Below are 42,337 nucleotides of genomic sequence, written 5' to 3' on the forward strand. Positions count from 1 at the left end.
CGCCGATGACAAGCGACCTTCCTTCGACCTTCCCGATCACCCCCTTGCCGACCGGCGCGTCGAAGTCGTCCGTATCCGCAAGTTTCAGGTTTTGCTCGATCGCTGATTGAATGATGGCCAGCGCCAGCGGATGTTCGCTGCCGCGCTCGACGCTCGCCGCCAATCTCAGCAGATCGTTCTCTGTAATCCCCGCAACTGGATGGACGGCAATGACCCGCGGATGGCCTTCGGTGAGCGTGCCGGTCTTGTCGACGACGAGCGTGTCAACCTTTTCGAGACGTTCCAGCGCTTCGGCGTCCTTGATGAGGACACCGGACTGCGCGCCGCGTCCAACGCCAACCATGATCGACATGGGCGTCGCCAAGCCAAGCGCGCAGGGACAGGCGATGATGAGGACGGAAACGGCCGCGACAAGGCCGTAGCTCATCCGCGGCTCAGGCCCAAAAGCAGCCCATGCTATGAAGGCGACCGCCGCCACAGCGATGACCAGCGGCACGAACCAGCCCGAGACCTGGTCGGCAAGCCGTTGAATCGGAGCGCGACTTCTCTGCGCGGCGACGACCATCTCGACGATGCGCGAGAGCATCGTGTCTCGACCGACCTTGTCCGCGCGCATGATGAAGGCGCCTGTCTGGTTCATCGTTCCGCCTACGACCCGATCGCCAGCGGCCTTCGTTACGGGCATTGATTCGCCGGTGACCATGGACTCGTCGACGGAGCTGCGTCCTTCAAGCAGCTCGCCATCGACAGGGACCTTTTCGCCGGGTCGCACCCGCAGGCGATCGCCTACGACGATCGTTTCAAGCGGCACGTCCTCATCGGAGCCGTCCGGCGCGATTAGCCGCGCGAATTTCGGCGCGAGGTCGAGCAACGCACGAATAGCTCCCCCCGTTTGTTCGCGGGCGCGCAGCTCTAAAACCTGCCCGAGCAGAACCAGAACGGTAATGACCGCCGCCGCCTCGAAATAGATGGCGACAGAACCGTCTGCAGCCCGAAACGCAGCCGGAAACACAGACGGGGCAATTGTTGCGACTGCGCTGTAAAGCCAAGCGACGCCCGTGCCCATCGCGACGAGCGTAAACATGTTCCGTTTGCGAAGAATTCGCGATCGCGCCGCGCGGACGAAAAATGGCCAACCCGCCCAAAGAACCACCGGCGTCGCCAGAGCAAATTGAATCCAGTTGGAAAGCTGTGGCTCAATGAAACGATGCAGTCCAAAAAAATGGCCGCCCATTTCAAGTACGAGAATCGGCGTGGTAAGAGCGAGACCGATCCAGAAGCGACGCGTCATGCCGACAAGTTCGTGGCTCTGCCCAGTTTCGGCCGACGCCACAACGGGTTCGAGGGTCATTCCACAGATGGGACAGTCGCCAGGGACGGGCTGACGTATCTGTGGATGCATGGGGCAGGTGTAAATTGTCCCAGAAGCGCCCGTCACGCTCGAGTCAGCAATCTGCTGAACTGCAGGACGACTGTGAGCTTGGTCACGGCCTTGTTTCGCCGCCTCACGCGACCCATGATCATGATGATGAGGGTGATCCATAGATTTCTATCTATTCTGACCCATGAGCTGCTCAAGGTGGCAATGATCGAGAAGCCACTTTTCCACACTCCTTAAATCGACCCGCGCAGCATGGAGCGCCGCCGGCCTTCATGTCCCCCGCGGCAAAATATTCCCCAGGCTCGAAATCGCTCGGGCGATCGTCGAAGGGTTCAAGGCCGCCAATGAGGCTGACGCAAATTGAAGAGACTCGTCTCTCTGGAGATCGGATAGGTTCGCGCGATCACCATATTACTTCGCATGGTCGGGCTGCACTCGCGCATCTTGGCGAGCGGCGACGTTCTTGCCGCGCTCTCAGCAGGCATAATCCTTTGTCAGTCGCCAGATTTGTCGTCGAGCAGAATTTCGTATTCAACGGCGCTCGGTCGCTGGCGCTTTCCGTCCAAGTAAGCGACGCACGCCCTGGCCTCATCGAAGTAGAACACCGTCCAGCCGGGTAATTCGGCCTTGACGGCGCGAGCAATGGCGAGGCCTTCGGCGGAAAAATTCGTCCAGTCGCTTTCTCGGCGGAGCCGGTTTTCTTCGTCGAGCGCATCCTCGATCGCCTCATATTGCGCCTGCCAGCGGCCAAGACGCTCGACGAGCGCGGGTGAGATCGGCAATTCCTCGACCCCACAGGAATTTCCCTCGATGTCCCACACCCCATCGCAAGAATAGTCGGCCATGACGCGAACCCAGCGATGGCGATTAAGCAGGTCTTCGTAGATGTCGCTCATGCGCCCCTTGTCTTCTCCTCAGACCCGTCAGCCTTATGCCGTTCTGGACAGTCCTGCTTTAGCGTACAACGCACTGGAATCCAGAGATTGGTTCATCCCCGTGTTTGCAGGGAACGCGGGTAGGAGGTGAGATCAAAGTTCCACCGTCTATTCCGACGTCGTGTTTTGATTCGCGCTCTCGCGATGGGAGCAACAAGTGGCCGGCGCCCTTCAGTGATCCAGGAGCAATGTTGTGTTAGCAGCGGCGTTTGGACCAGCGGCGCCGCGCCCCGCCCAGCTGCTACGTCCGGCGCAAGGCGGAAAGGTTCGGCGGCAGGATTCAGTTCGGGTGGTCGATTTGGGAGTGGACGAACGTCTAAATCGAGGGCTGAACACCACGCTGTTTACGACAGTGATTCGGGCGAAGAGTGGCAAGATATCACGCCGTCCCAGGTTGAAGACATCTCTCACCGCCTCTTCTTGCCCGATGATTCGGCGACCTACGACTTCGACAAAGAAGGCATTCGCAGAAACAACTGCCGCCTGACCTTGACCGACGACATCCTGGTGCAGCAGTTTTTCAAGTCACAGGCGAGCAGAATGAGATTATGAATTCCATTCCGGGCATCGGCGTGGCGTCCGTCGACGCCGGCATCGCCAGGCGGTTAAAGGCTTTTGAGCGGGAGCAAATGTTTTTGCTGTCTCAGATTGGCCTTGAAATACACGCCGCGCAATGCGCCGTGCTTCTGCGGGAACGGTCAAAAGTTCAAGCGGTGTCAGGATGCGTGGCATGGTCCCGTTCCTCGATCACACATACCTGGCCGGCAAGGCGGTCATCCTGGAGGTGAATGTCTTCCCCGACACCGAGGGCCGGGCCTACGCCACGCTCGACATCCAGCATCCCAAGACCAGCCGCCGAATCGGACTGGATGAGTTCATTACCCCCCTCTCCCGGCAAAGCCTTAATGGCGGAGCTCGTCTACGCTGATCGGCATGAAATCCAGTATGTAAGCGCGCGGGACCCGTGCAGGCCTTTTTCCGCGACCCGTGGCCCGCCACCCGCGCAATAACGCACCTCTCGTCCTGTGATAGGCAAGCGGATTCACGCCGTTAGTTTGCACGTTTCGATGAGCGACGCTGGCATCGATCCACTGCATCGGAAAAATGAGATATCCAAGCTCTTATGGTAGCAAGCTCTCTATCATTGATTGCTCCTCCGGAACAGAAACGCCTAGCCACTTATCCTGAACGCGCTCCAGATGCGCCGATGGATCGTAAGGCATAACATTGAGGTCGAGAGTCGCGTATGACAGCCGCCCGATCGCGGCAAGCGCCGCATAGGAGCCTACAACCTTGTCGCGTTGCGCAGTGACAAGATTCACGCGGGCAGTAAGCAGCGCTTGTTGCGCATTCAGCACGTCGAGCGTCGTGCGCTGTCCGAATGCGGCTTCGTCTCTGACCCCACGCAGCGCCACCTCGGCAGCCTTGACAGCTTTCATGTTGAATGAAACGGCGGCCTTCGCTGTCGTGAACTGACTGAAGCCCTGAATAACCGCCGCCCTGACAGAATTCTTGACGACATCAGCGTGAATTCTTGCCTGACCGAGTTGCTCTTTGGCCTGCCGTATCGACGAATACTCGCCGCCGCCTTGATAAAGAGGCACGTTCAATTGACCAAACACCTGTGCGCCAAACTGCCGGGTTTTTGGATAGCCAAAATACGAATCGAATTGTTGGATGACTTGAGCTCCGACAGACGCCGTCGGCAGGATCGCGCTTTCCGCGATTCTGACGGCCGATTCTCCAGCATTGATCTGGTGAACTGCGGCGAGGATGGAAGGGTGATCGGCAAGAGCGATCGCAATTGCGTCTTCACGGCTTGCTGGAAGAAGTGCTTCAAGCGACGGCGCCGGTTGCAGCAGCTGTGGCTCCACGCCGATCGTTTGATGATAGACCGAGGCGCTATTTTCGAGCGCGCCGAATGCCGCAGCCAGATCGGCTTGAGATTGGGCGAGCGCGGCTTCGGCTTGCGCCACGTCTGTGCGAGTCACTTCGCCGAATTCGAAGCGATCCACTGTTACCCTTAGCTGCTCGCGAAGAACGCTGATGTTATTCTTCTTGAGACGAACCACAGCTGCATCGCGCAGCACATTCATATATGCCGTAGCTCCCTTTAACAGCGCCTGCTGTTCCGCGTCACGAAGAATTGCCCTCGAAGCTGATACGCCGGCTTCCGCTTGACCTACGCTAGCTCTCGTTTTGCCCCCATCCAATACAGGCAGCTGAAACGCGAAGGTCGCATTAAGCGGTTTGCCCGAATATTTATCGCTCTGATATTGTCTGCTGCTGAACTGATCGATCCCGGCCGGAGCGCGGATCAACGTTCTCTGCGGTCCCCCCGTTGCGGATATGCTGGCTTTTGGCCGCGCATAGGAATAGGCCTTTGAGACCTCTTCATCACGGACGCGAACGTTCGCTCGCTGTTCGTCGATTTCGGGGTTTGTCGTGTAAACCTTCTCCAACGCGCCGTTTATCGTGTCTCCACTCGCCTGCGCCGGCGCAAAATATACACAGCACGCAATGCAGGATAGAAGAACATTTCGCCAGCACGATTGATCACGCAGCACGCGCGCGCACATCGGCGTTTTCCCGAGCCTGCACATCGAGCTAAAATTACCTTTCCTTCATCGCGCGAGACGCCACTTCGAGCAGTGGAGAAAATAGATATTCGAGAATGCGGCGCCGTCCGGTCTTTATCTCTACGGTAACGCCCATGCCGGGAGATAACGGAACATCGACGCCATCGATATTCATCGTCGAACGCTCCGAGCGGAGGGTTACCGGAAAGACGAGATTTTGAGTGCGTTGCGCGCCGCCGAAATAACTATTTTTGGCGGGCCTTGCCGGATTGCCTTCGAGCGCTTGAGCGTCAGGCTCAGGTATCGCGTCATGCGCAACACGCGTCACCGTCGCGTCAAGCGAGCCATAGCGCGTGAATGGAAATGATTCGATCTTCACGATGGCGGGCTGATCCTTCTTTACAAATCCTATGTCCTTATTTTGAATATAGCATTCAATCTCAAGATCAGCGTCATCGGGAACGATTCGCATGAGTTCTTCGCCCGTCGTCAGAACTTGGTTTTTTGTAGTAACCGATAGACCGAACACCGTTCCAGCGATCGGACTCCTGATTGTCATATGCTCGGTTTTCTCGTGCGCCTTCTTATGCCTTTGTTCAAAATCATCGATCTGGCGCTCTGCTTCGCCCAATTTTTGTTCGTTCTCGGCGACAAATGCATCCACTTGCTTTGTTCGCTCCTGCCGCAGCACGCGGCTCGCGGCCTGAGCTTCGGTGAGCTGCCCCTGTTGGGTCGCAAGATTGGTTTGCTGGACCTGCAGCGCCTCGATCGAATCGATGACCGCCGCTCTTGGCGTCGATCCGCGGGCGAGCAGTCCCTTTCTCATAAGGACGCGCTCTTTGAGAGTCACGAGCAGCGATTCCTGACTCGCGATCGTATTTTTGAGGCGCCTCTGTTCCTCTTCCTTTTGATCGAGCTGCGCATCAATGCTCTTAAGCGAACTCAGAAGCTGTCTTAAATCCCCTCTGAGAATGCGACCTTCCCGCTCCTTGAGCTGGTCTGGAATCTCCTTCGGCCAATCAACGGCTATTTCCTTGTCGTAAAAATTGTTGGCGATCGCGTTCAAGGCGGCCTTCCGGCGCACTTTCTCCGCGACATAGGCCAGGTAGACGATCGAGGAACCTCGTTCGTCCGCGGCAGCTTCCGCCGGATCGAGCTCTACCAAGACCTCTCCGGCAGTGACATGCCGCCCGTTCTCTGCATGGATTGCAACCACGCGTCCGGTCTCAAGCGGTTGGATGGTTTTTACGCGACCGGCAGGCTGAATTTTCCCCTGCGCGATTGCGATGATGTCGATGTGGCCGAAATACATCCATGTCAGCACGACGCTCAACAGCAAACAGATTGCCCAGAGCAGACCGATATGCACAGGCGATGGCGGCGTTTCGAGAATCGAGATGGCTGCCGGAAGAAACTCCCCGTCGGAACGCGCCCACTTCACGAGCGCCAGCCGTTCCGCCGCAGCGCGAAGACGAGGCAATCCGTCAGCGCTTGGCTTCGCGAGATTGCTCTTCCTCTTTAGCCGCATCAAACGGCTTCCAAATCGTTCTGAAGTGACCAGAGATGAGCATAGAGACCGTTCGGATTGCGGATGAGTTCATCATGCGCGCCCATCTCTTGAATGCGCCCGTCGCTGAGACTAATGATTTTGTCGCATCGCCGGACGGCCTGCAGACGATGGGCGATGATGATAACGGTGCGGCTCTTGACGATCTCGAACATATTTTTCTGGATGATGCGTTCGCTTTCGTAGTCCAGGGCGCTGGTCGCTTCATCGAAAATGAGGATCCGGGGATTGATCGCAAGCGCGCGAGCAATGGCGATTCTCTGTCGCTGTCCGCCAGAAAGATTGCTGCCCCGTTCCTCCACCATGGTGTCGTAGCCATTGGCCAGCCGACTGATGAACTCATCAGCTCCGGACATTTTTGACACGGCGACGACTTGAGCCCGAGACATCGCCGGATTGGCGAGCGCGATATTATCGTGAAGACTGCGGTTGAAGAGCAGGTTCTCTTGGAGCACGACGCCGATCTGCGAGCGAAGCCACGCCGGATTGACCTGCATAATGTCAGCGCCGTCGACAAGGATCTGCCCCTCTTCAGGCGCATAAAAGCGCTGAATCAATTTTGCGAGGGTTGACTTGCCTGATCCGGAACGTCCGACTACTCCGATGACTTCTCCCGGCTTTATCTTGAACGAGATATTTTTCAATATTTCAGGCGAACCGGGCCGATAGCGGAACGTGACGTTCCTAAACTCGATCTCGCCCTTCGCAGGCGGCAAACTCCCATGCGCGAGATTTAATGGCTCCATGGGCGCATTCAGGATATCGCCCAGACGCTCGATAGAGATCTGCACCTGCTGGAAATCTTGCCAGATTTGCGAGAGCCGCAAAATTGGTTGCGCGACTTGCGCCGAAATCATGTTAAACGCAACGAGTTCCCCAACGGATAACTCACCGTCGATAACCGCTTTTGCGCCAAAGAGTAGCAGCAGCGCGTTTGTGAGTTTGCTAATGTATTGAATTGCGGACTGGCCCCCCGCGCCCAGCAATCCAGTATCGAATGATTTCGATACATATGAAGCAAGCTTTTCCTCCCATTGCGTCTGCATCGAGGGCTCGACAGCGGTCGACTTGATTGTCTGCACGCCAACGACCGCTTCCACCAACATCTGCTGGCTCTCGGCGCCGCGGTTGAACTTCTCCTTGATCATTTCTTGGAGGATCGGCCGAATGAACGCCGCGACGATAAGGTAAAGCGGTATCGACGCGATGACGATCAGGGTTAGCTTCCAGGAGTAGGCCCAAAGAACCGCGAGAAAGACGACGGTGAAAAAGATGTCCAAAAGCGAGAACAGCCCCTGACCCGTCAGGAAAGCACGAATCGTCTCGAGTTCTCTTACGCGCGCCACCGTCTGCCCGGCGGATCGCGTCTCGAAATACGCCATCGGCAGATGGAAGAGATGAAAGAACAGGCGGCGCCCGAGTTCAACGTCAATCCGATTGGTCGTATGCGACAGCGCATAAGTGCGCAAATACTGAAGCACAACGTCGAAAGCGCCGATAATCGCCAACCCGCCGATCAAAACGAAAAGCGTATCGTAGCCCCTGTGACTGAGGACCTTATCGATAACGACCTGGAAGAATAGCGGCGTCACCAGCGCAAAGATTTGCACAAAGAACGATGCGACGAGGACGTGAAGCAACGGCCGACGATAGCGCCAAATCGAAGGTAGAAACCAGCGAAGACTAAAATGTTTGGGCTCAACGCCCGCGCCGCCGAGTCTACGCGAAACAAGAATGACCGCGTCGATGGTCTCATGAATTTGATCTAAGGAAAGGCTGCGATCCGAGCGCGTGATCGGATCGACGAGGCGATAATCGCCAGACGGCATTTTGCCGCCAAAGACTTCAAATCGACCAGCGCGCGTTCGAACGATCGCAGGCGAAGGGAGAGCGGCAAGTCTTTGCTTATGTATGGGACGAATTAAGCGCGCTTTGAGCCCGATAAGAGCGGCGGCTCGCACAAGGTCTTCGCAACTGACGCTCTTTCCGTGAAGCGCGAGTTCCCGTCGGATCTGATCAGGGCTTGCGACGATGCGATAGTACGCAGCGATTCCACAAAGACCCTGCAGGCCGGACTCGCCGAGTTGCGCCGCTGATTTTTCGGCAGATATTTCTTCGGTCGACGCTGCTTCATTCGCCGAATTGCGCATTATCGACCATACCTCAAATCCATCCGGTGTTTTTCGATATGATTTCAGACCTCATCTGTAAAGAGATTCTCCATTTCGGTCTGGCGCTTCTTGCTTTGCTGCACTCCGCATATTCGCCAGATCTCCTGAAGCGACTCACGTGCTGGAACTTTTCGATAGTGATACAGCTGTCGACTCTCGATGATTCGCGCGGACCTTACATTTGGTGGGCACATGGAGCGGAGTATTATTTCCCGGCCGAACGCGCTCAAATTACGTGAAGACGAATTTGACGGAGCCCCCACCGGCTGGAAGTGGCTGTCGCATACGCTCTCCAAGCCACTCGCAGCTCGCGTCGCCCAGATGACGCCGAGCGATGCTTGATATTTACAAAAGATAGTCACTTCGCCCATCGGGGCGTCGCTGGCATCTCTTCTCCCTACACGAATTGCGCCTGCGACTCCGTGAGACTCGACAAAGCGACATTGTTGAGCGTGATGGTGTTATTCGCGTCAAACCAAATCAGCGTATCTGCTCCTTGTTGAGAAGAAGCGGCAAGAAGATCCGTCCAATCCGCAAAGATCGCACTATCAAATTGCAGCGTGTCCGACGGGTCGAAGCCGTAGATCACATCCGTCCCGAACCCAGGATGGAACACAAAATTATTGTTGCTGCCATTCTCCGTGATCGTTGAGGAGCCGAGAAGCGTAATGTCATTATTTGAACCATTGATCGTATCGGTGTCGCCAGCAGCAATGTTGACGTTTCCCCCGTCGATGTTGATCGTATTCGTGTGATCCTCCGTACCATAGATCGGGAACGGCCACATCCAGACCCAATACCAGCCGACCACGACGGTGCTGATGACGCCACCCGTAATGTTCACTGTGGATCCACCGCCGGCGTTGACGACATTATCTTGGCCGGCTACCGACAAAGTCGCGCTTACGTCGCTCGAAATCGCATTGCCTGATCCTGTGATCGTCGCACCCGCGGATGCATTCACGGAAACGTCTCCGTAACTCACGGTCAGTTGATTGCCGGTCCCTGTCACGGCGATCGGATCATCAGAGCCATTGACTGTCACATTTGTATTGGATTTGAGCGTGACGGCGTTTCCATTGCTTGAGACCGTTCCGCCAGATCCATCTTCAAAGATGACGGGCGTCGAATTCGTGCTGATCGTTACACCTGTACTCGTCACGTCAATCGGAGTGGCATCGACGCCGCCGAGGCTCTCGTGATCAATTGTTCGGGCGAGTGAATCAAGCAAATCCGCCCTTGAAATCGTCCCGTCGCTCAGCATGCCGGTCCAGCTTTGAGACTCTACAGAAGTTGGCGATCGGCCATAGACGTTGTTGAAGACGACGTCGACGAATGCTGCATCGGTCGTCGTCCCGTAATTCGTAACGAATTCTGAAGAGGTGATGAGTTCATCGGCGAGCTGAGCCTCCGTTGCCAATCCGTCGAGAATCCGTGGCAGCTGCGCCGCGATTTCAGCGCCGGTCATGGATCGCCCCAATGCAGCATAATAGAGCTGCGCGAGAATATCGGTCGCTACCTGTCTGTCGGTCGTATGATCGAGAGAAACGAGTTGTCCGCCGCTCAACGTATTGTTTGTCGTCTCGTGAACGTTTCCGTCAGCGACATGTTCGGAACTCTCCGATAGGGTGACTGCTATGTCGGCGCGCGTCACCGCGCCCGCCTTGAGCTGAGAGAGATAGTCCTCTAACTCCGAGAGTATAGCGTAGCGGCCAAGAGCGTTCTGGAATACCTGTTCGATGAATTCGGCGTCGGTTAGAGCGCCATATTTGCCGGCAAATTCCGTCGGCGGCGGCAAGGTCCCTAAGGCGATCGTTCCTGCCGGAGTCGCCAAATAAGTCTTATTCGTCATGATGTCAGCGGCGAGCGTATTGAGATCGAACTCCGCCCCAGCGCCGCTCGTCGTGATGTAGTCGGCAAGAAACTGCCGCTCGCTCTCAGTCATGTCCCGATTGAGAAGCGTGTCGTACATTCGCTCTGCCATCGCCACGAACTTTTGCTCGGAAGCAATATCGATCGTAATCGAGTTGGCGCCGGCGCCGTTATAGGTGCTGAATGTGTATCCGTACAGGCTGAAGCTTGATGTCGGGCTTTCGTTCCAGACCCAGGTGTCGATTCCATTCTCGTCGATCGAGTGCGATGCATAAGCGCCCAGATATCCCGAACTGAGACCGAGGAGGTTGATTGAGTAGCTATCGGGGGATGTTACGTACCACGCATAGCTTCCGTTGGAGTTGGGAACGTAGACCTTCGTGCTGGTGACATCGACATTCTTGACTGCTAGGCCAACGGTCGGGATAGGGTTACCATAGACGTAAAGTGGCGGGCCTTGTTGCCATCCGATCCCGTTGCCGGTTTCATGAGAGGTGACGATCAAACCATCCGCGCTTGTCGTCGTGGTGACCGTCGTCGCCAAGCCTGAGTTTGAATAGGTCAAGGACAGCGTGTCGGTCTTCGCGCCGTCAGGCGCAATCGTGATTGTCTCGTTGGCGTCTGGGAGCACTCCGTAGCCCCGGGTTACAATATTCGTCGTCAGGCCATTGGCGCTTGTCGCCGTAACGATCTGATCCTTGATCGTCCCGTCGGCGTAAGTGTTCGTGACCGTACGCGTAGTGCTGCCGTCATCTTGGAGCATGGTGACGTCGTTTTGCGTCTCGAATGACGTGCCGTGACCGTTCACGTCGATCGACGACACTTTGACAAGACCGTCTGCGCTCACCGTCGTCACCATCTGGTTGCGCAAATTCCCCGCGGAGCCGTAGTCGGCGACCGTGATTGTTTGGCTACCGTCGGCGTTCAGAACAGTCGTCTGGTTCCGGCTCAAATCCGTCACACCGTCGCCGTCTGAATCGACTGAAATTGTCTTCGATAACTGATCGTCGCTCAGCGTCGTGATGATTTTCGAGGTCAACGCGCCGGCTGCGGTCGTGTCCCAGATAATGTCGGAGATCGAGCCATCAGCGTTGCGCGATGTGGCTTCAAAATGATCGAAGACGCTGTCGCCGTCCGTGTCGCGCTGAAGGTCCTGCGTTAGGCCGTCGCTGCTCGTCGCCAAAACGTCCTTCTGGCGCAGCGTCCCATCCATGTTCCGATAAATCAGGGTCTCGACCCGGCTGCCGTCGACATTGGTCGTCGTCGTATCGGTCACGTCAATCTGGCCGTCCCCATTGACGTCGGTTTCGATCGTCTTCGACAGGCCGTTTGCGCTCGTTGACGTCACGACCTTAGTCTTGAGCGCGCCGCCTGAAGTTGCCGACACGGAGACCGTCTCCGTCGTCGAGCCGTCGGCGTTCAGAACGGTCGTGTCCGTCGCATAGGAATCAAGCGTCTCATAGCCGTTCACGCCTGTGCGCTCAGTCGTCACGGTCAGACCATCCGCACTGACAGTCTTCACGACACGTTCGACGACAGAGGCGCCGGTGGTTCCGTTGTAATCGGTATAGGTGTCCACACGGCTTCCGTCAGCGTTCAACACAGCGCCATAGGTTTCCGTGCGGTCGACGCTTCCATTGCCGTCATTGTCATAGGTGACCGTCGACGCTAATCCATTGGCGCCTGTCGTTGTGATGCGTTGGCTTTGCAACGCGCCTGTTCTGGACAGGTCGGAAAGTGTGTCGACAACGTCTCCATTCGCCTGGATGACGATCGTCTCCGTCTGATCCGTTATTCCGTCGCCATTGACGTCTCGGTCGATCGACGTGGTCTTGCCGTCAGAACTCGTCGTCGTGACCGACTGGCCTCGGAGCGTGCCGTTATAGTTCGTTTCCGAATAATTCTCTGTCTTCGAGCCGTCCGCGTTGAGCACGGTCTCGTCCGTCGCGGTCACGCCGTACCAGCCGTCGCCGTTGACGTCCGATTGCGTCGTGACGGACAGGCCGTCCGCGCTCGTCGTCGCAACGAAGTTGGACCGTAGGGAACCGTTGGCGTTCGTCGTCGATACGGTTTCAGTTCGGCTGCCGTCGGCGTTGAGCACAGTGGCGTCAGTCACCGTCGTGTCCCAAACGCCGTCGCCGTCGACATCGGCTTGCGTCTGCCGCGACAGGCCGTCGGCGCTTGTCTGAACAAGCGTTTGGCTCCGTACCGAGCCGTTGGGATTGTAATTGACGATCGTGTCGACGGTGGAGCCGTCGGAAGAACCGTGTCTGTCGTGACCCCATTGGCGGCGGTGGCCACGCTCTCCGTGACGTCCGTCGCGCCGTCGCCGTTCACATCCGAGTTTGTCGTCACGGTCTTGTGGTCCGCGCTGGTCGTCACGACCGTCGACGCATGCAATGATCCATTGCCGTTCGTCTGCGTGATCGTCTCCGTGCGGCCGCCGTCCCCATTGACCACCGTCACATCGGCAATCGTCCGGTCGGTGGCCCCATCGCCGTCGATATCGAGCTGAGTCGTAACATTCAGCCCGTTCGCGCTCGTCGTCGTGATCGTTCTGTCACGCAGCGCGCCATTATTCGCCGTGTTTGAAACCGTCCGGGTGGACGAGCCGTCGGCGTTCTGTACGGTCGTCTCCGTGGTCGTCAGATCCGTTGTTCCGTCGCCGTCGGCGTCGATCTGACTGGTTCGCGTCAGCCCGTCGGCGCTCGTCGAGACGATCGCCTTGCCGTTGATGCTGCCGTTGTTGTTGTAAGCGGTCGTCGTGTCGACGCTCGAGCCGTCGGGCGCGACGACGATGGTTTCGACGCTGTCCCAGACCCCGTCGCCATTCTGGTCGATCTGGATCGTCCTCGACCGGCCGTCGGCGCCCTTGGCGATCACCATCTTGTCGCGCTGGGAGCCGTCGGCGTTCAGATCGGTCACCGTCTGCGTCCGGCTGCCGTCGGCGTTGATGGTGGTGACGTCCGTGGTCGTCAGGTCCCAGACGCCGTCGCCATCCACGTCCAACTGCGTGGTCTGAGACAGATTATCCGCCGAAAGCAGAACTTTCGTCTGATCGCGGAGCGAGCCGTCGCCGTTGAAATCGGTCGTCGTGGTCAGATAGGAGTTATCGGGGTTCGTCGTGATGACTTCCGTCGTCGTCAGATCGGTCGTCGCATCGCCGTCGAGATCGAAGGCTGTCGTCTTCGAAAGTCCGTCGGCGCTGACAGTCTTCACCATGCCGTCGCGCAGGGAGCCGTTGGCGTTCGTCTCTTCGACGGTCTCCGTGCGGCTGCCGTCGCCGTTGACCACGATGGAATCATCGATGGTCAAATCATATACGCCGTCGCCGTTGGCGTCCGACTGCGTCGTGACGGACAGGCCCGTCGCGCTCGTCGTCGCCACCGTTTGGTCGATCAGCGATCCATTGACGTTGAAATTCGAGACCGTGTTCGTGCGCGAACCGTCTGCGGCCACGACGATCGTCTCGACACGGGTCCAGACGCCGCCGCCATCCGGATCGGTCTGGATGGTGATGGTCTTCCCGTCGGCGCTGGTCGTCGTCGCCCGCCGGGCCAAAACCGCGCCGCCAGCCGTCGCGTCGATCACCGTCTCGGTCGTCGAACCGTCGGGATTGACGACCGTCACGGCGGTCTGGATCTGATCGATCACCCCGTCACCATCGAGATCGACGGACAGCGTCTTGGTCATTCCATCCGCCGAGGTCGTCAGAATGCGCTCGCTGGCGACGCTCCCGTCCGCATTGAGCGCCTGATTGTCGATGGTCGTCGAGCCGTCGGCGTTGAGCGTTGTGGTCGAATTCAGGGCGGCGCCCGACGCGTCATAGACGAGGCTGACCGTCGCCGCCGTTCCCGTCGTCCCATCGGTGCGCGTGAAGATCGTCTGGCCGTCGATCGACGAGCCGTCGGCGAAAGTACGGGTCGTCTGGTCCTCGATGAGATCGATCGAGGCGATCCCCGCCTGGGCCAGCGTCTGCAGCGTTTGCGTGCCGTCGGCGTTGCTGACGATCAGCTTGAATTGCGAGAAATTCGCGTCGCCCGAATCGAGCTTGCCATTGTGATTAGTGTCGAACACGTCGCGCAGCGCCTGCATGTCGGAGGTCGCCGTCGGATCCCATTGCGTGAAGTCGATCTCGTTCTGCTGGTCGATCTTCCCGTCATTATTGGCGTCATAGGCCAAAAGCGCGTCGCCGGGAGCGGCCCAGGCGGTCAGATGCTGATAGCCGTCGCCCGCCATGTCGAAATAAGTGTTCGACGACGCTGCCGGCGTCAGCTGCACGCCGTCGCCGTTCAAATCCAGCGCCACGGGAAAGATACTGTCGAAGAAATCGCCGATGCCGCCGAAAATATTGTCAAAGAAATTGCCGACGCTCGAAAAGACGCTCTTCACATCCGACCAGAGTCCCCCGAACATGCGGCCGAGGTCGCCGAGGCTATTGAAGCCGATTCCACTCTCCGACCCGCCGCCATAATAGGGCGAAGAAATGCCCGCCTCGAAGCCGGGCATGTTGATGTTCGGCGCCTGATTGCCCCAGTTCGCGCCGATCATGAAGCCGTTCGGAATGAAGCCGAGCGAATAATTGGCCGAACCGATGACATTCCCCAGCGCGCTCGTCGCGTTGTCGAAGAGACCGCTCAGCCCGCTCGTCGCGCCGCCGAAGAGACCGCTGGGGAAGGCGGGCGTGACTGAGTTGCCCGAAGAAACGGAGTAATAATTCACGTTTCCTGGCAGATTGCCGTCGCCGTAATCATTGCCGAAAGAGGAGTTTCCTGGACCCGTCACGTCGAGCTGGGATTTGGAAGAGCCGTTAGAACCTGCCTTGCCGTCTTGAAGGAATTGAACTGAGCCACTCCAGGATGAAGGGTACATTTCTTGCAGGGCGAGAACATCGATAGTCGTTCCGCCCCACTGTAAGATCGAAGGATCAAAAGGACTTGATGAGCCCCAGGCTAGCGCCTGTTTTAAGCTATCTATGTTTCCAGAAAAGTTAGTAAGAGCCCCCCCGTCTCCAAGTTCAGGAAAGCGAAAACTTCCGTCTGAGCTGACCGGATTCTGGGCCCACTTACCAAGCGGCGCATTAGGCGACGCCCCTTGATTATAGTACTGAACCAGCAGTGCGTTTCGACGGTCCGCCGATAAACTATCCCAGCCCTCGCTCGTCATAATCGACTTGAAAAAATCGGAGCCCGTTTTCAACCTTGCCGCCACCACCGCGGCCGTTAATTCAGGACTTCCGAGGGCAATTATCACCTTGACAAAGCGTCGGCTAAATGTTGATATCGCTCTATTAGGAGCTTCCAACAATGTCCGCCGACCTTTCCGATCCGATATTTCATGACGAAGACGCCGCCCGTGCTTGGTTAGAGGCTGAACTTTGGCCGAACGGCCCGGTTTGCCCGCATTGCAAGGTGGTCAACAAGGCAACGAAGCTGGAAGGCAAGGCGCACCGCGCGGGCCTCTACCAGTGCAACAACCCCGAATGCCGAGAGCAGTTCACGATCGCGGTCGGAACGCTCTATGAGCGCTCCAAAGTGCCGCTGCATACGTGGCTTGCCGTTACCTTCCTCATGATGTCCTCAAAGAAGGGCATGAGCGCTCTTCAAATCAGCCGCATGATCGGCCGCCCGTATAAGACGGTCTGGTTTATGTGCCATCGCATCCGCGAGAGCTTCCGCGATGACGCCGCTACGCCGTTCGGCGGCCCGAACTCGCCGGTTGAAGCGGACGAAACTTTCGTCGGCGGCAAAGCCAAAAACCGCGCCTTCAAAGAGCCGGCGCCCAAGAAAGCCGTTCTTTCGCTTATCGACCGCGACAATGGCCGCGTGCGCTCTTTCCATGTGCCAAACGTGACGGCTAAGACGCTTAAACCCCTCATCGCGAAGAACGTCGAAGCCGCTTCCGTTCTCATGACCGACGAAGCGACGGTTTACAGCGGCATTGGCAAGCGTTTCGGCGCTCACCACACCGTCATTCATTCGGCGAACGAATATGCGCGCCTTGGCTCCTACGTCCATATCAACACGGCAGAGAGCTTTTTCAGCATCGTGAAGCGCGGCATCACCGGTGCCTACCATCACGTCTCGGAAGCGCACCTTCACCGCTACATGCTCGAATTCGATTACCGCTACAACACGCGATCAATGCGCGACTTCGACCGCATGGCCGCGAGTGTTCCCGGCATTGTTGGCAAAAGGCTCACCTATCGGCGACCTTCTCAGGAAGGGCGCTATCAGGCGTAAAGCTTACGCGTTCATTCGCTGACAAAAATTGCAAGGATAATTGCCATGTCAGATGACAAGATCAGCGTTGAGTTTAATTGCAAGAAATGCGGCGGAACCGTCATCTCTCTGCCCGACGACCCAACCGACGATTCCATCGCCACATGCCAATCCTGTGGGGTCGAGTTTGGACGATGGGGCGATATTAAGGCTCAAGCTACCAAAGTCGCTTCCGATCATCTGATGGGGGTGACAGAGACGCGTTCAAAGGCAAGAAGGGATGGACCATCAAATAGGATCGCCGTAACCCGCATTTTTGCCCCCGCGATTGAGACCCGACTGCGGCCTTGGCCAGGCTATGGTCTGCTTTTGCCCTTGTGCACGCGCCCCTTGCTCGCGGGGCGCTCCTTCTTGTTCGCTGGCTTTGGCGCTGCTTTATGCATCGGACCGCTTTCTGCGGCGGCCTGAACCGCTCGCCGGAAACGGTCCCAACTATCCGGCCGAATATCCGCTGCAGATTCGCGGTCTATCGTGTTCGAGGGCTTGCTCATGCCTCAGCCTTTGTCGAGAGTAACGCCTAATCCAGGGCAAATTAGATGGTCGGCGGATGTCATTTCAGACAAGCCGCAAATCGCCATCATAGTCGCCGAAATCATAGCGCTATCTTCTACAATCGACCATCATATGAGCCTGCTTCTGAGCAGGATATTGAAGACAAGGACGGGGCCGGTCATAGCTGTTATGGCAAGGCTTCAGACCCAAGGCTTGCAACGCGTTGCACTTGATGCGGCGGCGCAATCGAGTCTTTCTGCTGATGACTACCGAATTTTCAAGTCAGCTTTCGGTGCAGTCGAAACGGCACAGACAGGCAGACATAAAGTCGCGCATTGGATATGGGGCTCCGCTTCCAACATCCCCGGCGCAGTCCTAATGGTTGACCCTACCGAATTTAACAGCGTCGCAGCGTCCGCTGAAGCCGAGTTCTGGGGGTGGCAGGACGCGCAAGAGAATCAAAAACAGATATACGCTTCAAAGATATACGTATTCAACGAGGATGCGTTCGCTAGGTTCAAGCGTGACCTCATAGAAGCCGAAGAAATCATGCGCGCGCTCGGGCACTTCTTGAACCCAAGCGAGCCGCTGAGCGCAAGCATCAAGAACCCGGGAATCGTGGCGCTTCTATCTAGGCTTTCTCCCCAGACACGCGAAGGATCACTCCAGAAACTATCCAGCTTACGCCTGTTTCGTGAGGCCCTGGGCCGTATGGACGCAGTGGCGAAAAATACTCCTCGATTTCCAAGCGAATAGCCTCAGCAAGAGCTTGCTTGGTTACACAAACCTCCTGCTGAGCTTCGCCGGCCTGTCCTGAGGACTCTACCACTGGTCACTGCTTTCTTAAAGTGATAATTGCCGACCGTGTCGATAGCGCCGGGAACGTAAGGCCGCGGTTGAATATTTGCCGACATCTTCAACTCCAGGTTCATCTCTTTAGTGTATCGATTCTACCAACAAACCATTCCGTTAACATGCCTGGTTACCAATTGGCGTTACCAAATATCGAAACATAACTGCTAGAGGCACATGTATTACCATTACAGCTACTAGCACAACAGTCGCCAGCTCGTAGGTTTTCGACATGGTCGCCTCACTGCATTTAGCAACATAATAATAATGCAGCTTTCTGTAGGAGAAATATCCAAGAAATACGTTAGTTGGAGGGAAGAACCAAATTCCCACACCCAAATTTACAAGAGTATCAAAAAATCGGTGCTCACAGCTAGTTAGATAAAGATCTAACTCTGACACTAAAATCATGCTCATAATTAAGCCTCCCTCCAAAAGAGCTTTTTTCTTGGATTTGATTTCAAATTTTTGAAGTATGAGATATCCCGCGATAGCAAGAATGAATATAAAATAGTGGGTCAGCGGGTAGTCTTGGAATACATGCTGACTTTCCCAATCAGACATTTGTATCCAACCCCTCTGGCTCGGCGACGATTTCGGAAGGGGCAGCGACAGTCGGAATCCGCCCTTTTTTTGCCTGCGCCAAGGTGGCATCGCCCGGAAATTCATCGCCGGCCGTCATGACAATCGCCAGCATCAATTCAGTTGTCGAGGAGGGCATGACTATTCTCTCGCGCGTCGTTGTCGTTTCGAGGCCGCAAATCGGCGACCGAGAGAGCGCGTCGCGAGCGGCTTGCTCCCAACCAGCTACACCATCACTGGGGGCACGACCTCCAGCGCCGTCTTGGGCCAAGGGAGATCATAGAAATGCATCTCGTTGAACACGCCGGTTCGGCCGTCCGCGCCTATCGCGAAGGGCTGAATCTCTGCCTGCGCAACAAGCGTAGCGTCGTTGCGCGCTGAGAGGATCGCCCGGCCGATGTCCGGCACGCCGTAGCCGAACTCGCGAAGCATCGCCTGCTTCTTCGCTTTGGTGGCGGCCTTGCCCGTTTTCCAGTGCGCGCCTGTGCCGATGAACTTCTTTCGGATCGGCTCGGGCCAGCGCGCTGAGTCGACGATGAGCGCGCGATGGGTTTCCGGCCAGAGGTCGGGCCGAGCCGCCTGCAGCCGACCGACGAAATTACCCGCCATGCCTGCGGCGGCGCTGGTCGCCCAGAACGGGACCAAAAGCTCGCCCGCCACATCTGACCCCGCTGATAGCAGGGACACGGACGGGTCCCAGCCGCAGAAGCCTGTGGCGTCGGAAATCATGTTGCCCGCCTCGAACAGCACCTCGGGCTTGATCGGGGTCAGGTCGTCGGGAAGCGACCGAGAGCCGCGGCTGAACGGGCTGCGATGATTGGCGGGGACCGCCGCCTGCAATACGGGAGGCGGCGCCGGCGGCTGCTCCTTGCGCGTGAAGCCGCCGATGGTGAGCGCGTTCCAGCTTTGCGACGGATCTTCCAACGGTTGAGAAGGTAGAACGTCTACGGCCATCCCGCCGGAGACGTTTCCGGTGGCGACGACCATCAGGCGCTTGGGTCGTTCGGCTGCCGCAACTTTGTCATCAACCTCGCCAGGCATCGCCCCGGCGATGATCTGATCCAGCGCACCGCTCCAGGTCGATGGTCGGCTGGGCGGGAAGTCCGTCGCGGAGGTCGCGATGCAGAAACTGCGTAGTGCGTCCGGCCGCTCGATCTCGACCGCACTGACCGCGCCTTGCGTGACGACGCCATAGCTGGGAGGCTTGGTCGGCGGGAACCCGTGCGGTGGCAGCAGTTTCATGGATTCGGCACCGTGTGTCAGTGTGACCGGACGCGCGTCGTTCATCAAGGGTTCGAGATCGCCGTAAAGGACGAGGCCCGCCAGCGGCGTGCCGTGACCGCCGTTCGGCTGATGATCATCGGCACCCCAGGCAGCATCATAGGCCCACGCGCCACGTAGGCCAGGAGCGATCAGGGGATGGGCAGCGGCAACGCCCGTATCGAGCGTGCAAACCACCGGGGCATCGTGCGCGGGCGCCGAGACTCTCTGGGACAATTCGGCGACCCAATCGTGCTGACCCAGCCCTGTCTCTCCACGATCGAGAAACGGCTCGATCGTCCCTGTCGCGCGCCTGATTTCGGTGATCGCGCCCGGTACGCGCGTCGCGAAGAGCGCAACTGTTGCGGCAGCGCCGTGCAGAAACAGGACGGTCGTGTCGGGGAAGATCAGGCGGTCGTCATGAACATCGATATTCGCATTGCGCGCCGCGTTGACAAGGCGATCCGCCAAGGCGACAGGCTGACGAACCCACAGCTCCCACCAAACGATGTCCGGCGCAGCCAGGTCCACCGCGCCCGTGAACAATGATCCAGTGTCAATCGCCCGGACTTCCTCGACGACCTCGAAGCGCTCGACATCAGGACGTCGTCGATTGCCCGGATCGCGGCCATATTCACTGATACGGCCTTGCAGGAGGGCGCGCGCATCATCCGGCACAAACAGCAATGCGCTCTCCGTGCGGTCGTCGTTCCGTTCGGAACGGAGCACCACCACGTCCTGCGTAGGAAACTCAAGCGCTGTTGGAACCTTGACCGCCTTGGTCCGGGAGTCCTCGGCTGGCGGCAGTGTCGTGATCTCGACGATCGTGCCGGATTTCAGGCCCTGAACGGTGAGTCGCGGATCGTCGGCCGGCAGTGGAAGATCGCCGAGCGCAGCGGCGAGTTGATCAAGCAGATGTGCGGCGTGCGCAGCATAGTCGCCGCGAAGCGGTTTGCGTTCCTGATTGCGTGATGGGAAGGTGTAAGCTGCCGTCTCACGGAAAACGTCGATCGGTATGTGCTGACGGTCTCTCGCGTCGAAATTATCTGGCTCCGCCATAAGTCCTTGCTCGGTTTTTCGAGTTCCAGTCTATCCGTTGGCGGAGCCTGCCTAACGGCTGGATTGACGACGGAACTTACCCTTTAATGTTTGTCGGTTCTCCAAAGCGCGTTGTAGCGCTTCAGGCGAGGCCTTCGACGCCCCTTCAAGGATGGCATCCTTCACGACGGCATCTGCTGCACGAACCAATTCGCCTTGGCTGAGCCCTTTCAGTGCCGTTTCGAGCGCAGGCCACGCCTTTGCGCTGATCTTGAACTTGCCAAGGCGGCGCTCGACGATGGCGCGGGCGGCTGCGACGTCCGGCAGGGTATATTCGATCACTTCATCGAAGCGCCGCGCCAGCGCTTCATCCAGGATCTCGACGTGGTTCGTCGCCGCCAGCACGAGGCTGTCGGTCGAGTTTGGCTCTTCCATAAAGGCCAGGACCGAGTTCAACACCCGGCGGATCTCGCCAACATCGTTCGGATCGCCCCGGCGAGCGCCGATCGCGTCGAACTCGTCGAGCAGATAGACACCGCGTGTTTGCGCGATCTGATCGAACAGCAGTCGCATCTTGCCGGCTGTCTCGCCAAAAAAGCGACTGAACAAGGCTTCGAGACGCACAGTGAAGAGCGGCAGGCGCAATTCCCCGGCGAGCGCCGAGGCGGTCATAGTCTTACCTGTGCCGGGCAGACCGACGAGCAGCATGTGCGTCGCCGGCCTCTGGCCGTGTTCGCGCAGGGTTGCGCGTTCCTGTTGCTGGCGAACGATCCGCCCAAGTCGTGCGGCGATGTCGTCCGACAGCACCATGCTCGATAGCGTGACCTTGGGATAGGCGCTCTCGACGAGACCCTGCAATTCGCCCCGTGGCCGAGCCAGCGGAATCGGCGTCTGCCCGCCAGCGGGCTTTCCGACATGGCGCTGGTCTCTAGCCTTCTGGACGAGGCGCTTCAGCTTTTCGGCATCATCGGCCCGACCTTGACGGGCCTCCTGTGCGGCGATCTGCAAGGCGATCGACAGAAGCTGGTCTTCATCTCCGTCGATATGCGAGTTGAGGAGCGCGAGAATTTGCTTGGTAGACATGCTCGCCTCCTTTCTTCGATTCGGCCTCGCTATACTATTACATGCTTTAGACCACGAGCGATCATCAGCTCGGGATGACGGTATCTCAGAAGGCCCCCAAAAGCCACCGTTTCCTGTGGTTCTACGACGCCCAAGATCGTCAGCGACATACCTGGGTTTGTCCGATGCACGCCTGCGTCAGACGTGTGACGACCGGCTCCGAGCATACCGATTGCCCGATATAGCCGCCGATGACGATCTCGTAGTGCTCATCTTCATCGGGCGCCGCCCGCCAGTCCTGCCGCGACCAACATTCTCCGCCGAGTTTGGGCGCGCTGAAATCTCCAATAACCACGGGCTTCGCGTACAAACCTCCCAACTGCGACATGCCGGCGGCGACCCGAAATTCGTTCTCTCCTGCCGGTTCGTCTCTCGACCTCCGACTCCGCGGATTTAGTATGGAACTCTTAGGCCTCTAATTTTTACCACTTTTGCGGGACGCACCCTCCCTACTTTGCAAAAACATCGCGGAGGAGCGGAAGCAACCGGAGCTAACGGCGACTTTGATTTCATTCGCCTTTTTGCTGCGGAATGCGTTGTGAGAATCCTGCAGTGCGAATCGCAAGCGCTGAGTCCAATGTCTCCTCAGCCAAAGGTGACGATCTCTTGTCTACTAACGCCGGCGCGCCGGATGCCATTTCATTGTCGTCCCCACAGCGCGTCAATCATCTCGCGGATCGCAAGGCTGTCGAGGCCCTTCTTGGGCCCGTCCTCTGTCACAATCAGCCGCCCACCGGGTGTCGCTTTGCTCCAGCGCTCAATCTTATTCGTAGCGTAGAAGGCGAGCTTGCCCTTCCAGCGGCGCTCGTAATCGGGTTGGTCGAGCATGCCGCAATGTTCCCAATACCAGGTCTCGCCGTTGCGATCCTCGATTGAAAAGTCCGGCCAGCGCTTACGGCCGTTTTCGCCGATCAACACGCGTTCGAAGAAATAGCGGATGCCGAGCTTCTTCTCGGCCTCGAACAGCAAATCGGCGATCACCAGCTCGGATTTCGAGCTGACCAAGTCGCCACGCGCGCTGCGGTGGATTAGCTTGTCTTCGAGGAAGGTCCGACCAACGGTTCCTGCAGGCGCACCGGCCGGAGGGCCTGCATCGATCATCGTCGGCGGCGCGAACAGATTCGTGACCCTGCGCGCGACCTCAGAGAAGAACGGTGACCGCAGCGTGCGCAGATAGGCCAGGTCGCCTTGATGAAGAATGACTACGCGGTCCATTTGCCGAGTCAGAGCCGTGTAAAGCATCTCCCGCGAAAGCAAGCGGCTACGCGCGGGCAGGACGAGAAAAACCTTCCCAAATTCGCTGCCTTGTGCCTTGTGCACTGTAACGGCGTAAGCCAGCTCCAGGATCGGCGAGCCTTCTTCCGTGAAATCGCGCCCCCTGAATCCGTAGGTTAATTCTGGCTGCGACGCGAACTGCACCTTTGTCCAGCTCGGCTTGTTGTTAGCCTTGTAGGCATCGCCAACGACGATACCGATCTCGCCGTTGGCGACATATCCCTCACCCTCTTCCTTGTCCGCGTAGGCATAGCTCTGCCGGCTGTGGTTGCGGACGCAGATGACTTTGTCTCCATAGGTGATCTGCTCTGCTCCACGCGGTTGGATCAGGCGGTATTTGATGTAATAAGGCGGGCCCTCGTTCGAGCTGCGGGCGAACCGAAGCGTGTCGCTCCGAAAAGTCTCCTTGATGTGGCGGTTAAGATCGATCGAGCCGCTCGACAGGTTGCGATGCGGTGTGAGGATTTGCCACTGCTCGCATTTGGTGATGCCGGCACCGGCTTTGAAATAAACATAATCACCATTGGGATTGCCGCCGAGCGCAATCGCAAGGCTCTTTTGCTGCGCGTCCTTGTCTAGACCGAGCTCGTCGACAAGGGTTGCATCGAGGACGCCGCGCAGGTCCGATGGCGTCTTCCAGCCGATGAAGCGCAGCCGCTCATCCGCATTACCGGCCAAAATCCCTTCCAGCACCTCGTCTTCGCCCGGAGGAAGATCGCGGCCTGAAAACAAATCCGCGAGCTGCACATCGGCGCATGCCAGATCGCGCGGCGCTGCATCCGTCGCATCACCGGAGGCGTGACGCCGTCTCACGGTAAGTTCGGCCACGCCCTTGCGTGCATGCTCTCGTTCGAGATACGAAATGAGGTCCACGAATGGGCGACCGGCACCGATCGGCGGCAGCTGGCGCGGATCACCCACCAGGATCAGGCGAGCGGAGACGGGCAAGGCGTCGACAAGTGCGGAGAGTTGATCCTCGGTCAACATCGAGGCTTCATCGACGATGCAGGTCGTGACGCCTCCCGCCGATGGGGCATCAGGGTCTGGGAAGTAGCGCCCGGTCCATCCGTCGTAACGCTTGTATTCCTTCAAGAACAGCGCAAGCGTTTTGGTGTCTTCGGCACGCCGGGTCTGCTGGCCGAGCCGGACGCGCGCCTTGCCGGTCGGCGCAAGAAGCGCCACGCCCGAGCCGACGATTTTCTTCTGTTCTAGAAGTTGCCGAAGCACCGTAGTCTTGCCCGTTCCAGCCGGGCCGATCAGCACTGACAAGTGGCTGTTTGCCAACACATCGAGCGCGAAGGCTTTCTCGCTTCGCGCTTTTTCTTCTTCCTTGTCGCCCTTTTTGAGCGGGCCGAAGGCATTTTCGAGCTTTTCCGCCCAGTCGACCTTTGCGGGCGCAACTTTGCCCGCGATACGATCGGCCACGGCGCGCCGAATAATAGATCCATAATCGGCATAGCGTTTGAGCTGCAGCGCAAGGCCCCCGACGCCGGACGCGTCGATCACCGCGATCTCCTCGCTGAATTCGTCTCTGCAAAGCTTAGCGGCGGTCGCATCAAGTGGCACAGGCCGTGTCGCAGGCAACTCCTTGGCGAGACCCTGAATGCTATCGACACCCAACAAGGTGTGCCCACTCTCGGAAGCTGCTTTCTCCAGAAGATGGACACCGATCGCACGCAAACGGCGCAGATCGTCATGCTCCTCAGGATCAATCGTGCATTCGACGGGCAGGGGATAGCGCTTCAAGACCTCGGTATCGGGGAAGATGCCGCGATCGATTGTCCAGATTCCGATGGGATCGCGCGAGGTGCGGTCCTTTTCGTAAAGGAGATAAGGGTTCTCAAGAACCGCATCTGTGAGCTTCTCTGCTTCGAACCAGCGTACTGCCTGGTCGCGGCCGAGCTCGAACCTTGACAGGAGGCGCAATAGCGCGCCGCGGCGAGGCTCCTCTTTGTGAAGATACTCCCAGCGCTTGCGAAGCATCTTGGTGATCCTGGGCGCGCCTGCCGGAGCCGTGGCGCCGCGAAATACTTTGTCAGTTGCAACCCATGGATCGTCCGTCTCTGACAGCGTGGCGGAGAGCGCAAGCGCGAATAGGGTTCCGTTGAAACCGTCTTCCAGTGCTGACAGGGCGCTGCCGAGACCGGGGCACGGACCGCCCAGTTTCCAGAGCCGGTTTATCTGCTGGTCGATCCACGCGATTTGTTGCGGCCACGGACCCGTGAGCTTTTTCGACGCGCGCTCCAGCGCAGTCTTGCACGCCAGCAACGCGGTAATGGCCGCGCCATGCGTGACATGCTCGGATGCGTAGGAAAACTGATCGCGGGACTCATCGGGCGCGCAGGCCAGAAACTCACTGGGGTCAAGCGTGTCGTCTTCGGCGGCACGTTCGAGGATAGCGTGATAGGGAAGCACGATACCGCCGACGAAGTGCCCCGGATTGGCAGGGTCCGGTCGGATCGAATGCTGGATCGGTCGCTCCCACATCATGGCGCGCAGATGGCCCTTGGGCGCATCCTTGGCGTATTTGTATTGCTCGACCTTGCCTTTATGCTTCAGCAGGCCTACCGCGACAATGACGCGGCGGTCGTCATCCGCGAGCGGCGTGCGTTTGGCATAGAAGAAGGTGAGCGATTCCTCCTCGACCGCGCGTGCCGAGAATGCATCGAGAAGCGCCTTCTGGTTGTCGTGGTTCTGAATCCAATCCGTACGCGCGAGAAACGCGGGCTCCGTGGGCTCGCGCTCCTGACTGACGTCGAGGTCGAGGCTCTTGGCAATCTCATATGCGCTATCCCGTAGCAGCCACCGGAACGGCACTAGCGTCGCGCCCCAGGCGGGCACGGGCATCGGTGTGCGTTCGATATGCTTATGCGCCGGGCTCCAGTCCGCGTAATTGAGCCGGACCTTCAGCGTTATTCCGCGGTCCGAAAGAAACGTCGCGCGCTCCTTGATGCAGGGCGGTTTGCGGTCATCCTCAAGATCGTTGATCCATTCGCCGCGGCATGCATCTTCCGCAGCATCGTTCCGGTTTTCGGCGATCGCCTTTAGCACTACGCAAGATTGATTATTGACGGGGTCGGCACAGACTCGCCCATCCCATTTCGTGTCCTGCCATGGCACGCGAATAGAAAGATGAGTTACCGCCGGCCCTTGCATACGTATCCCTCGGTTAAGCGCATTGTGCTAGGGAGAATGGAAAATACAACCGCTGCGTTATCCTGGAACACATCCGGCTTCGTCGTGCCCGGCCCAGACCCTAGGCATTCCGAACCCGTCGGGGTTCAGCCCCTTGCCCGGCAACAAGCTGCGACGCGGTTCATGGCTGCACGACCACGCTGTTGAGCATGCTCCGCACATAGGAGTCCTTGTCCTCCTCCTGAAACAGGATGTGCCGCTTTAGCATTTCGTCCTTCTCCATCTTCCACAGCATCCGCATTGTGTGGGACGGCGTGTTGGAGACGATGAACGACTGCGAGCGTACGGCTGGATCGCCGAGCCGCTGCTCGATTTCCTTGATGGTTTCGTGGAATTGAATCTTGCCTTTGCCGATCCGATTCGGGGGACAGACACTCTCAACGAGAGGCTCAACTTCCTTGATGACCGGACGCGGCAATACGTCCGCACGCTCGCCGACCGGTGGATGTAGGATTGCTGGGTCGCCGGCGAAAGATCGCGGACCATCATGCCCTCAATCATGCGACGACGCAGAGGGCCGATCTCGGCCATCTGGAAACCTCTTGTCTGAGGGCGGGTTGCGACACCCAAATCCTCTCAGACACGAGGCAAATCACGCGTACTCGCCGCTCCCGCCGCGATAGCGGCTTCGTTCAATCCCCAACGATCTTCAATCGCAAATTCGTCCACACGGCCTAGCATCGACGTCAACCGCCAAACTCGGGGCCTCCCGGGAAGGCTGGTGACAATTGATATCAAGCCAAGCTCGTACCGCAACAAACCCCACGGCGCTACATGCTCCCTCTACGCCAACCGAGCCATCTTTCTGCCCGCGCGATGCGGCGCTCCAAGGCATGTTCGAGCGCCACGTGAAACGGCAGCGGCGGCTCCTTCCCGGGTGAGAACGCCAACAGCGCCCGGGCCGATTTGGCCGCTTTGCCGCTGCCCCCATGTTGTTCGAGGCCGCGCCGTGTTTGAGGATCGCTCACCGGAACGCCGGTCCTGGCGCAGAGCTCCCGCAGTAGGTCGATCCATGAGAAGATCTCCCGGACCGGCGGCTCCGGCGCAGGCGCAGCGAGCGCGCGCTCAAAGGCGCGACGAACGACGAAGGCGGCGACCGTCGACGAGTCGGCGATGTCGCGCAGATGCGGCGCCCAGCGCTTCGCGACGATGTGAGTCAGCGCCAAGAAGTGATGCATGACCTCGCCGAGCGACTCGCCGTCGAGCCGGCCATCTTCGATCATCGCGATAAGCGCATCGACGCCGGCGCGTGCGGTCGGCTTGTGCGCCCCGCCAAGCGCCCGAGCGAGAAGCAGCAGGGCGTCAGGACTGGAGGGCACGTCGGAATCAAGAAGAAGTGAGACGCCCTCCGGGATCGCGCATACGCCAGGTTCGCTGTCGAAGCACTTCCCGCGGGTCCCGGCGACAAACACGAGGTCTGGATGTTGCGGCCACAGCGCCCGCGCCCAATTGCCGAGGAGAAAGGCGTCGGAGAATTCCTCGAGCGGCCAGACGCGATCAGGGTCCACCAGAGCGCGCGATGTGAGGTATTGCCCTTCAGGCCGAGATTCGGCCCAAGGGCTGAGGGCCTCCGATGCCGCGACATCCGCAAATTGTCCCACTCCCGGAACGCCCGACAGAGATGCGCAAGAGCCGCGCGCGCCGTCGGTCAATTTCACCCGCGCGCCGCGCGCCGCGCTCGCAAGCGCCTCGTCGATCCTCACGTCCTCCTCCGCGCCGCCGAGCGCGTGGCGCAACGCGACGCCCCATTCGTCCCCGATCTTGCCGGCGGCGCGCAGAGCCTCCTCGCGGCGGTCCGGCGCAAGGCGCAGCAGCGTGAGGGTCTTGTCCGCAACCCCGAGCGCGTGCGGCGCTCCCGGCACCTGAGCGGCGAGGCTGCGCTCGACCGCGGCGACGGGGTCGATCCAGAAGCCGCGATGCGTCGGCTCGGACAACTGCGTCGCGCTCTCCCCTTTGCGAATGAATTCCGCCGCGGCGTGGGCGCGCAGCCACATGGCCCGCGAAGGATCCTGCTTGTGGACGAAGCCGTGCGTCTCCTCGCCCAGACAAGCGGTGAGGACGATCCGAAGGGCCCCCAGCGGCGTTCCCCATTCGGGCCGGTTGGAAAGACTCGATCTCCGTCGCGCCAGCGCCTTCCCCAGCGGTGACAGAAGCCGTTCGGCATTGGCCGGACGATTTGCTGAGAACCGCAAGGCCGCGGCAAGAACCCGTTCGACCCGCTCGATATCGTCGGGATGCTCGACGGCGACGAGCGCCTCATCGATGAAGGCCTCGAAGCAATTGATCGGAACATGTCGGGCGGACGGGTCGAGCCGCGGGATGTCCATGCCGTTGAACGGCGCCGCCGCAATGTCGAACGCGTGAGACTCCATCGCGGTGATCGCCGCGTCGACGCCGGCAAGCCGGCGCAGGTCGGGCGGGAGCGCTTCGGCGCGGGCGCGCAACTGCGCCGACCCGCCTCCGCAATCGCGAGGAGCCGCCGTGCTCGCGGGCGCATGGCCCCGGGAAAGAAGCGCGTCCGCGCGGAACTTCAGCGCCGGCGACATGATGTGGAGGCGCTCCTCGATCGCCGCTCTGCCCTCGTCATCGATAGCGCCCGCAAGCTTTTCGATATGGCCGAAGGCGGTCTCCTGGAGTTCGGTCGACTTGTGCTCGAGAACCACGGCAAAAAGCCGGAGGGCGCGCGAGGCCATATCGGGGCGCATGTCGACAGCGTTGGCGAGCAGACGCATCCCGCTCTTGACGGTCGCGCCGGTCGACGAAAATAGCGCCGGCTCGACACGATCAACGACCCTCTCGGGCTCGAGCAGCCTCCTCTTTCCGACAATCGTCAGCGCCGCAATCGCGAAACTGGCGATCGGCCCCACAGGACTGGCGAGCAGATCGAAATAAAGACCTGCGCGCGCCACGCGTTCAAGTGGCGTCGGCTCCATCAGTTCATGGAACCGATAGTGCCAGCGGGCGCGGTGCGGCGCGAAGCCGCGCGCCAACGCTTCGAGGCTCGCATCGAGCAGGCGCTGACGATCGAGCAGCCCTTCGTTCGCGGCGGCTTTGAGCGCGCCGGCTCAGCCGCCATGTTCACGTTCAGTCAGCGTCTGACAAATCGACAGGCTGACGTCGTCGTCGCCTTCGACCTCGAATTGCCGCCAGATGGCGGCCTCGACGCTGTCGATGTTCCTGCGAATTTCCTCGACGATCGGCCAGCTCTTGTCATAGCGGCTTCGCGCATAAACGCCGACGTCGAGATAGTCCTGATATCCACAGCAGACATAGGCTACGCCGATCGCGTAACGCTCGTTTGTCGGCTCGGGAACTCGCCCGGATGCGACGAGCTCGCCCATGCAGTAAACGATATCGGCGATGCTCCATTCATGCGCGCGTCGAAGGAACAGGTCAAAAGCCTCCGCCAGCCACGGAGGATTCCGGTGCATCAGCACTCGGCAGGCGTAGTGACACACTCTGAGAGAGCGAAGCTTCTCCAACTCGGACAGGGGCGCCGTCGCCACCATGGCAAGCGATGTGTCCCAATCTGAATATTCCCGTTCGCCGCCTCGTCTGTCTCGCCTCGAGGCTTCCCTGTGACAGCGAGCGACGAAGGGTGCGAGCGCGCGCCTCTCAGCTTCGGAACGTCCGCGAAGGAACCGAACGACGCCGTCGGAAACGCCGCCGAGACGCCAGCGCATAACTTGCGCCAGTTCCTTCTCCAGCTCCCCGCTCACGCGACATCCCGCTTCGTCGCCAGAAGCGTCGCCAGCACATGTTTGCAGGGGCCGGACTCGCCGACGGTGCGGGAGTGCCAGGCGCAGGTGCAGTGGAATTCGGCGCCATCGAGGCGCGTGCGATGTTCGACATCGCCGCCCGTAACACGCGCCGTGACGTTCGGTCCGCTGGAGACGTCGATCGAGACGGTGCCGGCCTCGACCAACCTCCGCGCATCGCGCAGCCGCGGATGCAGCGACTCGATCGAGCTGCGATCAAAGGGCAGCTCGCGGTGAAAGAAGCGGCGTTCGCGCGGGTCGTACCCGGCGACGCCTTGCGCTGCGAACAGGGACAAGGTCGTCACGACGTCCGTCGCCGGCAGGCGCGCGTGTTGCGCCAGAGCGTCGAGAGAGACGTCATCCTCATCAGAAAGCGCCTTGGCGATCCTGTCCATGGCCGCCTCGCTGCCACTGGCGAGAGCGGCAAGAAGCTGTCCCTCGCCGGAAAAGCCTCGCGAAGGCGTGGCGCTCAGCACGATCAGGAAACGCGCGACGTCGAAATCGAGCTCGAAAGCGCTGGTTCCGAACGCGCCGGCATAGATCCGCAGGCCGCGCGCAAAGCGCGCCAACGGCTTCATCGCCGACAGCCGGCCAAGCCCGGCGGAAGCGACCGCCCCGTCGCCGGCGCGCTGGGAAAGACGCGGACCGCCCGGCGCCGGCGACAGCCACACATGGTCCCTGGCGCCGACCGCATTCGGCAGGGACGACAGAAAGCGACGCGCCTGCGGTCCATCGAGCGTCATCGCCATTTCGAGCCGCGTCGCCAGCGCCTGCACTTCGGCGAAGCCTCTCAACCATCGCAGCGGCAGCAACACCTTGCGTTCGACCACCGTCTCGCGGGTGGACGAAATCTCGACCGCATCGGACGAGACCCGCAGGGCCATCGCTGCGCCGGCGCGCACCGTCGCCAACGCGGCCCGGGTGTCGGGGTTGAAGTTGACATTGGTCACCCCCTTGACGAAGACTTCGGGGGCCAGCATCCCGGGAAGGAAATCGGCGCGCGCATAAACACCGCAGCATCTCGAAAAGGCCTCGAACCGCAGCCTGCCGCCGCCCGCCGAAACAACCGGGTCAGCGCCGCGCAATCTGCGGACGATGTCGCCTTTTGGCGTAAAGTAGCGTTGCAGCGCGACCTCCGAGGTCGCGAGAAGGAGCGCCGCGGCGAGATCGGGCCGGGAGAGCGTGCCCGAGAAAAAAAGCTTTCCCTGTGACACCCGGTCGGTCGCCGCGAGCGCGAGCGCTGGCGTCATGCCTTCGACCACATGGGACGCGAAGGCGTAGCGATACTCCTGTTGAAAGCTATTCGCTTCGTGCGGCTGCATCGCAAAATCCCGACGTTGAGCACAGGCAAGAAACACTTCGCCCGAGACGCCATCCCGAAATATTTAGCACCGCAGGCGTCGCTTCGGAAACGCCGGAATGCAAAACCCGCCTCGAAGAAAAACCCTCGCGCCGGGAAGCCTGAAGAAACCCGTTAATTTGAAGACGCAGCCGCTTACCGATCGCCTGTGGGACCTCGCCGTGGGCGCGCCGCTGCCGATGACGGCGACGGGTAGATCGTTGACCCACACATTTCCCCCGGCGTCACGCCCGCAATGTTGATCTCGGCGATGATGTGGTCATCGAGATCGTGGATGCAGAGCGTCGTCGTGGTTGCGCCGCTCGTCATGGTCCGCAAGGCGAGGCGGTTCAGCGCGTCATAAGCGTAGGTTACGCCCTGCGCGGGCGCCCCGGTCTGCAACGCTCGCGACAGCGCCCCTCCACGTCATACTGGAAGGCCAATCTCCCCTCGGCCGTGATCCCAGTCGGATACTGCCTAAAAATCCTGATGATCTACTCTTCCGTAAAGCAGTTCTTCTTCAACTCCTCTTAACGGAGTCCAGTTCAAAACTGGTGCATTTCAACGGGGCAAGGTGACGTTTGTGAAGGTCGCGCCATCTCACTTTTTGGGTGCCTCACTAACATCGGTCGTACTCACCGCGTCATTGTGTGTGTAATAGAAATCGTTTGGCTTTATTTTTTTTGCTCTCTCCTCGAGCGTTTTAAGATCGACTGTGTCGCCTCGCTCCTTCAGCATCCTCTCGACCTCCGTGAGCTCGACCTTGAACCGCGGATTGTCATATTCAGCCGCGCTTACAAGGAGATTTTTCGGAGCTTTTTCGCTTATGATATTGGCGGTCGAAGTCAGCGACCAGGGTAGTTCAGAAGTGAGGGCTACCGCCCGCATCCATTCGCAGCCGGGCCCACAACTGTTACCGGGGATGAGCTCCACCCATTTCGGTCCACCGAGATAGACGGCGAAATACATCAGCTTGGCGAACGCGGAGCTCACGCCGCTTTCGAGCAAAGCATTATAGAAGACCAAATGCGTTTGACGCCATGGACGCACGTGGCGATCGCAGTAATGGTCGTGAATGACGGCAGCGCTGAGAAATGCCTTCTCGAACGGCCTGCCGATAAAAGGTTGCGCCCAGGATGGAATCGAAGCGCCGTCTGTAATGTCGCCTGCCTTGGTTAGCCATCCGATCTTGTTCGGATCAATATATTTGAAGTCTGCAACAATTTTGCACTTACCTGCGCTCTCGCATCCCTTTGGTTTAAATGCAAGCGTGCCGATAAATTCAGCGTCTGCACGCCCCCCGCTCAGCAGCACAATAAATGCAGCCGCAAAAAACCTCGGCGTCATCTTCATCCCTTTCTTGTCGTGTCTGGAGCGCATGTCGCTACTCTCGTAATATTTCTTTTCCGATGTCGGGGCGGACCGCTTCGATATGTTTTAGAATTTCCCCGATTTGGACCGCCTTGTTGACATGATCAATCGCTTCACAATTCTCGTCTCGATCGAAACCAACATGATGGAGCCCAATCAGCCGACCATTCCAATTGAATAGTGGAGCCCCTGACGCGCCGGGTTCGCTGTCACAATCATGGGTAAGGTCTGGTGACCCAGCATCCACCGCCGCGTTCGGCGACCACCAAGCCCTGTAGTTTGGAGACCGCACTGAGCAGTTTTGGCTGATGAGCTTCGGGCTACATTTTGCGTGATGCAGCAAAAAGACGGGCGTGTCTTTTGCAGGCGCGCTTCTCTCAGTCGGCGCTGACACAGGCTCTCCAATAGAACCGCCCGCGCCAACAACCGGCCCTAAACGGATCAGCGCATAATCTAGGCGTCGATCCTTGACTTCGATCGATAGACAACTGAATTGACGACTCGCCCCAGTGCGACCGCTGCTCGGTCCAACTGGGTCCCAATCCCAACTGAGATCGACAAGCATGCTGTCGCAGACGCCGTCATTCCAGTAAAGCGCAGCGTTGCCCAGTTTAGGGTGGCCGCCACAATGCCAGTTGGTGAGGAGAAGATCGGGGGCCAACATCACGCCGGAACAGCACCAGGAGAGTCGTGGACCGCCATCAGGGTCTTCTGAGCCAGCAGTTAGCATGCCGAGGACATCGCCTGCGCGTTTCGCCACAGCCTCCCGTTCAGCTGCGTAAAGCGGCCTCCAGCTCGGCTTCTTACGCACAACTGAGAAAAGGTGGACCTCAGAACTCTCCGCCGGAAAAGCAACAATTTCGGTAACCTCGATTTTGACTTTGCTCGACGGAGGCGCCAGCAGATCTACCCTCGCCGTCTCAACTTGCAGGCGACCAGTCCATCGCGTGCGAGACATCGCGCCGTCGCTATCTAAGAAATCCTTTGGCCCCAACGTAGCGATCGGACGCATGGAAGCATCTCGGACGACAATATGCCAGTTGCGCGCATCGCCCGCCGATACAACACGCAAAGCCAGCCGCAGGGACGCGGCATGAAATCCGAGAGGTGCCGGAGTGATCGGAGTAGACCAATGTCCGCCTGCCGCTGTCAAAGTTGGTCCAGGCGAAATCCACTCGCCAAACGAAGTTACAGCCTCTTGCTTTGCGCAATACTCTTCGGCGAGAACGCGCGACGAAAACGCGAAAAGAAAAAAAAGAATTAGATGGCGCATTGACGGTTCCTACCGAGGAGACTGGCATGAAGCGCTTGCCAGGCCAGCCTTGGAGAGGGCGGGAATGAAGTCCTCTACTTCAGTAAGCGCGATCGGAGTTCCATCGCACGCTATTATCGACGCGGTAGTTTCAAGGGTTACCAACTCGTTGCGGCGCACGGTGCCCGGCTCCACTGTTTCGCCACTTTCGGCCAAATCGTCATAAATTGTCCAGTGTCTTAAACCGTCTTTAATGTCCGGCGCGCGATAGACGCGGAGGATCGCTGAACTTTTGAGTGAGAGCTCTTTTCGAGAGTCGTGCGACGTCAAAAATAAACGGCCACCTGGCCACCGCGCCGCCTCATGCCATCCCGTGGAGTCTTTATACCAGTGCTTCGTTGGATCGAGCAGCGCAAGAAAAGGATCGACGACACCCGACGTCAGCTTGTCCGATTCCGGGGAAACATTGTTATTTTGCGGTGCGAAGGGCCGGGCCGTCGCCTGAATGCGAGTCTTGATGAACTCAGGGCTTGTATAGATTGTCGGAAACGCTCCAATCATGGCGGCGACAACTCCGGCGACATATCCCGAGGCCTGCGATGTGCCGCTTGCGGCGCTCAAGTCTCGGTCAGAAACCCATCCGGGTATAGGTTGCCCGCCTGGAGCAGCAACGTGAACCATGTAAGCCCCGCGTAGTGACGCATTTGCGCCCGCCATAATCTTGGCGCCGTCACGAGAGCAGTCCTCACAAGCCGTGACGACAATCACATTGCCGGAGTCGCCATAGGCCTGCGGCGACATATTTGATTCTTTCGCAATCAAGTTGTCCTCTTGGCCGGCGGCGACAATCAGCAGCGGCCGTCTCTTAGTGATCGCAATTCCCACGGGGCACTTCAGCTTTTCAGAATGCGAAAGAAGCGCTGAAGCCGATCTGTTGGGATCGAAGGGATCAAAGTCGACCGCTGAAAGAAACACCCGAAGAGGATTTAACGCACAATCTTCGCAATTCATAAATCTCTTATTGAGTTTAGAGACGCGGTCGGCGCTGGATGGTTCGAGGTTCGCACCGCCACTGCCAAGCCGAACCCACTCAAACGACTCGATCTTCGCATTTGCCGCAAGGCCGGCGAAGCCTAGCTCTTTCCTGCTTGCAATGATTCCCGCGAGATGAGTTGCGTGATGCACGCCGCGATTGAAATCCGCCCATTGACATTTCCACGCAGAGGAGCCCGGGGCGCTGGATTTTTCGTAGGCCTGATACAAGTTGGGCGCTGGAGAAATGGGTGTATCGATGAGCACGACGCGGACTGGCGCCAAAGCCGCCGGCAAGCTACCTTTGACGACCTTCATAGCTTCGCGATCAGCGTCGACAAGTTCATCGTACCGATATACGTCTCCATTAAATCCCTTCGAAACGCATGCCGTCTTTATTTGTTCAGCAGAATGTTCGGACAGCGAATGAAGTTTGGTAGGCGCGGCTGCTGATCGGAGAACATCCACGAACATGTTTCGTGAAACTTTGGGCGCCAACTTGTCGAAGATCATTTGCGCGGTGGTGTCGTCCTTTGTCGGAATATAGACACTATAAGCGTCATAGACGAGAGACTTGCGACCAAGCGAGCGTTCGACGACCTCAGCGCCAAGATTGCGATACGATCGCGAACGCCAGTCTAAAAGCTGTTTCTCTTGGCGCTTGTCCTGCAATGCAAAATTGTCGACGGCTCGATAGGTTTCGATTTCCAATCTTGGGAGGAGAAGCGTTTCGCCCTCTTTGAGGCCGCGAGCAAGAAGCCTCACCTGCGGATTAAGCCGATCAACAAATTTTGTGATGCTCGCACATGGCGGAGGAAAATTTGTAGAGGCCATGATGGAACATATGCTGTCGCCAGTGCGCACAACATAGGGTTCTGTTTTGATGACGCCCTCGATGTCGTTGATGTCTTCAAGGGCACCGGTGAGATTTTCGCCGGCGACCCCGCCTTCGAACGTTATTATGACGCCGGGCGCATCGCGTTTCGGTCCTGAGTCTTCACCTCCAAGAGCCGAGGAGCCCCTGAAGGTCAGAACGATGGCGCAAAGCGCGAGTGCGAAGTTTAGTTTTCCGCGCATATATTTATCCCTAATGATAAAGCTTCTGATGGCCTTCGCGATCGATCTTGGTGATCTTGAAATCCATCGAGCCACCGCCGCCGCATAAGTAATGCATCACCGAATGCGGATCGTAGGCAGTCAGCGGCTTCCATTGGTCATCCTCTACAATGCACCCAGGAACGCCGACATTTTGTTCATGCCGATAGCCGATTATGTGGCCGGTTTCGTGCCGCAACACCCCGACTTTGTCGAAAGTCGTGGTGAAATACTGAGGGCCGATAAGAACGTTGCGCTTGAACGGCGGGTCGTTAGGGAAGAACGCCGCCGCGATGAAATCGTTGGCATCAGCCGCAAATCTGACGATAAAAGTCACCGCGTTTGAATCCGGGTTCACGTCAAACTCCTTTCGATACGTAAAGGAGAGGCCACAATCGGCGCAGGCCGCTTCCCAATCCTTTGTAGCGAGCACCATATTCTTTGATACAAGCGCATATTGGTCGGCGGATGCGAACGAACGACGGTCGACCGCATAAGTCAGGTGACGTTCGTCCTTCTTCCAAAAAACAGGCTTGCCACGGTCGATCAATACGAGAAGCTCCCCGGAACCGCCTCTCACAGGCGCTGAGCCGTATGCGTGCCGATAAATGTAGGCTCGCATTTGTGGCTCGGTGAGAAGCAGGTCGCCTTCCGCGACGTAGAATGTCCGGGTAGTTTCTGCGTCCTTTAATTCGTATTTCGGCGCTTTCCGGAGAAAATCCTGAAGGAGCGCCTCCTGAGCGGGGTCAGCGAGAATTCGTTGAAAGTCGCTTGCCGTTAGCTTATCAGTCTTTTCCGCGGCGATCAGCGTCGGGGGGCACGCAAAAATATACGAAAGAAGCATTAAATATTTTGCCAGATTAGGCATTCGAGCCTCCATAGTTCGAATTGGCAATTGCAAATTTATTCAAGTTTGCACCCATCACGGCAACGTTTTCGCCGGAAGTTGGGTATCTCACCGTCAATGCTGCCTCGAGAACAACACTCGACTGCAAGGGTTTCCGCCTTGGCCTCGCCGTCGGATGCAGTAAGAGGGATCGCCACCCAGTCCGCAGCCAAGGGTTCGTCCAAGGGGCAAAGTGCGCTTCCGGATTGAAATGCCCGTGCCAAGAGCGGCCGAGAAGAAGGCGTCTCATGGATGCCTCAAGACAACTTTACAAACGAGAAAACGCCACAATTCTGCCATATTACTTTAGTCCGCGCAAGTGATCTCGCCGACAGAAATCACGTCGCCAATAAACACAGAGGAGGAATCGATCTTCGCAAGGATCGCTCGCGCACGATCAGGACTCCCCGGGAGCCCCTGCCTGTCAAAATCCAAGTGCGTTCGGTTACGCGTAGCAGGCTGTTGAAAAAGGCTCTCGCTTCGCTTTGAGGACGGCATCGTCGCCGTTGTGATGCTCGAAGTCGACCTCAATGAAGCCGTCATCGAGAAGTTCGGCGGATCTTTCTCCGGAATTTCGTCGCCCTCGTCGAAACCGGTCCACGCGAAGGCGACGGAGGACCGGCCGAATTCGACGTCGAGCGTCGCCTGCATGGCGCCGAAGGCGATTTCGCCGTGCCCCTCGGGCGCCGATGACGATCGCGGCGGGGCCACAAAGATCGAGATAGTCTCGATCCCAAAGATCGGCCCCGACGATCCGCCAGCGACCGAGCAGTTTGCAGGAGGCAGGGGCGCTCTTGTCGGCGTCGCCATCAGCCTCGGCAACCGCACCAGATTGTAGGCGGCCGCCGCGAAGGTGAAAGCCCATCCGACACGGTCCCTGCCTCTGAAGCTGGTCTTTTCCTGTCCGGCGATGGTCTTGATCCAGCCGAAGCCTCTTCAATCTTTTTGCGAATGCACTGGCTGATCGCGTAGCCCGCATGTCGCGGCGTGCGGCCGTCGATCGCCGAGGCGCGACCGCTGGTGTTTTGCGCCACATGCGGCGCCACTTTCATGGCGCGCAGTTCATTGACGAAATCTTCGGCGTCATAGGCCTTGTCGGCGCCCAGTGTGATCGCTCTTGGTCGATCCGCCCGTGGCTCGATCATATGAAGCGCCGCGGTGCGTTCGGCGTGTCCATCCGCCGGCGTCAGGCATGCGTCGAAGAACAGACCGTGCCGGTTCTCCATCAGCGCGTGACCGATAAAGCAGAGCTTCGCCTCCTTGCCGGGGCCTTTGCGATAGAGCCGCGCTTCGGGATCGGTCGCGCGCTTCTCGCCGTGAAAATCCGCCTCTTGGTTGCGACCGCCACCTTCGGTCGGCGGCCCATCTGCTCCATCCTTCGGCTTGAAGCTCTTCATCGAAGCCCAGGCCTCGATCAACGTGCCGTCAACCGAAAAATTCGCCGCGCTCAAAAGCCGTTTCACGTGCGGCTGCGCCAGCACCGCGGTCAGGAACTTCGCGGCGATCTCGCCTTCGAGCAGTCGGTCGCGGTTCTTGGAGAACACGGAATGGTTCCAGACCGCATCGTCAATCCCAAGTCCCACGAACCAGCGAAACAGAAGGTCGAACTCCAGCCGCTCCATCAACGGGCGCTCCGAGCGGATCGAATAGAACGCTTGCAGTAGCATTGCCCGCAGCAGCTTCTCCGCCGGGATCGACGGGCGGCCAATCGGCGCATAGAGCGCCGAGAACTCGCCCGCCAGCGCCGCCAAAGCCTCGTTCAAAGCAGCCGGATCGCTCGCTGCGGATGATCCTTTCCAACCCGCGCTTCAAGATCGACATAGCTGAATAGCGATCCTGTCCGCCGATCTTCGCCTCGCATGATTCATCCCTCGTCGACCAAGAAAAATGAATCCCATCGTGATCGAAGCGGCCGGAGACTTTTTCAACAGCCTGCTAGGGCCGTAAGGCAGCGGAAGCTCGTATAAGAGCATTTTCCTGATGGCGTTTCGGCTGATACCTGTCTCCCGCACAGTTGTTTACGGGAAGCAAAGGATGTCCCGGGGCGGCCGTGACGCGTGATTCAGAGCATAGGTTGCGTTATGTAACAAGCCGACCATGAAGGTCCGAGATGGTTCACTAGGTTCCCTTGTCAGAGCGCATCAGCAATGTCCGCTCTCGGTCGCACCGCCTTCAATCAGATATTGCGGACAATGTAGGTTAGGGAACAGAATTGCTCCCCCTCTCTGAAGGAGGCGGAAATCGTCGCCGAAAGCTGGCAGTGTCACTACAACGAGATCAGGCCGCATTCCTCATTGGGGTACAAGCCTTCAGCCTCTAGAGTTCTGTTCCCCTCGCCCGGCCGCGCTACCCGACCAGCTGCGCCGGGCGCGGTGCCGCTGGTCCAAACGCCGCCGCTAACACAACATTGCTCCTGGATCACTGAAGGGCGCCGGCCATTTGTTGCTCCCATCGCGAGAGCGCGAATCAAAACACGACGTCGGAATTGACAGGGAACGTTTGATCTCACCTCCTACATGCTTTCCCCGCACACGCGGGGATGAACCAATCTATGGATTCCTGTGCGTTGTACGCTAAAGCAGGACTGTCTAGAACGGTATAAGGCCGACAGGTCTGAGGAGAAGACTAGAGACGCATATGAGCGACATCGACGAAGACCTGCTTAACCGCCATCGCTGGGTTCGCGTTATGGCCGACTATTCTTGCGATGGGGTGTGGGACATCGAGGGAAATTCCTGTGGGGTCGAGGAATTGCCGATCTCACCCGCGCTCGTCGAGCGCCTTCGCCGCTGGCAGGCGCACTACGAGGCGATCGAGGATGCAGTCGAAGAAGAACGGCCCTACCGAGAAAGCGACTGGACGGATTTTTCCGCCGAAGGTCTCGCCATTGCTCGCGCCGTCAAGGCCGAATTACCCGGCTGGACGGTGTTCTACTTCGATGAGGCCAAGGCGTGCGTCGTTCCCTTGGACAGGAAGCGCCGGCTACGGAGTACCGTTGAATACGAAATTCTGCTCGACGACGAATCTTGCGACTAAGAAAAGATTTTGCCCTCGGAGAGCGCCAAAAGAATGTCGCCGCTCTCTGAAAAAATTCGTCGCACTGTGGCGCCGCTTACGTTCAATAAGATGCGCGAGTGCGGCCCGACCTTGCAACACTACTCGAATCCCAGACAGACGAAATCTCTTCAACTTTCTTCAGCCTCATTGGCGCCCTTGAACCCTTCGACGATCGCCCGAGCGATTTCGAGCCTGGGGAATATTTTGCCGCGCGGGACAAGAAGCCCGGCGGCGCTCCATGCTGCGCGGGTCGATTTAAGGAGTGTGCGCTTCGGGATATTCTGAACATACATAAGCCTCGTTATAAAGTCGGCGTCGCTCAGTTGGAGCCGCTTTGGCAGCGTCCAGTTCAGGACCGCCACGAATATTGTCGCAGCTTCGGCGCATCGGAGTCCCGCCTCTGTATTTCCTGGCAAAGCGCATCGCTCGTTGACGGCAATTTGCATAATGAAGGCGTCCATCAGTTTGATGCGTTCTTCCATATCCGTGAGTTCCGTCTCACATATGGGTCCTTTGAAGAGAGGCGGCTTCCCATATCGGATGATGATGTCGTCTGGGTGTGGAAGATGTATCGGTGGCGCCTCGCCCTTTGAGTCAGCTTCCTTGATTTCTTCCCGACATTGCTGCTGATAGGTTTCCCAAAATTCATTCTCAGCCTTGATCTCGATCGCCTTCTCTCGTTCGATCCTCTCATGCAGAAGGAGCCAGGTTCTCTGCGCGTGAGGGTTGCCTTTTAGGGCCGCATTCTGCAACGCGCGAATAAGAGCCTGTTTCGCTGGAATGACGGAGACGCTATCGCCCTCACGGATGGTGACGCCGCGCTCGGCCTCTTCCAAAATCAATTCCTGTATGGGAAGCGGCTCAATCCGGGGATGAAACGGAGAGCTTGACGTTTTCTTCGGCCTTCCTTTTGGATTGCCTGATTGCCCTCTTTGGAAACGCGTTGATTTTGGCAAGGTTGGCATCGGCTCGCCAAAAACGAGCGCGCTCTTCAAACGATCCACCATTTCGTCGGAAAACAAGCGATCCGACTGCTCAGAGGGATCTTCGGTTGTCGAAGATTTGTCGGCGCGACGCTTTGTCATAAGTCATCATTCTCCGGCAAGGAGAGGATTATCATTTGGGGGACGTCGGGATGCGATCGGTCTCAGTCGACGAGCGCTCTACGCTTCCGGCCCGGCCGATCTCGCCTCGTTCGAGACGCCATGCGCGCCATTCCTGCCGACCGTACGGTAGGCAATCGCTCGGCTGCAATGTCTTCGAAGCGTCGGGTCGTTTCGGCGTGGACGGCGGACTTGCCCGTCAGTCTCTCCCAGCGGGAGACGATGACGTCGCAATAGAGAGGGTCAAATTCGATAAGCTTCGCCTCTCGTCCGCATGTCTCCGCCGCAATCAGGGTCGAGCCGGAGCCCCCGAAGATGTCCAGGACGATGTCCCCGCGCCGAGAGCAATCCTTGATGGCGTCGGCCACGAGCGCCACCGGCTTGACCGTCGGGTGCATCGACAAAGCCTCGGAACGATCCGATCCAAGACTGCTCACGCCAGGGTAGTCCCACACATTCGTGCGATAGCGTCCCGTCTCGCCGAGCCCGAAGTTGTTCGTATGGGGAGCGGTCCCAACTTTGAAGACGAAGATCAGTTCGTGCTTGGAACGATAGAAGCTGCCCATGCCGCCATTGGTCTTGTTCCAGACGCAGAGGTTTTTTAATTCGGTGAAGGCGGCTTCGCCTGCCTCCGTCATTTCACGGATGTGCCGCCAGTCCATGCAGGCGAACGCGATCGCCCCGTCCTTGCATACTGAAGCCGCGTTGGAGAGGGTTATGGTCAGGAACTCGGTGAAAGCCTCGCGGGACATCTCGCCCGAGGCCATGGCGAATTCCCGGTGGCTGTGGCGTCCGAGCCCGGTGACATTGCCGTCGATCTCGACATTGTAGGGCGGATCCGT

The 42,337-nt window shown here is 58.6% G+C and carries 32 protein-coding genes and 2 pseudogenes; 9 read left to right on the forward strand and 25 right to left on the reverse strand.

The annotated features are described in order from the left end of the window. Both ACR65W_RS05880 and ACR65W_RS05885 read right to left on the reverse strand, forming a co-directional pair. The coding region (locus ACR65W_RS05880) for a heavy metal translocating P-type ATPase (RefSeq protein ID WP_434502386.1) at window positions 1-1,543 on the reverse strand (1,543 nt) is incomplete at its 3' end. A 332-nt stretch (window positions 1,544-1,875) separates the two neighbouring features. Continuing rightward, window positions 1,876-2,277 (reverse strand): hypothetical protein, encoded by a 402-nt coding sequence (locus ACR65W_RS05885; protein WP_434500701.1) that lies wholly within the window; start codon window positions 2,275-2,277, stop codon window positions 1,876-1,878. A 213-nt stretch (window positions 2,278-2,490) separates the two neighbouring features. Here ACR65W_RS05885 and ACR65W_RS05890 point away from each other — a divergent pair, with 213 nt between their 5' ends. Together ACR65W_RS05890 and ACR65W_RS05895 are read left to right on the forward strand one after the other, a co-directional pair. Then, window positions 2,491-2,868: a hypothetical protein gene (locus tag ACR65W_RS05890; protein WP_434500700.1), complete on the forward strand. Its 378-nt coding sequence runs from the start codon at window positions 2,491-2,493 to the stop codon at window positions 2,866-2,868. A gap of 178 nt (window positions 2,869-3,046) precedes the next feature. Further along, on the forward strand, window positions 3,047-3,244 hold the full coding sequence (locus ACR65W_RS05895) for a hypothetical protein (RefSeq protein WP_434500699.1): 198 nt from the start codon (window positions 3,047-3,049) through the stop codon (window positions 3,242-3,244). 193 nt (window positions 3,245-3,437) lie between these two features. Here ACR65W_RS05895 and ACR65W_RS05900 read toward each other — a convergent pair whose 3' ends face one another. From ACR65W_RS05900 to ACR65W_RS05920, 5 genes are all read right to left on the reverse strand, one after another. Further along, on the reverse strand, window positions 3,438-4,895 hold the full coding sequence (locus tag ACR65W_RS05900; RefSeq protein WP_434500698.1) for a TolC family outer membrane protein: 1,458 nt from the start codon (window positions 4,893-4,895) through the stop codon (window positions 3,438-3,440). A gap of 34 nt (window positions 4,896-4,929) precedes the next feature. Further along, a complete protein-coding gene (locus tag ACR65W_RS05905) occupies window positions 4,930-6,423 on the reverse strand; it encodes an HlyD family type I secretion periplasmic adaptor subunit (RefSeq protein ID WP_434500697.1) in 1,494 nt (497 codons plus the stop codon). Next, complete coding sequence (locus ACR65W_RS05910) at window positions 6,423-8,612, reverse strand: type I secretion system permease/ATPase (protein ID WP_434500696.1); 2,190 nt, start codon at window positions 8,610-8,612, stop codon at window positions 6,423-6,425. Before ACR65W_RS05910 ends, ACR65W_RS05905 begins: the two co-directional genes overlap by 1 nt. Window positions 8,613-9,030: 418 nt before the next feature. Continuing rightward, window positions 9,031-12,621, reverse strand: coding sequence for a beta strand repeat-containing protein (locus ACR65W_RS05915; protein ID WP_434500695.1), 3,591 nt, complete (start codon window positions 12,619-12,621; stop codon window positions 9,031-9,033). Continuing rightward, window positions 12,618-15,290, reverse strand: coding sequence for a beta strand repeat-containing protein (locus ACR65W_RS05920; RefSeq protein WP_434500694.1), 2,673 nt, complete (start codon window positions 15,288-15,290; stop codon window positions 12,618-12,620). Before ACR65W_RS05920 ends, ACR65W_RS05915 begins: the two co-directional genes overlap by 4 nt. A gap of 521 nt (window positions 15,291-15,811) precedes the next feature. Between ACR65W_RS05920 and ACR65W_RS05925 the strand changes: the two genes are divergently transcribed. The 3 genes from ACR65W_RS05925 (at window position 15,812) to ACR65W_RS05935 (ending at window position 18,034) form a co-directional block, all read left to right on the forward strand. Continuing rightward, window positions 15,812-16,747 carry an IS1595 family transposase gene (locus ACR65W_RS05925; protein WP_434500693.1) on the forward strand — a complete coding sequence of 312 codons (936 nt, stop codon included), beginning with the start codon at window positions 15,812-15,814 and terminating at the stop codon, window positions 16,745-16,747. A 45-nt stretch (window positions 16,748-16,792) separates the two neighbouring features. Then, window positions 16,793-17,194, forward strand: coding sequence for an ECs_2282 family putative zinc-binding protein (locus ACR65W_RS05930; protein WP_434500692.1), 402 nt, complete (start codon window positions 16,793-16,795; stop codon window positions 17,192-17,194). An 81-nt stretch (window positions 17,195-17,275) separates the two neighbouring features. Continuing rightward, entirely contained in the window at window positions 17,276-18,034 is a 759-nt protein-coding gene (locus ACR65W_RS05935; RefSeq protein WP_434500691.1) for a hypothetical protein, read from the forward strand. Window positions 18,035-18,247: 213 nt separating this feature from the next. On the opposite strand, the gene ACR65W_RS05940 is transcribed toward ACR65W_RS05935, so the two are convergent. From ACR65W_RS05940 to ACR65W_RS05950, 3 genes are all read right to left on the reverse strand, one after another. Further along, window positions 18,248-18,694: a hypothetical protein gene (locus ACR65W_RS05940; RefSeq protein WP_434500690.1), complete on the reverse strand. Its 447-nt coding sequence runs from the start codon at window positions 18,692-18,694 to the stop codon at window positions 18,248-18,250. After that, the gene (locus tag ACR65W_RS05945; RefSeq protein ID WP_434500689.1) at window positions 18,687-18,851 is read right to left on the reverse strand and encodes a hypothetical protein; all 165 of its coding nucleotides are present in this window, start codon (window positions 18,849-18,851) and stop codon (window positions 18,687-18,689) included. The genes ACR65W_RS05940 and ACR65W_RS05945 overlap by 8 nt, the downstream gene beginning before the upstream one ends. A gap of 86 nt (window positions 18,852-18,937) precedes the next feature. Beyond that, on the reverse strand, window positions 18,938-20,650 hold the full coding sequence (locus ACR65W_RS05950; RefSeq protein WP_434502392.1) for a S8 family serine peptidase: 1,713 nt from the start codon (window positions 20,648-20,650) through the stop codon (window positions 18,938-18,940). On the opposite strand from ACR65W_RS05950, the gene ACR65W_RS05955 reads away from it, so the two are divergent. After that, window positions 20,621-20,944, forward strand: a complete 324-nt coding sequence (locus tag ACR65W_RS05955; protein WP_434502388.1) for a hypothetical protein — start codon at window positions 20,621-20,623, stop codon at window positions 20,942-20,944. The genes ACR65W_RS05950 and ACR65W_RS05955 overlap by 30 nt on opposite strands. Before the next feature lie 138 nt (window positions 20,945-21,082). On the opposite strand, the gene ACR65W_RS05960 is transcribed toward ACR65W_RS05955, so the two are convergent. From ACR65W_RS05960 to ACR65W_RS06015, 12 genes are all read right to left on the reverse strand, one after another. Further along, on the reverse strand, window positions 21,083-22,093 hold the full coding sequence (locus tag ACR65W_RS05960; protein ID WP_434500687.1) for an AAA family ATPase: 1,011 nt from the start codon (window positions 22,091-22,093) through the stop codon (window positions 21,083-21,085). Window positions 22,094-22,232: 139 nt separating this feature from the next. Beyond that, the gene (locus ACR65W_RS05965; protein ID WP_434500686.1) at window positions 22,233-22,427 is read right to left on the reverse strand and encodes a hypothetical protein; all 195 of its coding nucleotides are present in this window, start codon (window positions 22,425-22,427) and stop codon (window positions 22,233-22,235) included. 344 nt (window positions 22,428-22,771) lie between these two features. Then, window positions 22,772-26,458 (reverse strand): AAA family ATPase, encoded by a 3,687-nt coding sequence (locus tag ACR65W_RS05970; RefSeq protein WP_434500685.1) that lies wholly within the window; start codon window positions 26,456-26,458, stop codon window positions 22,772-22,774. 265 nt (window positions 26,459-26,723) lie between these two features. After that, window positions 26,724-27,020, reverse strand: a complete 297-nt coding sequence (locus ACR65W_RS05975; RefSeq protein WP_434500684.1) for a hypothetical protein — start codon at window positions 27,018-27,020, stop codon at window positions 26,724-26,726. Window positions 27,021-27,372: 352 nt separating this feature from the next. Continuing rightward, on the reverse strand, window positions 27,373-29,592 hold the full coding sequence (locus ACR65W_RS05980; RefSeq protein ID WP_434500683.1) for a hypothetical protein: 2,220 nt from the start codon (window positions 29,590-29,592) through the stop codon (window positions 27,373-27,375). A gap of 75 nt (window positions 29,593-29,667) precedes the next feature. Next, a complete protein-coding gene (locus tag ACR65W_RS05985) occupies window positions 29,668-30,033 on the reverse strand; it encodes a hypothetical protein (RefSeq protein ID WP_434500682.1) in 366 nt (121 codons plus the stop codon). Between the two features lie 284 nt (window positions 30,034-30,317). Next, window positions 30,318-31,682 (reverse strand): hypothetical protein, encoded by a 1,365-nt coding sequence (locus tag ACR65W_RS05990; protein ID WP_434500681.1) that lies wholly within the window; start codon window positions 31,680-31,682, stop codon window positions 30,318-30,320. Between the two features lie 173 nt (window positions 31,683-31,855). Continuing rightward, on the reverse strand, window positions 31,856-32,101 hold the full coding sequence (locus ACR65W_RS05995; RefSeq protein ID WP_434500680.1) for a hypothetical protein: 246 nt from the start codon (window positions 32,099-32,101) through the stop codon (window positions 31,856-31,858). A 198-nt stretch (window positions 32,102-32,299) separates the two neighbouring features. Next, window positions 32,300-33,079: a DUF1353 domain-containing protein gene (locus ACR65W_RS06000; RefSeq protein WP_434500679.1), complete on the reverse strand. Its 780-nt coding sequence runs from the start codon at window positions 33,077-33,079 to the stop codon at window positions 32,300-32,302. A gap of 4 nt (window positions 33,080-33,083) precedes the next feature. Then, window positions 33,084-34,343, reverse strand: coding sequence for a trypsin-like serine peptidase (locus tag ACR65W_RS06005; protein ID WP_434500678.1), 1,260 nt, complete (start codon window positions 34,341-34,343; stop codon window positions 33,084-33,086). 9 nt (window positions 34,344-34,352) lie between these two features. Beyond that, entirely contained in the window at window positions 34,353-36,431 is a 2,079-nt protein-coding gene (locus ACR65W_RS06010; protein WP_434500677.1) for a S8 family serine peptidase, read from the reverse strand. 10 nt (window positions 36,432-36,441) lie between these two features. Further along, on the reverse strand, window positions 36,442-37,317 hold the full coding sequence (locus tag ACR65W_RS06015; protein WP_434500676.1) for a hypothetical protein: 876 nt from the start codon (window positions 37,315-37,317) through the stop codon (window positions 36,442-36,444). 529 nt (window positions 37,318-37,846) lie between these two features. On the opposite strand from ACR65W_RS06015, the gene ACR65W_RS06020 reads away from it, so the two are divergent. Next, entirely contained in the window at window positions 37,847-38,173 is a 327-nt protein-coding gene (locus tag ACR65W_RS06020) for a hypothetical protein (protein ID WP_434500713.1), read from the forward strand. Here ACR65W_RS06020 and ACR65W_RS06025 read toward each other — a convergent pair. Beyond that, window positions 38,140-39,196 (reverse strand): annotated as a pseudogene (locus ACR65W_RS06025) (IS5 family transposase); the annotation flags it as partial. The gene ACR65W_RS06020 and the pseudogene ACR65W_RS06025 overlap by 34 nt on opposite strands. Before the next feature lie 361 nt (window positions 39,197-39,557). Between ACR65W_RS06025 and ACR65W_RS06030 the strand changes: the two are divergent. Both ACR65W_RS06030 and ACR65W_RS06035 read left to right on the forward strand, forming a co-directional pair. After that, window positions 39,558-39,650 (forward strand): annotated as a pseudogene (locus tag ACR65W_RS06030) (integrase core domain-containing protein); the annotation flags it as partial. 322 nt (window positions 39,651-39,972) lie between these two features. Then, on the forward strand, window positions 39,973-40,371 hold the full coding sequence (locus tag ACR65W_RS06035) for a hypothetical protein (RefSeq protein WP_434500675.1): 399 nt from the start codon (window positions 39,973-39,975) through the stop codon (window positions 40,369-40,371). Between the two features lie 149 nt (window positions 40,372-40,520). Here ACR65W_RS06035 and ACR65W_RS06040 read toward each other — a convergent pair whose 3' ends face one another. Beyond that, complete coding sequence (locus tag ACR65W_RS06040; protein ID WP_434500674.1) at window positions 40,521-41,477, reverse strand: DUF5681 domain-containing protein; 957 nt, start codon at window positions 41,475-41,477, stop codon at window positions 40,521-40,523. A gap of 62 nt (window positions 41,478-41,539) precedes the next feature. Then, on the reverse strand, window positions 41,540-42,337 hold a 798-nt coding region (locus tag ACR65W_RS06045), incomplete at its 5' end, for a DNA-methyltransferase (protein ID WP_434502390.1).

Source organism: Methylocystis sp., assembly GCF_051062815.1.
Lineage (GTDB): Bacteria > Pseudomonadota > Alphaproteobacteria > Rhizobiales > Beijerinckiaceae > Methylocystis.

Coding starts and splice junctions, on each gene's coding strand:
- ACR65W_RS05885 (WP_434500701.1), bottom strand. CDS start 2,277: ATGAGCGACATCTACGAAGACCTGCTTAATCGCCATCGCTGGGTTCGC.
- ACR65W_RS05895 (WP_434500699.1), top strand. CDS start 3,047: ATGGTCCCGTTCCTCGATCACACATACCTGGCCGGCAAGGCGGTCATC.
- ACR65W_RS05900 (WP_434500698.1), bottom strand. CDS start 4,895: ATGTGCGCGCGCGTGCTGCGTGATCAATCGTGCTGGCGAAATGTTCTT.
- ACR65W_RS05905 (WP_434500697.1), bottom strand. CDS start 6,423: ATGCGGCTAAAGAGGAAGAGCAATCTCGCGAAGCCAAGCGCTGACGGA.
- ACR65W_RS05910 (WP_434500696.1), bottom strand. CDS start 8,612: ATGCGCAATTCGGCGAATGAAGCAGCGTCGACCGAAGAAATATCTGCC.
- ACR65W_RS05925 (WP_434500693.1), top strand. CDS start 15,812: ATGTCCGCCGACCTTTCCGATCCGATATTTCATGACGAAGACGCCGCC.
- ACR65W_RS05930 (WP_434500692.1), top strand. CDS start 16,793: ATGTCAGATGACAAGATCAGCGTTGAGTTTAATTGCAAGAAATGCGGC.
- ACR65W_RS05935 (WP_434500691.1), top strand. CDS start 17,276: ATGCCTCAGCCTTTGTCGAGAGTAACGCCTAATCCAGGGCAAATTAGA.
- ACR65W_RS05940 (WP_434500690.1), bottom strand. CDS start 18,694: ATGTCTGATTGGGAAAGTCAGCATGTATTCCAAGACTACCCGCTGACC.
- ACR65W_RS05945 (WP_434500689.1), bottom strand. CDS start 18,851: ATGCCCTCCTCGACAACTGAATTGATGCTGGCGATTGTCATGACGGCC.
- ACR65W_RS05960 (WP_434500687.1), bottom strand. CDS start 22,093: ATGTCTACCAAGCAAATTCTCGCGCTCCTCAACTCGCATATCGACGGA.
- ACR65W_RS05985 (WP_434500682.1), bottom strand. CDS start 30,033: ATGCACCGGAATCCTCCGTGGCTGGCGGAGGCTTTTGACCTGTTCCTT.
- ACR65W_RS05990 (WP_434500681.1), bottom strand. CDS start 31,682: ATGCAGCCGCACGAAGCGAATAGCTTTCAACAGGAGTATCGCTACGCC.
- ACR65W_RS06000 (WP_434500679.1), bottom strand. CDS start 33,079: ATGCGCTCCAGACACGACAAGAAAGGGATGAAGATGACGCCGAGGTTT.
- ACR65W_RS06005 (WP_434500678.1), bottom strand. CDS start 34,343: ATGCGCCATCTAATTCTTTTTTTTCTTTTCGCGTTTTCGTCGCGCGTT.
- ACR65W_RS06010 (WP_434500677.1), bottom strand. CDS start 36,431: ATGCGCGGAAAACTAAACTTCGCACTCGCGCTTTGCGCCATCGTTCTG.
- ACR65W_RS06015 (WP_434500676.1), bottom strand. CDS start 37,317: ATGCCTAATCTGGCAAAATATTTAATGCTTCTTTCGTATATTTTTGCG.
- ACR65W_RS06020 (WP_434500713.1), top strand. CDS start 37,847: ATGCTCGAAGTCGACCTCAATGAAGCCGTCATCGAGAAGTTCGGCGGA.
- ACR65W_RS06035 (WP_434500675.1), top strand. CDS start 39,973: ATGAGCGACATCGACGAAGACCTGCTTAACCGCCATCGCTGGGTTCGC.
- ACR65W_RS06040 (WP_434500674.1), bottom strand. CDS start 41,477: ATGACAAAGCGTCGCGCCGACAAATCTTCGACAACCGAAGATCCCTCT.